Source organism: Alysiella crassa DSM 2578 (assembly GCF_000745955.1).
Classification (GTDB): Bacteria; Pseudomonadota; Gammaproteobacteria; order Burkholderiales; family Neisseriaceae; genus Simonsiella; species Simonsiella crassa.
Window position 1 is genome coordinate 1 of sequence record NZ_JQKH01000009.1, and the last position, 57,671, is coordinate 57,671.

The window sequence follows — 57,671 nt, forward strand, 5'->3', positions numbered from 1 at the left end:
AGTTCGCTCAATTCAGTCATATTGGATTAGTCGTGAGAAAATTAATACGATACCACTGAATTGATGCGGACTTCTTTTTTTATTGTACTTTTTTTGTCGTGTACTGAAAGGCTGCCTGAAAACTTATTTCTGAAACTGCTTCAAAAAATTCAAGTCATTATCAAAGAACAAACGCAAATCGTTCACGCCATAACGCAACATCGCAAAGCGGTCTAAACCAATGCCAAAGGCGAAACCCGTGTATTTTTCAGGGTTTATGTTCACATTTTTCAAGACGTTGGGGTGAACCATGCCACAGCCGCCCACTTCCAGCCATTTGCCGTTGTCGCCCATGATGTCAATCTCGGCAGACGGCTCGGTAAACGGGAAAAAGGACGGACGGAAACGCACTTGCAAATCATCGCGTTCAAAAAAGTTGCGGATAAAATCGGTAAACACCGCTTTCAAATCGGCAAAACTCACGCCTTCTTCCACCCACAAACCTTCGCATTGGTGGAACATGGGCGAGTGGGTTGCGTCCGAATCCACGCGATACACGCGCCCTGGGGCGATGATGCGAATGGGCGGATTTTGCTTGTCCAGCATATAGCGGATTTGAATGGGGGACGTGTGGGTACGCAGCACATCGCCATTTTCCACATAAAAGGTGTCTTGCATGGCGCGCGCGGGGTGGTTTTGCGGAATATTCAGGGCTTGGAAATTGTGAAAATCGTCTTCAATTTCAGGCCCATCGGCAACGTCAAAACCCATGCCGTGAAACAGCTCCACCACGCGCTGTAAAGTCAAAGTAACGGGGTGCAAACCGCCAGCACTTTGCCCACGCGCAGGCAGGGTAATGTCCAACGCCTCTGCCGCGAGTCGTGCTTGTAATGTTTGTTCTTCTAATTGGGCGCGTTTGTTGTCGTAGGCTGCCTGAAATTGGTTTTTGCATTCGTTGATGTGTGCGCCCACGGTTTTGCGTTCTTCGGGCGACATCTGCCCCAGTTGTTTCAATAAAACATTCAGTTCGCCTGTTTTGCCCAAATATTGGGCTTTGACGAGTTCAAGTGTTTGTTGGTCGGCGGCGTTGGCGATGGCGGCAATGCCGTTTTGGGTGATTTGGGTGGCGTTGTTTTGCATAATGAATTTGATTTTTCAGAAATAAAAAAATGCGCTATTTTAACGCATTTTTGGGCTTTCAGGCAGCCTGAAAAGGGGAAAATCATCGCATTTGCCCATTCCATTCAGGCTGCCTGAAATAAAATTATTCAATAATTTCAATACTATCGCCCACGCGCAACACCCCCGATTGTCGCGTTCGCATATTCATGCCAAACACCGCGCCACGATGTTTGGCTAAATACGCAAGAGGTTGTTGTTGCGGATGTTTTTCTAAAGTATGAACATCTATCGTGGTCAAAACACAGCGTTTGCACGGTTTAAATAACTCAAATTCTGTCGTGCCAATGCGAATGCGTCGCCATTTTTCTTCCGCCCACGCTGCCGCGCCGTCCAGCACCACATTGGCGCGAAAACGATTCATATCAAAATGTTCGCCCAAAATCGCATTCAAATCCGCCAAACTCGCCGCATTGGTCAGCAAAAACGGCGCACCATCGGCAAAAGAAAGCGGCGTATCGGGCGGTAACAGCCGCGTACTGCGTTCGCCCAACCAAAACAAGCGCACCGCCTGCCCCAGTTTTGCCGACAACCATTCGTCCGCCGCCGTGTCGCCCGAATAAGCGGTAAACGTGTCTTGCCAAACTTGCACGGGCGCGATTTCGGTGTAATCTTTTGAATAAACAGATAAACTGTCGCCATCAGGCGCAATCATTTTCAGGCTGCCTGCATGGGTTTCGGTGTGAAAATGCAATAAAATGGGCAATTTTCGCGCGGTGATAAACGCGCCATTGGCTTGAGCAATCAGCCATTCGCGGTCGTGGCGCAAACCAATGGGCGAAAAATCCGCTACGTTTATCGCCACGCCGCGCATGGATTTCACAGGGTAATGATTTAATTCAATAATATTCATAATCAAGGCAGCCTGAAAATAGGGAAAACTGGATTTTCTCATATTTTCAGGCTGCCTGAATGAAATTATTATTTTTGAAAATGCGTTTGGCGGAATTTTTGTTGCGCCACAAAACGCTCTTCGCCGCGCCCACCTTGCAAACGCGCGATTTTTTTCGCTTCTTCAATCATGGGGACTAATTTGCTGTTGGGGTATTGCTTGGCATAATCTGCCCATTTTTTCTCAATTTCGGCAAATTCTGCCACTTCATCAGACAAAATCGGCTCATGATTCAAAGCAACGGGCATTTCTTCATTGCCAAACAAAAACAAATCGGCGTATTCATTGAATTTCGCTTTGGCTTCATTCTGATACGCGCTATTGGGGTGCTGCTGCAAAAAGTTTTCCCACGCCGAAACGCGTTCCGATAAATGCTTCCATTGCACCACCACATTGTCTTCGGTGGGTTTGGGGGCGCGTTCTTGCGCTTGCAGACGAATATAGTTATCCACATCGGGACTGGCTTTGCCTGTAAACAAATTTTGATAATAATCAGGGGTTTCCTGAATCGCCATCACGCCCATGCCCGAATCCACCAACATTAAATTAGCCTGTGCCAATTTATCTATAAACTGCTTCATTTCGCCGACAGGCACACGCGGTTCGTTGGGTTCGGGGTCGCTTGCCATATCCTGCCAATTTTTGGGGTCATCGTAGTTTTCCAAAAAATTGGCGTGTTGCGCATTCAATTTGGTAACATAGGTGTGAACGCGTTGATGGTGGTCGCGGTAAAGCTGGTCGGCTTGCGTGGCGGTGGCGTTTTGCAATTGGCTTTTAAGAGATTGATTTAATTTAATCAATTCCGCATATTCGCCTGTGGCTTCTGCCTGTTTGCCCGCATTCACATTACCCAAAGAAACGGCTTGGTTTTTGTCTTGGTTTTGTGCTGGCGTTTGCTCGGTGCGTGGCGGCTCGCAAGCGGTCAGCACCAGCAAGCTGGCTAAAGTAATAATTTGTTTTTTCATGATGTTTCTCGTGATGATGGAAAACCAAATTATAAACACAACGGCATAAAACAACAAAAATAGGCTGCCAAAAAACATCAAATTGTCGCATTTAACGAAAATTTAACATTTTCAGGCAGCCTGAAATTATTTCCGTGTCTGAAAGGTAGCCTGAAAATGCTGCCCATCTACTTGCCACGTCATTATCCAATCGTGCCGCGATTGCGTACACAAGGGCAAACGCACACCTTGCGCCAACCACACACCATCGGCTTGTTTTTCCAAGACAAATCGGTTAAAACCCATGTCCATATCGCGCATGGTAAACGAAGCGTGGATTTCACGCACATTCGGCGGCACATTTGCGGCGCGTATCGTGAACAGCGTTTTGTTGTCGCCCACGCCCACCAATTGCATACTCGCGCCCTGATTGCCAAAGGGACACGCCATTTGTGAAATTTGGCAATCCATTGATTGCACAGGTTTTTGATTGCCCTGCCACCACAGCAACATAGCGATTTTGATTGCCGCAAACACCAGCAAACCAACCGCTAATATTATCCATTTTTTTTGATTATTCATAAACTTAACCCTTTCAGGCAGCCTTATTTTTGTAGGGTAATGAAGGCAGCCTGAAAACTAAAACCGCTCATTTGCGCCCAAATACCGCCATTTTCCAGTCGGCAACGTGCCCAATTTCACTTTTCCAATCCGAATCCGCTTCAAACCCACCACGCGCAAACCAACCAATTCGCACATACGCCGAATTTGCCGCTTTTTGCCCTGTTTTAACACGAAACGCAATTGGTCTTCGTTTTGCCATTCCACTTTGGCGGGGCGCAATTTTTCGCCGTCCAAACTCAAACCGTGATTGAGCAAAGCCAAACCGTTTTCCGTCAATTTGCCTTTCACGCGCACCAAATATTCTTTTTCGCTGTCGCTGTGTTCGCCGATTAATTGTTTTGCCACGCGCCCATCTTGGGTCAAAACCAGCAAGCCCACCGAATCAATGTCCAGCCGTCCAGCAGGGGCTAAACCTTTTAATTGACTGGTTTCAAAGGGAATTTTACTCGTGTCGCCGTCCCAATGATTTTCCGCCGTGATTAATTCAATGGCGGCGCGGTATTCTTTTTCAGGCTGCCCACTTACATAACCCACTGGTTTATTTAATAAAATGGTAACGCGTTTGGCTTGTTGTTGATGGGCGCATTTATCCAAATCAATGCGGTCGCTCGGCACAACTTTTTGCCCCAACACCGCCACCACGCCATTGACTTTCACCAAACCCTGTTCAATATACGAATCGGCTTCGCGCCGCGAACAGATTTTTAATTCCGCCATGCGTTTGGATAGGCGTATTGCTTCAAATTCTGACATATTCAGGCTGCCTGAAAATTAAAAAAGACCATTATAACTGAATTATTATCGCTGCTTAATATAAGCGTAAACATAATTTAATTCATCATTAACATAAAATTGCGCTGCGCCCAATTGTGCTTTTCAGGCTGCCGTGTTATCGTAATCTTTTTTAATTAACAATAATTTAGGAATACTCAAATCATGAAAAAACAAGTGATTTTAACCGCACTCATCGCCGCCTTTGCCGTTACAGGTTGCGCCAACAAATCGGTGTATAGCGGCAATGTCTATACAGGCAGCCAAGCCAAAGAAGCGCGTGGCATTAGCTATGGCACGATTGTTTCCGTGCGCGAAGTGCAAATCCAAGCCCCTAGCTCTGGCGTGATTGGCACAACGGCTGGCGGCGCGATTGGCGGCATTGCTGGCTCCAGCATGGGCGGCGGACGTGGTAGCGATTTGTTGGGTGTATTGGTTGGCACAGTTGGCGCGGTGGTGGGCAATAAAATTGAACAAGGTTTGAGCAAAGTTACTTCTTTGGAGATGGTAATTCGCAAGGATGATGGTTCGGAAATTGTCGTGGTACAGAAAAAAGAAGCAGGTTTAACACGTGGTGCGCGTGTACGTTTGGTGGGCACATCTTCAGATGTAAATGTATCACCACTGTAAAGGTAAATTTGGTGCATAAACCAGTCTAAAATTATATTACTGTAGACAGGATTATCTCCTAAATGTTTGTTATTGCATAATATAAATATTATCTGCTATAATCATCATTAATTTTTCAGGCAACCTGAATGTTTTAGTAATGTTTACTTAAATATTCAGGCTGCCTGAAATCTTAATGACTGTATTCACAAGGAATTGATTATGAAACGCTTTGCAATAACACTCCTGTTTGGTTCACTTTTATTGGCAGCCTGTAATGCTGATGACACCACATCAGATACTGTAAGCGCATCACAATCTTCTGCAGTCAGTATTGCTAGTATGCCTGTTCTCACAGAAAATCTCCCTACTTACAACATACGTTTTGCCAATGAACCTTATCCACCCTTTAATATTTTGATGCCCAATAATACATTTGAAGGCTTGGAAACGGATATATTGCAAGCAATTGCCAAAAAACAAGGCTTCAAAATATATACCCAACCTTATGTGTGGGATGTGATTTTTAAAGATTTCAAACAATCTAATTCACATATGGTTGGCGGTGGTTTAGCCAGTGAAGATTTTGATTTGAGTGAAATCGCATTAAGTAAAGCCTATATGCGTTCCCCTGATTGTGTAGTTGCTACCCATGCTAAAAAATTACAAGATTGGCACAAACGTAAAATTATTACAGTCAGCAGTGATGAATTAGATGATAGTTTAATTGAAGATTATCAAGTTAAACGGCGTAATATTCATAATGTACGTACACAATACCAAGCATTAGGTGGTTTACTAAATAAACAAGCAGATGTTACCATTAGTGATTGCCATGTTTTAAAATACCATATTTATGGTACGTTAAAAAATCAAAGCTTTGTTATTAAAGAATTGTCCATTGAGCCACATGATACATCTTATGATTTGGTTTTTGGTGTACACAAAGATGAAAAGGAATTATTAAAGAAAATCAATGCAGGTATTGAACAATTAAAACAAAGTGGTGAAATAGATAAAATCATCAAAAAATGGACTACCGAACAAACTAATCCCTAATTTTTTGTCATTTACTGTGTAAATTGAGTATAATTTTAGAACCTGTGTTTGTAAGATTGATGGCTTGATTTTATTGACAATCCTTGCGAATACAAGGTAACTTTTCATGCTAATATTGAGCATATTAGCGTGGAAAAGCCAATGAATGCAGTAGGCGCAGGAAGTGGCGATAAAAGCAAGCTATTAAGATTATGAACACAGGTTCTTAAACCTTTACAATTCTTATTTTTACACTTGAAAGTAAATTTCTTAAAAATTCAAATAAGTAAAACTTTTAATTGTTAAATTTGAGGAATTTTGCAAAGGTTTCAGGTTGCCTTTTTGAAAATTCTAATGGAGAAATTAATGATGAAAAATCTAACCATAACTTCTCTGCTGAGTATTTTATTACTCGTGGCATGTGATGATTCACCACCATCAAATTCAAACAATAAGGCAGCTTCAGCTATTAATACCCTTGCAGTTGCACAAAATTTACCTGTTTATACCATTCGTTTTTCCCATGTATCTTATCCGCCCTTTAATATGATGAGATCTGATGGAACTTTGATGGGATTGGAGAGCGATGTTTTGAATGCAATTGCCAAACAGTCAGGTTTTCGTATACAAGCGCAGCCTTATGTATGGAAGATAATTTTTAAAGATTTGAAAAAATCCAATGTACATTTAGTGGGGGGCGGCTTGGTGGAAGAAGATTTTGATTTAACAGAATTGGTTTTGAGTAAGCCTTATATGCGTTCCCTTGATTGTGTGGTTGCTCAACAGCCTAAATATTTAGAAGATTGGTATAAACGCAAAATTGTTACTGTAGAAAGTGATGAATTAGATGAAAGTCTAATAGAAAATCATCAAGTCAAACAAGATAATATTAAAAATGTATACACACAATATCAAGCATTAAGCATGATTTTAGATAAGAAAGCTGATGTTGTTGTTAGTGATTGTCATGTTTTGAAATACTATATTTATGGTTCATTGCAAAATCAAGAATTTTTTATTAAAGAGTTATCCATTGATGAAGGTGATACATCTTATGATTTGGTTTTTGGGGTACGCAAAGATCAAACGGAATTATTAAATAAAATCAATATAGGTATTGAACAATTAAAACAAAGTGGCGAAATGGATAAAATCATCAAAAAATGGACAAGTAAACAAAATCATCGCTAATTTTTGTCATTTATCGTGTAAATTGAGTATAATCCGTTTTTTCCCTTTTCAGGCTGCCGTGTGTTTTCAGGCAGCCTGAAAAATTTTTTTTAATCAGATGAATCAGCCCCGCAATTACGGGCTACCTGACGAAAGCACAAACCATGAAAAAAGTTTTTATCCGCACCTTTGGCTGCCAAATGAACGAATACGACAGCGAAAAAATGCTCTCCGTATTAGCCGAAGGCGATGAATTGGAACAGGTTTCCGAACCCGAACAAGCCGACATCATTTTGTTCAACACCTGCTCGGTGCGCGAAAAGGCGCAAGAAAAGGTGTTTTCCGATTTGGGTCGCGTAAAACATCTGAAAAAACAAAATCCCAATTTAATCATTGGCGTAGGCGGTTGCGTGGCATCGCAAGAGGGTGAAGCCATTGTGCAACGCGCCCCTTATGTGGACGTGGTGTTTGGTCCCCAAACCCTGCACCGCTTGCCCAAAATGATTATGGACAAGGAAACCACAGGCTTGTCGCAAGTGGACATTTCCTTTCCCGAAATTGAAAAATTTGACCACCTGCCCCCTGCGCGTGTGGAAGGCGGCAGCGCGTTCATTTCCATTATGGAAGGCTGCTCCAAATATTGCAGTTTCTGCGTGGTGCCTTATACGCGCGGCGAAGAATTTTCGCGTCCACTCAATGATGTTTTGACGGAAATTGCGGGCTTGGCGCAACAAGGCGTGAAAGAAATCAACCTGTTGGGGCAAAACGTGAACGCCTATCGCGGCGCAATGGACGATGGCGAAATTTGCGATTTTGCGACTTTATTGCGGATTGTGCATGAAATTCCTGAAATTGAGCGCATTCGTTTTACCACCAGCCACCCACGCGAATTTTCAGACGCGATTATTGAATGCTACCGTGATTTGCCCAAATTGGTGTCGCATTTGCATTTGCCGATTCAAAGCGGCTCCGACCGCGTGTTGAGCGCGATGAAACGCGGCTACACGGCTTTGGAATACAAATCCATTATCCGCAAATTGCGTGCCATTCGCCCTGATTTGTGTTTGAGTTCGGATTTCATTGTCGGTTTCCCCGGGGAAACGGAACGCGAATTTGAGCAAACTTTGAAATTGGTTAAAGACATTGCTTTTGATTTGAGTTTTGTGTTCATTTACAGCCCACGCCCTGGCACACCAGCCGCGAATCTGCCAGACGATACGCCCCACGAAGAAAAAGTCCGCCGCTTGGAAGCCTTGAACGAAGTGATTGAGGCGGAAACGGCACGCATCAACCAAACCATGCTCGGCACAATCCAACGCTGCTTGGTGGAAGGCGTGTCCAAAAAAGACCCTGATATGTTGCAAGCGCGTACCGCCAATAATCGCGTGGTCAATTTTTTTGGCGATGTGTCGCTGATTAACCAAATGGTGGAAATTGAAATCACGGAAGCGTTTACGTTCAGTTTGCGTGGCGAATTGGTGGAATAATGTTTTCAGGCTGCCTTATTGATTTTTTGCAATCAAGGCAGCCTGAAAACTTTTTTACTCAATCATTTGTACTTCAAACACACGCCCAATTTTCGCCCATTCGGCTTTTTCTGTGGTCAAAGCGGCGGAGGTAAGCGGATTCTCTTCCAGCCAAGTTCGTGAAATTTTCAACACAAAACCATTGCCTTGCGCACTCAACATCGTGTTTTGCGGCAGAGACAAATCCAGTCGCGCCCGACAAAACAGTACCGCCAAACGCAATGCCAATACGGCATACCACAACATCGGTTTTTCGGGCAACACATCTGCCATTTTTTTCAAATCGCCGCGTTGCCCCAAAGTGATGTTTGCCAACAAATCTTGTTCGGCGCGTGAAAAACCTGACATATCGGCGTTTGCGAGAATATACGCCGTGTGTTTGTGGTAGCCCATGTGGGCAATGTCCAGCCCAATTTCGTGCAACATTGCCGCCCAATGTAAATAATTTCCCCAATAATCAAATTCTTGCAAAGAATGCGCTTGCGCCAAACCTGTTAAAAATTGTTTTGCCAATTCGCCCACGCGCTTGGCTTGATTTTTGCTGACATGGTAGCGTTCTTGGAATTGCGCCGCCGTTTCATCGCGCAAATCTTCTTCTAAACTTCTGCCAATAAAATCAAAGAATAAGCCATCGCGTAACGCGGCTTCGGTAAACGCCATTTGCTTGATGTCCAATTCCATAAACGCCGCCATCATCACCGCCAAACCGCCTGCAAACACGTCTTCGCGCTCTGATTTTAATCCCGATAATTTGGCTTTTTTTACGCTGCCTGCGTCCACGATTTTCGCCATTAATTTGTTCATGGTGACGAGCGTAATGCCTTGTTCAGACAAGTTTTCGGCGGCAATCACATTGGCAATCGCTTTTGCCGTGCCTGATGTGCCGAGTGTGATGTCCCAGCCTGTGCGTTTGTAAATTTTGCTGATTCTTTGAATTTCGCCACGCGCTGATGTGATGGCAGCCTGAAAATCTTTTTCATTGATTTTATTAACAAAAAATTTATTGGAATAGGTAACGCAGCCCATAGGCAAACTTTCCAATTTTTCAGGCTGTGCTTGGCTGCCGATAATGAATTCGGTGGAGCCGCCGCCAATGTCAATAATCAGCATTTTTTGCCCGTGATTGGGGTAGGTATGCACCACGCCTGTGTAAATCAGGCGGGCTTCTTCGTGTCCCGCGATGATTTCAATGGGGAAGCCCAAAGCGGCTTCGGCTTGCGGCAAAAATTGTTTGATGTTTTTGGCGACACGGAAAGTATTAGTCGCCACCACGCGCACATTTTCGGGCGCAAAACCACGCAGCCGCTCGCCAAATTGCGCCAAACACGCCAAAGCACGTTGTTGGCTGGCTTCGTCCAAATGTTTGCGCTCGTCCAAGCCGCCTGCCAATCGCACCATTTGTTTGATGTTTTCAATCACTTGTGGTTGTCCGCCATTGTTTTGGCAGATTTGTAAACGAAAGCTGTTTGAGCCTAGATCTACGGTGGCGAGCATGGGTAATGGGTTCATAGTTAATCCTTAAAGTTTAATCCTTTGGTTTGTCAATTTGGTTTTCAGGCTGCCTGATGGTATACGATAAAATTCACGTAGGGTGCGTACCACGCACCAATTTTGTGGGTCATTCGGTGCGTGGTACGCACCCTACGTCTTAAGCCAAATACAAAAATACCAACCATTTCATTCACAAAAAATAAAATCGTTCAGGCAGCCTGAAGATTAAATTTTGTAAAGACCACGAAACCGAAATGGTAACACAAGCCCACAAAATCAGCAGCAAAACCGCACAAATCCACACTTTCAGGCAGCCTGAAAATTCATTTTGCAGCTAAATCAAATAATAAAAATAGGCTTATTAAAATTGTATGATTTTTACAACGATTACTAATTAATTTACAAACTCTTGCACAATAGACAACACACTCACAGCATGGCGCAATCTCGCTATAATCCAGCCCATTTCAATTTGCCATACCCTATCACCATGAAAACCACCGCCTTTTTTACGCGAGAACATTTTGCGCCTTATTTTGACCGCCGTGCACTGACAATGTTGTTTTTGGGCTTTGCTGCGGGTTTACCAGGGCAGCTTATTTTTGCCACGCTGGGGCTGTGGCTGCAAGAAGCAGGCATTGAACGCAAAATGGTTACCATGTTTAGCTGGGCGGGTTTGGGTTATTCATTTAAATTTGTCTGGTCGCCTTTGGTGGACACGCTGGTGTTGCCGTATTTGACGAAATCTTTGGGGCGGCGGCGCAGTTGGTTGCTGGCTTCGCAAATCATGATGGCGACTTCGGTGTGTGTGATGGCGTTTACCGACCCATCGCATTCTGCGGCGAGTTTGACGACAATGGCGTTGGCGGCGGTGTGTTTGGGTTTTTCGTCTGCCACGCAAGACATTGCGATTGACGCGTATCGCATTGAATCTGCGCCGAATGATATTGCGCTGCAATCTATTATTTCATCAACTTATGTGATGGGCTATCGTTTTGGCATGATTTTGACGGGTGCAGGCAGCCTGAAATTGGCAGACTGGCTGGGCAGTACGCAACAAAATTATCAATACGGCGCATGGCAAACGACTTATATTGTGATGGCAATTATTATTGCCGCCTGTACGCTCGGCACATTGTGGGCAAAAGAGCCGCCTGTCGCTGCCGAACAGCAAAATCGTTTCCCGACACGCGATAATGTGCGTTTGGTGCTGATGTTTATTTTATCGGTATTGGGATTGGTGTTTGCCTATCGTTTTTTAGGCGATGTGTTGCCTGCTGGCAATAAAAAAGCCCCTTTGTTTACATTTTTAATGGAAAGTACGCGTTTGATGGGGTCATTGGCGGTGGCTGCGTTGGTGGGCTGGGTGAGTGTGCAGGTGGGCGTGGTACGCAAAGAAGTGGCATTGAAAACATGGGTTGAACCCGTTACCGATTTTTTCCATCGTTATGGTAAACGTGCGTTGTTGTTGTTGGCATTGATTGGTTTGTACCGTATTTCAGACGTGGTGGCGGGGGTGATTAGCAATGTGTTTTACGCCGAATTGGGTTTCTCCAAAGACGATATTGCCAATGCGGTGAAAACCTTTGGGGTGATTATGAGCATTATGGGGGGCTTGTTGGGTGGTTTATTGGCACAGCGTTTTGCCGTGATGAAAATGATGATGTTGGGGGCGATTTTGGCGGCGGCGAGCAATTTATTGTTTATTGTGCTGGCAAATTCGGGCAAGGATTTTGCAATTTTCTATTTTGCGGTGGGCATAGACAATTTAGCGGGTGGTTTGGCGAGCAGTATTTTTATTGCATTTTTATCCTCATTAACCAATATTCGCTTTAGTGCGGTGCAATACGCGCTCTTTTCTTCCATGATGACTTTATTGCCCAAAGTATTGGGGGGGTATTCGGGGGCGATTGTAGATGGGATTGGTTATTCGGGATTTTTCGGTTTTACTGCTGCATTGGGTGTGCCGATTTTGGGTTTGATTTGGTGGGCAGAGCAGGCTTTATTCCGTAAATCTTAGAACCTGTGTTCGTAAGATTGATGGCTTGATTTTATTGATAATTCTTGCGAATACAAGGCGGCTTTCCATGCCAATATTGAGCATATTGGTGTGGAAAGCCAACGCAGTAGGCGCATGAAGTAGCGATAAAATCAAGCTATTAAGATTATGAACACAGGTTCTTAATGATTCAGGCAGCCTGAAAACTAAATAACCGCGTGAAATACAGATTTCACGCGGTTTTGATTTGGTAGGGCGGGTGGGGTTCGAACCCACGACCAAGGGATTATGAGTCCCCTGCTCTAACCCCTGAGCTACCGCCCCTTTGGGTTAGGAAGCGCGGATTTTACCGTTATTCCCAGCAATGGGCAAGTTTTCAGGCTGCCTTTTACGTTAAAATACATTCAAGGCAGCCTGAAACCCCATCACGAAATGCCTTTTTTCAATTTTACCCAGCTATTTGGGTTTTCTTCCCATTCCACTTTATCGCCACGCATAATCGCTTGCATCATCGCTTTGGTTTCCATGTCAATTTCACGCGCTTTATTGAGCAGTTCTTCATTGGCAAAAATGGAAATTTCAGGGTTGTGTAATTCTGCCAAAGTGTCCAACTGATAACGCTCACGAGCTTCATAAAATTGTGATAATTCAATCACTTGTTCTTGTGGTAAGCCCAGTTGGTGCATCACAATGCAGCCTGCGTGTTGCGCAGCATCTGCTGTTTCACGCACAATATAATCTGCACCTGCATAATGCAAATCATAGGCGTGCAAACTGTCATGTGCTCGTGCAATAATGGTTAAATGTGGATAATTATGGCGTGCATATTTCACTATATCACGTGATTGTTTGTCATCGCCTACACACACAATCAGCAATTTTGCCTTATGTAAACCGACTGTATTCAATAATTCATGCCGTGTCGCATCGCCATAATAGGTTTTAATGCCGTATTTGGTTAAGCCGTCCACTACTTCTGCATGATTGTCAATCACAGTCGTGTGAAAACCACATGAAATCAGTATATTATTAATTTGATGTCCAAATTGTCCATACCCCAATAAAATCACGGGGTTTTCCGAATCCACCGTATCATGTGGACGCTCTTCGTTTTCCTGACGAATGGCGCGCGCCGATAACACTTTATCATAAAAAATAAACAATAAAGGCGTTAAAACCATAGACAATGCCACCACCAAAGACACGCTATCGTGCAATTCCACAGGCAACAAACGGTGTTGATTCGCAATAGACAACAATACAAAACCAAATTCCCCCGCCTGCGCCAAACTTAAAGCAAACAATTGCCCACCCAAAGAAGGCAGCCTGAACAATTTACCCAAACACCACAGCACCAACGCTTTCACCGCCAACAAACCCAAAGTCATGCCCACAATCACAAAAAACTGTTGCCCCAACAGTTTAAAATTCATGCTCGCGCCCACCGTGATGAAAAACAAACCCAAAAACAAACTTTTAAATGGGTGTAAATGACTTTCCATTTCATGACGATACGAACTATTCGCCAACGCCACCCCCGCAATAAACGCCCCCAATGCAGGCGACAAACCCACCAATGACATCAACGCCGCAATCCCAACCACCAATGCCAATGTGAAAATCATAAAAATTTCATGCAATTTGCTTTTCACAATCAAACGCAACACAAGTGGCACCACATAACGCACCAGCAATAAAATCAACACTATCGCCGCCACGCTCACCAAAGCCACCACCCAGCCCGCCTGATTTGCCATTAAATTGCCTGCACCATGTGTCTCCACTTCAGCCGCCTTGCCCACCGCCAGTAGGGGCAACAATGCCAACATCGGAATCGCCGCCACGTCCTGAAACAGCAAAACCGCAAAACCAGCTTGTCCGCCAGCCGTGCCAAGCAATTGTTTTTCCGAAAAAGTTTGCAATACAATCGCCGTAGAAGACAGGGCAAGCACACAACCCACCACCACCGCAATTTGCCAACGATAACCTAAAGTCATCGCAATCCCTGCCACCACCCCCAAGGTCAGCAGCACTTGCAAACCACCCAAACCCAATAATTTATGCCGCATTTGCCACAACATCTGCGGTGCCAATTCCAAGCCCACCAAAAACAACATCATCACCACGCCAAATTCGGCAATATGTTGAATCGATTCTGCTTCTTTGCCCACAATCCCAAATACAGGACCAATGCAAATCCCTGCCAACAAATAACCCAACACTGAACCCAGCCCAAATTTTTGGCACAACAACACGGCAGTTACTGCAAAAAAGAAATAGGCAGATGTGTACAATAATAACTCTGTCATATAAGTAAAATCTCCTAATTATCAAATGGTTATGTAAAATAATATGTGTAAAAAAGCTGCCTGAAAAAACAAGTTTCGCCAATTGTGCAAAACGCTGTTTTCAGGCAGCCTTTTATTTTTTTAACCAAATTTACCTTATCTGATTGAATCCAATATAACATAATTATAGCTATTCCGCTATATTAATAATTGCTTTTGACAATAATTTACCTAATTCACGATAGCCATCGGCAGTAAAATGCACGCCATCTTTTTGCGCCAAACCCTTGTTTTGCCAAGATTTCATACTGCACACGCCACCCATCGCATTCTGCCACGACCAAAACCACACGCCTTCGGATTGCGCCAAATCTTGTTGCATTTTTTGCACATCGTTTAAACGCGGCGCACGCGTGCCACACCAACCCGCGTCGTCTGCCAATGATTCGGGTGCACCCAACAGCAAAATCGCGCTTTCAGGCAGCCTGAAACGTATTTCGGCAATCACATCGCGCCAATATTGCCGTGTTTCTGCCAAATTAAGTGTTTGATTAAACGCTTCATTTGTGCCATACGCCAAAATCACCAAATTCGCGCGCGTGTCCGCCAAATCTTTTCCCCAATCTGTGCGCCATTTTTGCGACTGGGTCAATTGCGCCCCATTCAGCCCCAAAGCGGAAAAGATTACGCCCCTATTTGTTTGATTTTCCGTGTGAATTAAACCGATTTCCCAAACATCATTTCCCTGCGGCACAAATTGCACAGGTAAGGCAGCCTGAAAAGAAAAATACTGCCACACATCGCCATGCAAAGCAAATAGACGTGTTATTTTTCCATGATTATCAATGATGTGTAAATCAGATTGTGCGGCGATTGGTTTGACCATCACCGCCATATTTTGCGCATTCAGGCTGCCTGTAAACGCGTTCACACGCAAGGGTGCATTGCCTTGTGAACGAGTAAACACGCCGCCCATCGGAAAATCGCCGCTTGCTTGACGGCTGGTTTGCACCAGCCAAGTATTGTTATCGTAATCTAAAGGGCTATTTTGATATTTGATTTTATTGGGATAATTTGAACCTATGCCGCCATTGCCCCATTTTTCTTGCAAGATTTCACGCACCGTATCGGTCAGCAAACTGCCTGCGGTGTGCGAATCGCCCAGTTGTACGATGCGAAATTTGACCGCTTCGCCGTTGTGTAATTGGCGCAATTTGGCGAGCGCGTGAGATGAGCCATTTCGTTCAATGGCGACATCAGCCGCGAAAATTGGGCGTGTCGCCAAGATGAAAATCAGTAAAATAAATAATGGTTTCAAAATATTATTCATTGTTCAGGCTGCCTGAATCTGTTTGCGGAAGCTGTAAATAACTCACAATATAGTCCGCCACAAATTGCGCCCCACGCGGCGTGAAATGCACCCCATCGGGCGCGCGAATTTTGGTTAATTTACCGTCAATTAAAATGGAATCTTGATAATTCGGTTTACCATCGCTCAATAAATCGCTGGTTTTTAACCACAAAACATGGTCTTTGGTGCCAGACAATTCTTTGGACAATAAATCGTCTAAATAAATCATTTGTTCATTCAAAACAGGACGTTTCATGTGCGGAATGCCCAACCACATCACGCCCGCATTGGCTTGTTTGGCAGCCTGAACAATGCGATTGACACGCGCCAAATATTCGCGTTCCCATTCGGGTGTTTTGAAGGTCAAAGGCGGCTCAAGAATATCACGCGGGTCGTTTGCGCCAATCAAAATCACGACCAATTTCAAATCTTTATGTTGGGCAAAAGTTTGCTCAACGGTGGTGGGCCAATCAAAAAATTTGGGATACGCCAAACCCGTGCTTTGTTTTGCCAAATTGATGGATTGAATCTGATATTGGCTCAACTCTTTTTGCACATAGGGCGCGAAACCTTGCATAATGGAATCGCCTGCAAACAAAACCTTATCGCCTGATTTTAATGGGAAACCATCGTTTAAATTAACCGTTTCAGGCTGCTTGGTTTCGGGGGCGCTGGCTGTGGAAGCCGCAAACACCGTTTCAGGTTTTAAGGCAGCCTGAACGGGTTGGTTTTCGGTGGGTTTGGATTCAAATTTGGCTTGCCAATTTTTATCTTGTTCATTGAATGAGTTGGTCAGATTTTGATAACGCGCCACAAAATAATTCTGCACATCTGCGCCTGAACGCCATGCTGCAAAACGGTTCAGGCTTTCCAAAGGGCTAGCCTGTTGATATTTTTGTTGCCAATAGGTATTGATGGATTGTTGTGCCACCCAAATCGTCAAAATCGCCGCCAACAACAACGCCACATACAACACAGCATATTGGCGTACATGAGCAAATTTCCCTTTTTTCTTGGGAAACACGATGATTTTAGGCTTGGTATCTGGGTCAGAAATGAGCATAGATAAATCCTGGAATGCCCGAAGGCGCAACAATCAATAAAAACAATAAAACCAAAGAGATGGGCATAAACCACAAATAAACAGGTAAACGCTCCAAAGCCCCCACCGCCCAATTAAATCCCCATACCAAAAGACGGTAAGTGCATAATGTTAAAACAAAAATTGTCAATAATAATACCACCGACAAATCAGGCACGCCCCAACCTTGACCGCCCCCAAATAGGGCGACAAACATCAACCGCACTTCTTCCAAACTCTGCGTGCGAAACACCACAAAAGTCGCGCTGACAAAAGATAAAGTCGTCAAAATGCCGAATAATTTGCCAAATGTGATTCGGCGCAACACGGCTTCACGCCCAAACTTTCTGTCCGCCACATTCAACAGCACCAAACCCACGCCGTGCAACAAGCCCCACAGCAAAAAATTCCAACCGTAACCGTGCCAAATGCCCGATAAAGTCATGGCGAGCAGCACATTGATTTGCGTACGCGTAAAACCTGCGCGGCTGCCGCCCAAAGGAATATAGACATAATCGCGTATCCACGCCGATAAAGTCATGTGCCAGCGTTCCCAAAAATCGCGGAGATTATGGGCAATCAAAGGCATGGCAAAATTCTGCGGCAGTTGAAATCCCAACAACATCGCCAGACCCACAACCAAATCGGTATAACCCGAAAAATCCAAAAACAATTGAAATGTGTAACCATAAATGGCGGCTAAAACACTTAAGCCATCGTATTGTAAAGGGTTTTCAAAAACAGGGTTCACCCAATTGTCTGCCAATGCGCTCACCAGCCACCATTTTTTTACCACGCCCAATAATATCAATGAAATGGCTAATGCGGGGCGCACCATATAACGCGCTTGATGGCTATTGAGTTGTGCGCTGATGCCTGTTTGTGCGCCGAGTATGCTTTTTTGCTCGCCAGCCCGAATAATAGGACCAGATGTAATGGTTGGAAAGAAGCTCAAATGTAATAATAAGTTAGGAAAACTTAATCTTAAATGATGTTCTTGTTTATAAAGCGAAACCAAGTAGGCGACAGCCTGAAAAGTATAGTAGGAAATCCCCAATGGCATAATGATGTCCATCAAATCACTTTGTATCCATGTTTTCACGTCTGCGCTAAAAAAATCAAAATATTTGAAAAAAGCCAAATTGATTAATGAGATAAAAATGCCCACACGCAACCAGCGTTTTTTGTATTGGGTATGTGAATGCTTGACGATTTTGCGGGCAATCAGAAAAATCAGCGCGGCAAACCCCACCACCGCCGCCATAAAAAATCCATTGATTTGATACAGCAATGCCAAACTTGTCATCAATAATAATTTATTTTGATGACGTGGAAATTGCCCCATGCTCCAGTACAGCACCAGAAAACACAGCCAAAAAACAGTAAATTCAATGGATAAAAAAGACATGATTTCGGTTTAAAAATAAATTTATCTACAGGGAATCATAACATGAAGGCAGCCTGAAAAGGTTATTCCCTGTTTTCAGGCTGCCTGAAGACCACTCAAATCAATCAACAACACCGTCCGCCATTCGCTCCGCAACGGCGTTTGCGGCAATAATCATGGAATTGCTGCTCGGTCATCACGGGGGCGTTGGGGTTGTGTTTGCGTTGTTGGGCGACATAGTTGGCATAATCGGGTACGCCCACCATTAAATTGGCGGTGTGCCGTGCGGTTTTCCACCAATGTGCCAAACGTGTTTTCAGGTTTAAATTAGGCTTCATGGTTTGAGCTCACGGTTGCAGGCTGCGTGTTGTCGCGGTACACGGCTGGGACTTCTTTTGACGTAGCCCAAGCCACTTTACGCGCTTTCAGGGCAACACGAATGCCGTAAAACGCCACAATCACCACCACCGACATAAACAATACGGTCAAACCCGAATTAATGTAATCATTGAAAATAATACGTGCCATTTCATCGGTGTTTTTGGCGGGTTTCAACACTTCGCCGTTTGCCAAAGCCGCGCTGTATTTATTGGCGTGCGCCAAGAAGCTGATTTTGGCATCGGGGTGGAATAATTTTTGCATGCCCGCAATACAGGTTACAAATAAAACCGCACATGATGGAATCAATGTTACCCACACATATTTGTCGCGTTTCATTTTCACCAGCACCACGCTGCACATAATCAATGCCACGCCCGCCAACATTTGGTTGGCAATGCCAAACAAAGGCCAGAGCGAATTAATGCCGCCCAATGGGTCGGTTACGCCCGTGTACAAGAAATAACCCCACAAAGCCACTGCCATAAATGTCGCAATCAAGTTGGCAGGCAAGCTGTCTGTGTTACCAAATGGTTTGTAGAACACGCTGCCCAAGTCTTGAATCATGAAACGGGCAACGCGTGTCCCCGCGTCCACCGCCGTCAAAATAAATAGGGCTTCAAACAACAGGGCAAAGTGATACCAAAACGCCATCATGCCCGGCCCTGAAATCAGTTGGCTCATGATGTTCGCCATGCCGACCGCCAAAGTAGGCGCACCGCCAGCACGCGACAAAATGGTGGATTCACCCACATTTTTCGCCATATCCAACAAAGCCGTTTCGGTAATAGGGAAACCAATTTTGTTGGTAATCACATTAGCGGCTGTGGCAGCGTCTGTGCCAATTAATGCGGCTGGGCTGTTCATAGCGAAATAAATACCAGGGTCAAGCGCAGTAGCCGCAGCCAACGCCATAATCGCTACAAAACTCTCCATAATCATGCCACCATAACCAATCATGCGTACATGGGTTTCGTTTTCCACCATTTTCGGTGTTGTGCCTGAAGCAATCAGGGCGTGGAAACCCGATACCGCACCACAGGCAATGGTAATAAACAAAAATGGAAACAGGCTGCCTGAAAACACAGGACCTGTGCCATCAATAAATTTGGTTACGGCTGGCATTTGCAAAGTCGGATTCACAATCACAATGCCAATCGCCAAAGCAAAAATGGTACCAATTTTCAAAAAAGTAGACAAATAATCACGTGGTGTCAGCAACAACCACACAGGTAACACAGCAGCCACAAAGCCATAAATCATAATCGCCCATGTGAGCTGAATGCCGTCCAAATCAAATAATTTGCCAAATTCGCTGTGTGCCACGTTTTCGCCAAATACAATCGCGCACATCAGCAAAATAAAGCCGACTACGGAAATCTCGCCAATTTTGCCCACGCGAATGTAACGTGTATAAACACCCATAAACAGGGCAATTGGAATGGTTGCGGCAATGGTAAAGGTTCCCCATGGGCTGTGTACCAAGGCTTTCACAACAATCAATGCCAGCACCGCCATGATAATCACCATAATCATGAGAATACCAATGGACGCAATTACGCCAGCAACCGTGCCAAGCTCTTGTTTCACAATATCGCCTAAAGATTTACCGTCTCGGCGCATGGACACAAACAAGACCATCATGTCTTGCACCGCCCCCGCAAACACCACACCGAAAATAATCCACAAAGTGCCTGGTAAATAACCCATCTGCGCCGCCAATACAGGACCGACTAATGGACCTGCGCCTGCAATCGCCGCAAAATGATGCCCAAACAGCACGCCTTTGTGGGTAGGCACATAGTCCAAACCGTCATTGTGGCGTTCTGCGGGGGTTAAACGATTGGGGTCTAGCTGCATCACGTTTTTGGCGATGTAGAGACTGTAATAACGATAGGCGATAGCGTACACAGAAATGGCGGCAGTAACCATCCAAATCACGCTCACTTGCTCGCCCCTGCTGATGGCTAAAGTGGTGAACGAAGCCACGCCCACAAGCACTACTACGCCCCAGATAAGAAAGTCTTTGAGCTTATTCATGATATTGCTTTCAAAAATAGATTGGATAAAAATATACTACATTCAGTTTCAGGTGGTCCGTGAATGGGTTTCAGGCTGCCTGAAAACAGCAATATCTTAATCTTATTTGACCTATTTTGACAAATCCAAATCAAAAATGTGGTTAATCCACATCAATCCTATGCCGAGTTTAACGAAAATTTACACAAATCAGGCGGTCTGAAAGTTTGTGTAATGTACAGAGAACATCACTTTTTTCATAACAAAATGCACATTTCTGATACAATCTAATTCTTTATAAAGATAGATTCCTGATACACCTTACCGCCATGCCAAATGTTCAACAAATTAACCAATTATTACCGCAAACACAATGCCGTGAATGCGGTTTTTCAGGCTGCCTGCCTTATGCCGAAGCACTTGTGAAGGGCGAAGCAGAATTGAATTTGTGCGCGGCGGGCGGTGAAGTGGTGATGTTGGATTTGGCAAATGTGCTGCAACGCACCCCCAAGCAGCCTGAAAAAATCCAGCCCAAAACATTAGCATGGATAGATGAAACGGTGTGCATAGGTTGTACCGCCTGTATTCGTGCTTGTCCTGTGGACGCGATTATGGGTGCGTCCAAACTTATGCACACGGTATTGTCGGACGAATGCACAGGTTGTGGTTTATGCGTTGCACCTTGCCCTGTGGATTGTATTTATCTGATTGATGTGGCAGATGAATTTTTGCCGCGCAATCATTATTTGGCAGACCAAATTCGTGTCAGCAATGAACCGCGTTTTCAGGCTGCCTACCACGCGCAAAGCCGCTATGAGCAACACAATGCGCGTAAACAACGCGAAAACGAAGCGCGTCAAGCCAAACTCGCCGCTCGTGAAGCGGCAAATAAACAGCCAACGCCCAATAGCGAAACCAGCAAAACCGCGTTTAACCCCGCCCATTTAATCGCACAAGCGATGGCAAAAGCACAGGCGCAACAAAATCAACGCGTTGTGCCAAATAATCGGGCGGATTTCCAGCAAATTCAAATTCAAAAAGCGCAAGAAAAAGCCGCTTACAGCCGCGCCATGATGAAAATGCAATATGGCAATGAAGACGAAAAAGCCGTCGCATTGGCATGGTTGCGCGAATACAAATTGGCGCAAGAAGAAAAATTAAATCAGTAGATTCATTTTATTTACGAACACAGTTTTAAATCCAGCCCATTATTCAGGCTGCCTTTTTGTTTTCCATAAAAAAGGCAGCCTGAAAAACAGCCATCACATCGTTTTATATAAAAAGGACAATAAAATCATGCACAAATTGAATATAGGCATAGTCGGTGCAACAGGTTACACAGGGGTGGAATTGCTCCGTTTGTTGGCGCGACACCCAAATGCGAATGTAGTCGCTGTAACCAGTCGTGGTGAAGCGGGCGTGCATATTGCGGATTATTTTCCGAATTTGCGTGGTGTGTATGATTTGGTGTTTCAAAATCCTGAAAATGCACAATTGGAACAATGTGATGTGGTCTTTTTTGCCACGCCACATGGGGTGGCGATGCGTGATGCGCCTGCGCTGTTGGCGGCTGGTGTAAAAGTGATTGATTTGTCGGCAGATTTTCGTATTAAAGATATTCCTACTTGGGAGAAATGGTACGGTTTGCCTTTTACGGCGGCGGACGCGTTGGCAGAAGCGGTGTATGGTTTATGTGAATTAAACCGTGAGCAAATTCGCAACGCACGGCTGGTGGCAAATGCAGGTTGCTATCCGACTTGCGTGTCTTTGCCTTTGATTCCTTTATTGAAAAATCAAGCTTTGTTACCCGATATGCCAATTATTGCTGATTGCAAATCGGGCGTGTCGGGTGCGGGGCGTAAGGCGGCGGTAAACACGCTGTTTTGTGAAGCCAGCGATAATTTCAAAGCGTATGGTGTGGCTGGGCATAGACATTTGCCCGAAATTCGTCAAACCATCAATGAATTGCAAACAGGTATTGCGGACAAATTGATTTTTGTGCCACATCTCACGCCGATGATACGCGGTATGTTGGCAACCACTTATGTGCATTTGCGCGATGGCGTGAATCCGCATGATTTATTGACGGAATTTTATGCCGATAGTCCATTTGTGGACATTATGCCTATTGGTAGTAGCCCAGAAACGCGCAGTGTGCGTGGCGCAAATATTTGCCGTATTGCGGTGCAGCGCGCGCCCGAATTTGATGGCAATGTGTGGATACTTTTGAGTGTACAAGACAATTTGGTTAAAGGTGCGGCTGGGCAAGCGGTGCAAAATATGAATGTGATGTTTGAATTGGCTGAAACCACAGGTTTAGATGATGTGGCTGTGTTGCCCTAAATTTTAGGCAGCCTAAAAAGTGTGAAATAAAAAGAAATAAAAGAAATAAATGTTTACCTTCCAAGCTCCACCTTATCTCTTTCACAATGATTTGGACATTTCTGATGCCCAAGTCAGCCAATTTACGCCCATTTATTACTCCAAACGCTTTTCCGCTATTCGTGATTCTGAACAAAATCCTTTGCATTATGAAAATCGGGTGGTGTTAGAAGCGGGCGATATTGTGCTGCATTTGGTGGCGGAGCAAGGGCGCGTGGCGAGAGTGGAAATTGCGCGGGTTTGGGACACTTTATATTATGAAGATGGCTCGCCAATTGGTGCGGTATTGGTTTCGCCCGAAGAAGACCAGTTAAACAATTATTATATTTTTACCAAAATTGACGCGACAGGCGAAGAAAAAAGTTATTTCTGCAATTGCAATACTTTAGACCAAAAACAAATTCATCGTCATACCGAATTATTAAGCCGTAAACACACGGTAGGAAAAATTTGGTTGCCTGAAAAAGACAGCACTCAGCCCAGCCAATTAAGCAATACCACACCTTACCCCAATCAGATTTCTGATGAGTATTTACATCATGCGGTGGTACATTATGCGCGGCAGGGCAATCCTGCTTGCCTGTTTGCGGCGGCTTTTTGGTTTCGGGAGCAGGGCAAAACCCAGCAAGCCATTCATGGTTTGCAAAAGGCGGCGGAAAAACATTTTCCATTTGCGTGGCTGGAATTGGGTTTTGAATATCATGAAGATGGGATTTTGGGCAGTCACCCCGATAAAGCCGTTACCTGTTTTCGTCAGGCTGCCTATGGTGGTTTACCTTTGGCGAATTATCAATTGGCGTTGGCGCACATTGACGGCATAGGCACGGAGCAAAGCGATACTTTGGCACTCAGCCACATGCAAAAAGCTAAAGATGGTGGCATTTTGGCGGCAAATTTAGCATTAGCCTTGTATTATCGCAATGGCTCGTTTAACCATTTGCGTCCGCCCAGCAGCCCATATCGCACGCTGACACCGCATGAAGTGGACTACAATCAAGCGGCACAATTATTCTTTCAGGCTGCCAGCGCACCTTGGTACAACGCACCGATTGCCGCCTATTATCTCGCCGAATGCTACCGCACAGGTTCGGGCGTATTGATGGATAAGGAATATGCGCGTGAATTGTATCGCCAAGCCGCCACTACAGGCAATTTATTGCATGAAGAAATCCAAACTGCCGCCTATTACAACGGCGATGTGGAACGCCTAACCCAAATCGCGGAAGATGAGCCTTTTGCGGCATATTTGGTGGGGCGCATGTATTGGTTTGGCGAATTTGCGCCGAAAAATTATGAAATTGCCAAACGCTATTTGAAAATTGCCGCGAATTCAGGGCATAGTTGCGCGGAAGAAGCCAGCCAATTATTGCAAAATTCGCGCGACCATTGGCGCATATAAATAGGCAGCCTGAAAGATTTTCAGGCTGCCTGAATCTTTATTTCAAAGTATCCAAAGCATTCGCAATATCTTGATAAATATCGTCAATATCTTCAATCCCTACCGAAAAACGCAACAAGCCTTCTTCAATGCCCAAGCTGGCTTTCACGCTCGGCGACATACCGCTATGTGATTGCGTGTAACTGTGATTTACTAAACTTTCCACGCCACCCAAACTGGAAGCCATGCTAATGATTTTTAAATTTTTGATGACTTGGTTGGCGGCAGCAATCGTATTGTTTTTCAAATAGATGGACACGACACCGCCAAAACCACGCATTTGTTGTTTGGCGAGTTCATGGTGTTCGTGGTCGGGCAAGGCTGGGTAGAATACTTTAGCGACTGCGGGGTGATTTTGCAAGCGTTTGGCTAATTCGTGGGCGTTGGTGCAATGGCGTTCCATGCGCACGGCGAGCGTTTTGATGCCGCGCAACACCAACCAGCAATCCATAGGACCTGCGATTGCACCACTCATGACCAGCATATTATTTAATGCTGTGGCTAATTTTTCATCTTTCACCACCGCCGCGCCAATCAACACGTCCGAATGCCCACCCAAATATTTGGTTGCCGAATGAAAGACAATATCACAGCCCATTTCCAATGGATTTTGCAAATAAGGCGTGGCAAAAGTATTGTCAATGCCCACAAGTGCGCCGTGTGCTTTGGCTTTAGCGGCGAGCGTTTTGATGTCCACCAAACGCAAAAGTGGATTAGACGGCGTTTCCAGCCACAGCATTTTAACTTGTTGTTCAGCAAGAATTTTATCCAATGCGCTGGGGTCGGTTAAGTCGGCGAAAATCACATTCACGCCCCATTGGGCATAAACTTCGGTCAATAAATCGTAGCTGCCGCCGTAAATATCACTAACCGCTACAATCGTGTCATTTGGACGCAAAAAAGTGCGGAAAATCACGTCAATCCCCGCAATGCCACTCGCAAACGCGAAACCGTGCGTGCCTTTTTCCAATGTAGCGATGGTGTCTTCCAAAGTTTTGCGGGTGGGATTGGCAAGTCTTGAATATTTAAAGGGAATTTGCTCGTTGATTTCGTGCATGGCAAACATGCTGTTTTGGTAAATGGGTGGCATGAGTGCGCGATTGTGGTCGTTGTGGTCGTAGGCGGTGTGGATTAATTCGGTGTTGAATTGCATGATATTTCTCGTTTGTTAATATGATGAAAAGGGGAATGGTAACGCGTTTCAGGCAGCCTGAAAATGGTTTTACGATAATTAGAGAGATTTTTTGATGATTTTTTTTGAAATAATGAGATTTTTGGTTGGGGGTATAGTTCAGGCAGCCTGAAAAATCATTTTCAGGCTGCCTGAATATTATTCAATCAAATTATTAAGCTGCTTTGTCTTTGCTGATAGACATTTTAATTACTTGCCATGCAAACAAGCACGCACCGCCAATAAATACTAAATCCGACAAAGTACGCAACCAGCGCAAGGCTTCCAAATGCCCTTGTTGCATAAACGCTTCGCTACGTGCATACCACAAACCATGCGTAATAGAAGCCGCCGCTTGATAAACACCAATGGGCAACAAGCTGGAAATAATCATGCCTACCAAACCCGCGTTCATCAACCAAAAGCCCCAAGACATTTGTTTTTCATCGTAAGTGTAATGCGGTTTGATGTAGCAACCCACCATCAACACAAAACCCAATGCCAAGAAACCATACACACCAAACAATGCCGCATGGGCGTGTACCGCAGTCGTGTTCAAACCTTGTAAGTAGAACAAGGAAATCGGCGGATTAATCAGGAAACCAAACACGCCCGCGCCCAGCATATTCCAGAACGCCACAGCCACAAAACTCATCAAAGGCCAACGCAAACGTTTCATCCAAGGTGCAGCGTGTTGATGAGACCAATGTTCATATGCTTCATGACCCAACAAAATCAAGGGTACCACTTCCAAAGCAGAGAATGATGCACCTGCTGCCATGATGGGCGTGGTTGTACCTGAAAAATACAAGTGATGGAATGTTCCTGGTACACCACCCACCAAGAACAGGCTGCCTGCAACCAAAGAAGCCACCGTTGCCGATTTGTAGCTCACCAAACCCAAATTGTAGAAAATAAATGCCAATGCTGCAGTAGCAAATACTTCAAAGAAGCCTTCCACCCACAAATGCACCACCCACCAACGCCAGTATTCCATTACCGCCAAAGTCGTGTGTTCGCCGTAGAATAAACCAGGGCCATAGAACATGCCCACGCCCACAATAGACGCCACGAAAATCGCCAACAAGTTTTTGTCGCCGCCATTTTTAAAGGCAGAAACCGTACAACGTAACATCAGGAACAGCCACAATAGGAAACCCACATACAACAAGATTTGCCAGAAGCGACCCAAATCCAAATATTCATAACCCTGATGACCAAACCAGAAGTTTGCGCTACCAGACAATTTATTCAACACGATAGACGTGAAATTACCCGCATACGAACCCGCCACCACAATAAACAATGCGATGTACAATAAATTCACGCCCAAGGCTTGAAATTTCGGGTCTTTACCACCGTTAATAATCGGCGCAACAAACAAACCAGCCGTCAAGAAACCCGTTGCAATCCAGAACAAGGCAGACTGCAAATGCCAAGTACGCGCCAATGAATACGGCAAAATTTGCGACAATTCAATGCCAAAGAACGTTTGACCTTCCACCGTATAGTGCGCCACCAAACCACCCAGCAAAATTTGTACAATAAACAAAATCACTGTCAAAGCCGCATATTTCCACAAAGCTTTTTGTGAGGGTGTCAAAACCACTTTGCTCAATGGGTCAGATTCAGGCACTTTTGGCTCATCATCGTGGCTACGCATGAAATGGTAGCCCCACACCAAAAAGCCCACGCCAGCCAACAAAAACACAATGGAAGCCAACGACCACATCACATTTTCCGTGGTTGGCACATTGTCAATCAAAGGCTCATGTGGCCAGTTATTGGTATAAGTTGCCACGCTGTCAGGGCGATTTGCCGAAGCCGACCACGCTGTCCAGAAAAAGAAATTTGCCAAATGTTTACGCGCTTGCTCATCGGGCAAGGTGTTGGTTTTCATGGCAAAAGATTCGCGGGTTTGATTCAATTCCGCTTTATCGCCATACAAATCCACATAATATTGCGAAACTTGCGCGATGGCTTTCACACGCGTATCGGATAATTTCACATTGCCTGAAGCGTCCACACCGCTTTGTTCACGGTATTCTTGTTTCAAACGTGCTTGAATGGTGGCTTTTTGCGCCACGTCCAAATCATCAAATTTTTTACCGTGTTCGGCTTGCGCGGTCAAATCCAGCCACGCCACCAATTCGCGGTGTAAAAAATCTGCTGTCCAGTCAGGTGCTTGATATGCGCCATGACCTAAAACCGAACCCAATTCCATACCGCCCGTGCTTTGCCATGCGGATTGACCTTTCAAAATATCGTCTTTGGTCATCACGGTTTGACCGCTTGCCGAAACGTATTGTTCGGGGAACGGTGGGGCTTGGCGATACACTTCCACGCCCAAATAACCCAATAGCGCGAAAGTTAGGGTCAATACACACATTAAAGTGTACCACAGTTTTTTATACTGTCCCATTTTTGTGCTCCAGAATATATTATTGAAAAAAATTTTTTTTGGTTTTTCATTCATGAATAATGAATGTTAAGGATTGTAACACGGCAGCCTGAAAAAAGGTATCCTAAATAAGACAAGAAAAGTGATTTTTTGGGAAATTTGTGGGTTTTTTGACTCGTGCATTGCGTGTGTTGAAAAAATATCATAAAGTTTGTAAAAGTATAATTTTTATTATTCAATTACTTGATGAAATTTTCAGGCAGCCTGAAACGCTTAAAGTTTCATATTTTATGAAAATTTGATTTTTATCAAATCATGTAAATTTATCTTAACGCATAATGGCAGCCAATACAAAAACAAACCATTTTTCAGGCTGCCTGAAGAGAGAATTTGATTTTTAAGATTAAAATAATTACTTCAGATAGTTTGGACTAATACTAAAGAATTAGATAAACTTCAACACAAGGAATACGACCATGAAACTGCGTACACTTGCTTTATTGATTGCTTCCAGCTTTGCGATTGCCGCCTGTGCGCCGCAACAACAAACTGCACCTAAAGCAGAAAAATCCACCGAAAAATCCGCTCCCGCAGCCGACAGCAAAAAATCGGCTGAAGCCGATAAACCCGCCAGCGAATTGCCTGTGGTGGACGCTGTGATGACACACGCACCACTCGCGCCGCCACCGATTGACCGCGACCATGCCGCTCGTGTGAAAGTGAAAATTGAAGTGGCTGAAAAAGTGATGCGCATGGCTGATGGCGTGGAATACAAATTCTGGACATTCGGCGGTCAAGTACCAGGGCAAATGATTCGTGTGCGTGAGGGTGATATTGTGGACGTGGAATTTGCCAACCGTTCAGATTCTACTGTGCCACATAATATTGACTTCCATGGTGCAACAGGTCCAGGTGGCGGTGCGGAAGCTTCATTTACTGCACCAGGTCATGTGTCTAATTTCAGCTTCAAAGCCTTGCAACCTGGTTTGTATATTTACCATTGCGCCACTGCACCTGTGGGCATGCACATCGCTAATGGTATGTATGGTTTGATTTTGGTTGAACCAAAAGGCGGCTTGCCCAAAGTGGACAAAGAATTCTATGTGGTACAAGGCGATTTCTACACCAAAGGCAAATACGGCGAACAAGGCTTGCAACCATTTGATATGGAAAAAGCCATCAAAGAACAACCTGATTATGTGGTATTTAACGGCAGCGTAGGCTCTATTGCGGGCGACAACGCTTTGAAAGCAAAAGTGGGCGAAACCGTGCGCTTGTTTGTGGGCAATGGTGGACCAAACTTGGTGTCTTCATTCCATGTGATTGGCGAAATTTTTGACAATGTTTATGTGGAAGGCGGCGATTTGATTAACAAAAATGTGCAAACCACTTTGGTGCCTGCGGGTGGTGCGGCGATTGTTGATTTCAAAATTGACGTTCCAGGAACTTATAATTTGGTTGACCACTCTATTTTCCGTACCTTTAACAAAGGCGCATTGGGTCAATTGAAAGCGGAAGGCGAAGAAAATAAAGAAATCTTCTCTGGCAAATTGTCTGACAATATTTACCAATCTGAAGGTGGGGCGATTCAAACCGTACCTTTGAGTGCGAGCGAAGCTGCTAAAGTGCAAGCTGGCGCACCCAAAGCGGGTACAAAAGAAGAGCGTATTGCCGCAGGTAAAACGGTTTACAATGCTAACTGTATGGCTTGTCATGGCGCAGAAGGTAAAGGCGTGGAAGGCGCATTCCCACCGTTGGCAGGTTCTGATTATTTGAATGAAGACCCGAAACGCGGTATTCATGCGATTACCAAAGGTTTAAGCGGTAAAATCACAGTAAATGGCAAGGAATACAACAGCGTAATGCCTGCAGTGGCGTTGAAAGATGAAGATGTTGCCAATGTTTTGACCTATGTATTGAATAGCTGGGGTAACAAAGGCGGTGAAATTACCCCTGCTGATGTGGCTGGCAGCAAATAATTGATTACCTTGTAAGAAGAGGCTGCCTGAAAATCTGGGAAACTGGGTTTTTGGGCAGTTTTTTTGGTTTTCAGGCTGCCTTTCAGTATTACGCACCGAAATTTCAATTATTTGAATGATTTGGTGCGTGGTACGCACCCTACATTTTGGGTATTTGTCAAAATGGTCGTGTACTGAAAAGCTGCTTGATTAAATGGGGAAAATACTGGGATTGCCCACCCAAATATAAAAGGCAGCCTGAAAACGAAAATTTGCGTTAAAATACGCAAAATTTTATAGGAGATTTTAACATGGCTATATTGAAATTCAGCAAAATGCACGGTTTGGGCAATGATTTCATGGTGGTAGATGGCACGCGCCAAGCGTTCTTGCCCGATGAACAATTGATTCGGCAATGGGCAAACCGCCACACAGGGATTGGCTTTGACCAATTATTATTGGTAGAACCCAGCCAAAGCGCAGGCGTGGATTTCCGCTACCGCATTTTCAACGCTGATGGCAGCGAAGTGGAACAATGTGGCAATGGCGCACGTTGCTTTGTTAAATTTGTTACCGAACAAGGTTTGAGCGACAAATCCGAAATTGTGGTGGAAACCGCCAAAGGCATTATCAAACCGCGTTTAAATGAAGATGGTTTGGTAACGGTAAACATGGGGCAACCGCGTTTTACGCCCGATGAAGTGCCGTTTGTGTTGCGTTCTGGCGAAGAAGTGGGCGCAAATAGTTATATTGTGGTCAATGGTTTAGACAGCGCGGAAATGAGTTTGTTGAGCATGGGCAATCCGCACGCGGTGATGTTGGTAAACGATGTGGCGAATGCGCCTGTGGAAGATTGGGGCACGGCATTGCAAAAACATCAGCGTTTCCCTGAGCGTGTGAATGTGGGTTTTATGCAAATTGTTGATAATCAACATATTAAATTGCGCGTATTTGAACGCGGCACAGGGGAAACTTTGGCGTGTGGCACGGGTGCGTGTGCGGCGGTGGTGTCGGGTGTGCGTTGGGGTTTGCTGGCAGCTGGCGAAGCGGTACGCGTGGAATTGGCTGGCGGCGATTTGTACATTAGCTGGCAAGAGGGCAGCGATGTGATGATGACTGGACCTGCGCTTACTGTGTTCACAGGCGAATTAGCGTATTGATTTTTTGGGAAATTTGGTTTTCAGGCTGCCTTTTTTGGGTGCAACGAAATGTAGGATGTGCCACGTAATGAAAGGCAGCCTGAAAACAAAAATGGGGCGAATCTCCCAAATTCGCCCCATTTTTGTTTGATAAAATTAAAAAATTACACTCTATTACAAATTTGCCAAAATTTACCCCAAAATCAGCAAAATTTAAATAATAATATTAACAAATCCCATAAATTTATCTGAAATTAACCCAATTCTTTGCATGATTAGCTATGAAATGACAAAAAATTTCATTGCGCTACATCAATAAAAACCTTTATTTTTCAGGCAGCCTGAAATTTTTTTTCGCAAAAAAACATGACAATTTGAGCAAGTACGACTAAAATAAACCCAATTTCATTGTAACCTTATCTTTACAAAACACGAAAGGACGCAGAATGTCTCAATACGTTATCTGGTTTGAAAACTTACGCATGACCGATGTGGAAAGCGTGGGCGGTAAAAACGCTTCTTTGGGCGAAATGATTAGCCAGCTCACCGAAAAAGGCGTGCGCGTCCCAGGGGGCTTTGCCACCACCGCCGAAGCCTATCGCGCTTTTTTGGCACACGAAGGCTTGAATGAGCGCATTTCGGCGGCGTTGGCGGCTTTAGATGTGGACGATGTGGCAGAATTAGCGCGTGTGGGCAAAGAAATTCGCCAATGGATTTTGGAAACACCATTCCCAGAACAATTAAACGATGAAATTGAAACCGCATGGAACAAAATGCTCGCCGATGCCGATGGCGCGGACATTTCTGTGGCGGTACGTTCTTCTGCTACGGCGGAAGATTTGCCCGATGCATCGTTTGCTGGGCAACAAGAGACGTTTTTGAATATTCATGGCTTGGACAATGTGAAAGAGGCAATTCATCACGTTTTCGCTTCTTTGTACAATGACCGCGCCATTTCTTATCGTGTACACAAAGGTTTTGAGCATGATGTGGTGGCGTTGAGCGCAGGCATTCAACGCATGGTGCGCTCGGATAGTGGCGCGGCTGGCGTGATGTTCTCCATTGACACCGAAAGCGGTTTTGAAGACGTGGTGTTCATCACATCGTCTTACGGTTTGGGCGAAACGGTGGTGCAAGGCGCAGTCAATCCCGATGAATTTTATGTGCATAAACCCACTTTACGCGCGGGCAAACCCGCCGTATTACGCAAAACTTTGGGTTCAAAACTCATCAAAATGACCTTTACCGACAGCGCACAAGCAGGTAAATCCGTTCAAACAGTAGATGTGCCTGTGGCAGAACGCAAAAAATTCTCCATCACCAACGATGAAATCACCGAATTGGCGAAATACGCTTTGATTATTGAAGAACATTACGGTCGCCCAATGGATATTGAGTGGGGTCGTGATGGCTTGGACGGCAAATTGTATATTTTACAAGCGCGTCCTGAAACAGTTAAATCTCAAGAAAATCAATCAAATAGCTTGCGCCGTTACACCATCACGGGCGAACGCAAAGTGTTGTGCGAAGGTCGTGCAATTGGGCAAAAAGTGGGGCAAGGCAAAGTGCGTTTGGTGCAAGGCGCACATGAAATGCACTTGGTGGAAGCAGGCGATGTACTCGTTACCGACATGACCGACCCCGATTGGGAACCCGTGATGAAACGCGCCGCCGCCATCGTAACCAATCGCGGCGGACGCACTTGCCACGCGGCGATTATTGCGCGTGAATTGGGCATTCCTGCTGTGGTGGGTTGCGGCAACGCTTCGGCAATGCTGGCTGATGGGCAAGAAGTAACCGTGTCTTGCGCGGAAGGCGATACTGGCTTTATTTACAATGGTTTGCTGAATGTGGCGGTGGAAGAAATCGCCTTGGACAATATGCCACCATCACCCGTGAAAATCATGATGAATGTGGGCAACCCTGAATTGGCGTTCAGTTTTGCCAATATTCCGAGCGAAGGCATTGGTTTGGCGCGTATGGAATTTATTATTAACCGTCAAATTGGCATTCACCCACAAGCCTTGTTGGACTTTGATAAATTAGACGAAGATTTGCAAGACGATATCCGCGACCGCATCGCAGGTTACGATTCGCCAACTGATTTTTATGTGGATAAAATCGCGGAAGGCGTGGCGACTTTAGCCGCTTCGGTTTACCCGAAAAAAGCGATTGTGCGTATGTCTGATTTCAAATCCAATGAATACGCTGGTTTGGTGGGCGGCGACATTTACGAGCCACACGAAGAAAATCCGATGTTGGGTTTCCGTGGCGCGGCGCGTTATGTGTCTGAAAGTTTTAAAGAATGTTTTGCAATGGAATGCCGTGCGCTCAAGCGTGTGCGCGATGACATGGGTTTGACCAATGTGGAAATCATGATTCCATTTGTACGCACGTTGGCTGAAGCAGAACAAGTCATTCATATTTTGAAAGAAAATGGTTTGGAACGCGGCAAAAACGGTTTGCGTTTAATCATGATGTGCGAATTGCCAAGCAATGCGGTGTTGGCAGAACAATTCTTGAAATATTTTGACGGCTTCTCCATCGGCTCCAACGACATGACCCAGCTCACTTTGGGCGTGGACAGGGACAGTGGCGGTCAAATCGCGGCTTCGTTTGACGAACGCAATCCTGCGGTGAAAGTGATGTTAAGTTTGGCGATTTCAGCCTGCCGTAAGCAAAATAAATATGTGGGCATTTGCGGTCAAGGTCCATCTGACCACCCTGATTTTGCGAAATGGCTGGTGGAAGAGGGCATTGAAAGCGTGTCGCTCAACCCCGATACGGTCGTGGAAACATGGTTGTATTTGGCAAAAGAATTGAATCATACCCACTAATTTCTGAATGATTTTCAGGCTGCCTGTTTTGTTTTTTGAGACAAAATAGGCAGCCTGAAAGTTTTTTATTATTTGTGGATAATTTTGTGGGGATAATTTCAGGCAGCCTTACAGTACACGACAAAACTTATGTAGGGTGCGTATTACGCACCAAAATTCCAGATTGTTTGAATGATTTGGTGCGTGATACGCACCCTACATAAGTTTTGTCGTGTACTGAAAGGCAGCCTGAAACCCCAATTTTACCCAACTTATCCACAGGTTTTACGCACAAAAAAATTTTCATAATAAAATCAAAGAAACCCTGATTTTATGCGGCTTCGGAATCATAATTTTCACTTTTTGACAAGTGTTAATTTATGTAATTAAATCAATTATTACTAAATAATATTTTGATTTTTCAATTAAATTTTCGTTGCTTAAAAAATAGGCAACAAAGGAATTGCCATTGATTTTAAAATGAATTTTGTCCATTTTTGGGCTGTTTTTGACGACTTATCCACAGAAACTGTGGATAACTTTTGTGGATAATTGGCTTGTGGATAAGTTTGTTGCTTTGCCTGTGGATAACTTTGTAAAAAATTGATTTATTTGTATAAATGAATTATATAGTCGTAGAAGTGAAAATGCAGTATCAGACGACAACGCCCGCCGTGTACGACTATAGAATGATTTAATTTTTAGTTGGCTATATAATGCCGCTTTTGTTCAATGGTTCAAAATAATGCAGCCTGAAAAACCTGTGAAACAACCCATTTCCGTTCTGGTCGTGTTGCACGATGGCGCGGGCAATGTCCTGTTGTTGGAACGCGCCGACCGTACGGATTTTTGGCAATCGGTTACGGGCAGTTTGGAAGTGGGCGAAACGCCGTTTCAGGCTGCCTTGCGCGAAGTGGCGGAAGAAACAGGCGTGAAATTGGCAGCACACGAATTGCACGATTGGCAATTTCACACAGAATACGAAATTTATCCACATTGGCGACACCGTTATGCAGACGGAGTAACGCATAATACGGAACATTGGTTTGCCGCACAAATTGCGCCACACACGGAATTGGTTTTGACCGAACACACGGCGTTTGAGTGGCAGCCTGCACGAATGGCGGCGGAACGTGTGTTTTCGCCGTCTAATCGGGACGCAATTTTGCGATTATTGCATGTTCAGGCTGCCTGAAATGCTCAATTAACTTTATTTTTGGAGTCATGATATGGCTGAAATATATCCCCATATTAAACATTTGCATTGGTTGTTGATTATTATCAGTTTGATTTTATACAATTTTCGTTTTTGGGCGCGACAGAGGCAGCCTGAAAAACCTGTTCATCTGATTTGGAAAATTTTGCCACACGCCAATGACACCCTATTGCTGTTTTCGGGCATGATGATGATGACGATTGCGAAATGGTCGCCATTTGGTGCTTCATCGTGGTTGGGGATAAAATTATTGTTTGTGGTGGCGTATATTGTGCTGGGCGTGTTGAGTATGCGTAGCGCGGCGCGTTCAGCGAAAGCCTATGCGTTTTACGCGGCGAGTTTGGCGACCATAATTGTGATTGCGTGGTTGGCGCATTGTAAAATGAGTACCGCTTGTCATTTTTTTGCTAACTGGATTTAAATAAAAATCATGAAGTTATATCGCAGTGTGGGCGTGATTACGCGCCCCGATACGCCTGAAATTGCCGATACACTTGCCACGCTGGTGTGCTTTTTGCATGAGCAAAACATCAACGTACGCGTAGATGAACAATGCCGCACCGAACAGCAAACCCACGCTTTCAGGCTGCCTGAAACGCATTTTTGCAGCAAAACGGAATTGGCACAACATTGTGATTTAATTATTGTTTTGGGAGGTGATGGTACATTTTTATCGGCGGCGCGAGAAGTTGCGCCGTATCATGTGCCTTTGGTTGGGGTAAATTTGGGGCATTTGGGTTTTCTGTCGCAGGTGCAACACGAACACATGATAAGCGAATTGTCGCGCATTTTAACGGGTAAGCATTTGACGGAAGAATGTATTATGCTGCAAGCTGATGTGTGGCGTGAAAGCGAACAGATTTTTCAGGGTTTGGCATTGAATGATGTGGTTTTGTCGCGCGGTTTGGCGGGGAAAATGATTGAATTTGAAGTGTTTATCAATCAAAATTTTGTGTACAGTCAGCGTTCTGATGGTTTGATTGTGTCCACGCCCACGGGTTCAACAGCTTATGCTTTGGCGGCGGGCGGGGCGATTTTGCAATCGGGTTTACGCGCGTTCACGTTGGTTCCCGTTTGCCCACAGTCTATGACCAATCGCCCGATTGTGATTGCAGACGAGAGCGAAATTGAAATTTTAGTAACCAAATCAGGCGACGCGCGTTTGCATTACGATGGGCAATCTTATTTTGATGTGCAAACCATGGACAGAATCGTCTTGCACCGCTACGAACACACCGTGCGTGTAATACAACCACTTCATTATCAATACTATGGCACACTGCGGCAAAAATTGCATTGGGGGGAACAATTGGTGTGATTTCAGGCTGCCTTGATATTGTAGGGTACACCGTATAAATAAAAGGCAGCCTGAAACCCATTTCGCAAAAAATGCCATTTGCCAACCAAAACCGTAGATTGTCCACAAAATTGTTGCAATATTGCGACAAGCCCGCGCCCAAGCGTGTAGGCAGCCTGAAAGCCTGATGATTACTGATTTTTCAACTGATTTGATGGACAAATAATTCAAATCAAAGCAAAATTTATCCCAAACCTTTTTAAAAAACTGCTAATATGGCAGTTTGTCTACATACCATTTTGTTTGACAACAAATAGTTATAGAATTTATGAGTAAAACTTTTCTGAAAAAACGTTATGGTTTATTGGTTTTGGCTTTAACCGCGTCAGGCGTGGCTTTGGCAACCGTAAGCCAGCCCGACTTGCCCGTAGCGGCAGCCTACAAAACCGAGCGCGTGGTGCAAGAATTGCCCATGCCCAAATTAACCATCAATGCCAACGCCAGCAGCTATTGGCGCGATGAAGAAGTGCGAACAGGCGATACCCTTGCCCTTGTTTTGCAACGCTTGGGCGTGAGCGCAACCAGCATTCAAAATTTCACCAAAAGCAGCCCCATTGATTTGAAAACTTTGGAATTACGCGCTGGACAAATTGTGAGTGCACGTGTGGATTCGGTGGGCGATGTTACCGACATTCAATTTTTCCGCGATGACGATAACGGCGAGCGCAACCTTGCCGCCATTGAACGCATTAACGGCAAATGGCAATTGAATACCAGCAATATTGACATGGAAACCATGCCATCATTGCGTTCAGTGGTGATTACTTCATCGTCATCGGGTGCTTTGTCGCGGGCGGGTGTGCCTGTGGAAATTCGCACTTCGCTGAAAGAAATGTTTAGCGAAAAATTTAATTTGGACGAATTGGTTGAAGGCGATAGCGTGAGTTTGCTGTATGAAAGCCTGTATTTTCGCGGGCAAGAAGTGGCAACGGGCGATGTGTTAGCCGCCGAAGTTCGCACGCAAGGTAAAACCTACCGCGCCTATTATTTTGAACACGGCGACACGGGCGGTAACTATTATGACGAAAATGGCAACTCATTGACACGCGGTTTTGATGGTCAGCCAATTGAAAATTTCAAACGCATTTCATCGCCTTATGGTATTCGCCGCCACCCTGTGTTGGGTTCTATCCGCATGCACACGGGCATAGACTACGCCGCGCCAATTGGCACGCACATTCTTGCGCCGAGCGATGGGGTAGTAACATTCTCGGGCTGGAAAGGCGGTTATGGTAATACGGTCATGCTCACACACGACAATGGCGTAGAAACGCTGTACGGACACATGCACGCCTATGTGCGCGGCGTGAACGTGGGTACGCGCGTGAAAGCAGGCGATGTGATTGGTTTGGTGGGTTCAACGGGTCGCTCCACAGGACCGCATTTGCATTACGAAGTGCGTATTAATGGGCAACATGTGAACCCTGCCACAGTTGCCTTGCCCACGCCCAAATTGAGCGCGGCAGATTTGGCGGCTTTGAAAAAATATCAGCAAAAAACCGATGAAACCATGGCGGCGGTGCGTGGTTTGCCTGTGATGGTGGCGCAGCGCGATTGATTTTTCAGGCTGTCTGAAAAATGTGGGTGTATTTATTTTTATGAATTTTCAGGCAGCCTGAAAATAGATAACCTATTGAATTAGGATAAACAAAATGCAATTATTTTTGAAACTGGTTACATGGTTTTTGGGTGCGATTTTGATTTTGGGCATTGCCATGCTGATGGCGATGTTGTCCAAAAGCAGCCCGATTTTCTTTTTGCCACAAGCTCCTTGGATTTTCTGGGACGCAACCAATGCGGCGAAACTGGATTTGATGAAATTTACCATTGCCTTGGGTTCATTGATTGCGGCGATGGGTGTAACCAGTTTCAGCTACATGACTTATAAACGTCAAGATAATCAAGATTTTGATGAATTTTTTAACACGCTGCTGCGCCAACACAATGAATTACTCAATCAAATTGATGTGGCAGAATTGGACAAATTAAACGCGGCAATTTTAAAATTGTACCTGTTTAATCGCATTGATAATGACACGGTGGTGGATACAGGCATACGCTTAATGACCATCTTGCAACAATGGAAACAAGCCAATTTCCAAGAAAAGCATTTTGCCGAACATTTGAAAAAATTTAGCCACGAAGCGCAGCACGAAGCTGAATTGATTGACACATTAAATTTGGCGCACGAAACCATGCAAAACCGCAAAGCCAGCACCGATGAACGCATGGCTCGCGCTGAAGACGCATTTGACAAAATGCAAGCATTTTTGCAGCCCCAAAATCGTTTGGACGACACGCCGCGTTTTGAAAAAGCCTTGAAAAATCTGATTGATGGCAATACCAGCGTGAAACCTTATTTGATTACCTTGTATCGTTTACTGCGTTTTGTTGCCTTGTCGGACAAAATCCATAAAGATGAGAAAAAAGAATATTTTGGTTTGATTCGCGCCGCGATTCCGCCCAAAGTGTTGTTTGTGGTTTTGTTTAACAGCAAAGGCTGGCTGCGTGGCAGCAAGCGCGGCGAAACGTATCAGGATTTTTTGCGCCAATCTAAATTGATGGAGCATTTGCCTGTGAACACGGAATGGTTGCAAGAGCTGTTTGAGCCGAATTATGCCAATGGAGAATTGAAAATCGCCCATGATTTAGCGTTCCGCACTTTGGATATTGGGGTGCAAAATTATATTTTTACCGAATCTATTCATAGTGATGCGTTTGGAAAAAGCAATTACCATTTGGCGTGGAAAGCCAAAAAATAAATAACAGGCAGCCTGAATGATTTTTTTCAGGCTGCTTGATTTATTTGGATTACATTTGATATGATTCGCTCCTATTTTATTTTTTATGATAGAGGGTAATCCTATGTTTTATAATAAAATTTTTTCAACATTGCTATTGGCAAGCGTATTGAGTGGGTGTAACAGCACGGCACAAACCGAACAAGCGTCCGCACCCAAAGCCGCCGCTTCTGCTGTTTCAGGCAGCCTGAACGCGGACGGCTGGCGTTTCAGCCGCGCCGAAATGGAAGATATTGCCAATCCGAACAAATTGTCTTGGCGCATTTTTTACGATAAACCATCGGAAGGTAAAGACGCAGCATGGTTTGATGCGGTGAAGCGTGGTAATTTGGAAAAAGTCCGCCAAATGGTTGAAAATGGTCAAGATTTGGAAGCGAAAGACACGGCGAGTTTGGGGCAAACCGCTTTGGGTTGGGCGGCGTTTATTGGTTATGAAGACATGGTGGACTATTTGATTGGCAAAGGCGCAAGTTTGAAAGCCACCGACCGCGGCGATGTGTATAATGTCTTAAAATCAGCCGCTTTGGGCAAAAACACCAATATTGTCAAAAAAGTACACGAAAAATTACGCGCCGAAACCGATTTAAATGACCAAACCATTGAAGACGATGGCGAAACCTTAATTATGGTGGCGGCGAGCAATGGGCGTTTGGAAACGGTGCAATATTTGCTGGCACAGGGCGCAAATCCTAATTTGATTAGCCAAAAGAAAAATCAGAGCGCATTGTCGTTTGCCTGTGAGCGTGGGCATAAAGAAGTGGTGGATTTTTTAATCAGCAAGGGCGCGATTAATCATAAAACCCAAAAATCCAGTTGCCAATAATTTTTTCAGGCTGCCTGTTTGGGTAAAATATCCTGAAATAAATGCTTTAAAAATCATTTAGGCAGCCTGAAAAATGGCTGCCAGCCTTGATAAATCTAGGGTTTTTGTAAAAATTGCAGATATTTTGCAGTATTCGCTTGATTTTTAACAAACAATTCAGGATAATGCGCCCTTAAATTTGATAAACAACGAGGTAAACTCAACATGACCCTGACCAAAGCAGAACTCGCCGACATTTTGGTTGAAAAAGTGAGCAGCGTAAGCAAAAACGATGCCAAAGAAATCGTAGAATTATTTTTTGAAGAAATCCGCACCACTTTGGAACGCGGCGAAGAAATCAAAATTTCAGGTTTCGGCAATTTCCAACTGCGCGACAAACCACAACGCCCTGGTCGCAACCCCAAAACTGGCGAAGAAGTACCCATTACCGCTCGTCGTGTCGTTACGTTCCACGCCAGCCAAAAATTAAAAGGCATGGTGGAGCATTACTATGACAAGCAACGCTGATTTGCCCGTTATCCCCACCAAACGCTATTTCAGCCTACAAGAAGTCTGCCAACTGGCAAATGTGAAACCTGAACAGTTGGCAGAATGGCAGCGTCAAGAAGGACGTGTATTGGGCAAAGGCGGCAATCATTTTACTCGGCTAGATGTGATTAAAATCCGTCAATTACATCACGGTATTTCAGACAATACGCCAAACACGGGTTTGGACGAAAATGGTAATCCTGTGATTAGTGTGAATGAAATGCGTGATGAGCTGAAAAAAATGTTGGGCAATATTGAGAAAATGCTTGCCAATTAAGCGTAAACTCTCTATAATACTGCTTCTTTAGTCGGAGTGTGGCGCAGCCTGGTAGCGCACTTGCATGGGGTGCAAGGGGTCGAAGGTTCGAATCCTTTCACTCCGACCACAAATTTAAGGACTTGGTTTTGAATAAAACCAAGTCCTTTAATCTTTTGCACGTTTCAGGCTGTCTGAATTCACTATAAATTGAATCCACTATAACAAAAACAGGACGGGATAAATGATCCCGTCCTGTTTCATTTCATTATTCAGGCAGCCTGAAAAACCTTATTTGCCTTCTTCGCTGTCCAAGAAACTTTTCAGTTTATCCGAGCGAGTAGGGTGGCGCAATTTCCGCAAGGCTTTCGCTTCAATTTGGCGAATGCGCTCGCGGGTTACGTCAAATTGCTTGCCCACTTCTTCTAGCGTATGGTCGGTGTTCATGTCAATGCCGAAACGCATACGCAACACTTTCGCTTCACGCGGTGTCAGGCTTTCCAACACATCGGCGGTTACTTCGCGCAAGCTGGAATACATCGCCGCGTCCGCAGGGGCAACATTGTTCGCATCTTCAATGAAATCGCCCAAATGTGAATCATCGTCATCGCCGATTGGCGTTTCCATAGAGATGGGCTCTTTGGCGATTTTCATGATTTTGCGGATTTTGTCTTCGGGCATTTCCATGAGTTCCGCCAATTTGGCTGAATCGGGTTCTTCGCCCGTTTCCTGCAAATATTGACGCGAAATGCGGTTCATTTTGTTAATCGTTTCAATCATGTGCACGGGAATGCGAATGGTACGCGCTTGGTCGGCAATGGAACGCGTAATCGCTTGGCGAATCCACCACGTTGCATAAGTGGAGAATTTGTAGCCACGGCGATATTCAAATTTATCCACCGCTTTCATCAAACCAATATTGCCTTCCTGAATCAAATCAAGGAATTGTAAACCGCGATTGGTGTATTTTTTCGCAATGGAAATCACCAAACGCAAGTTTGCCTGAATCATTTCCTGCTTGGCGGAAGACGTTTCTTTTTCGCTCACCACCATGTTTTTGCTGATGTCTTTCAATTCATCAATGGAAATTCGTGCTTCTTTTTCCAAATCCGACATAATGGTTTGTTTTTCCAAAATCGCGTGGCGGAAACGGTCAAGTGTTTCACTCCATACCCGATTTTTCGCCACTTCTTCTTCCACCCAATTTAAATTGGTGGCGTTTGGCAGGAATTGGGCGATGAAATAATCCCTGTCCATACGCACACGGTCAAGGCAAATATCGCGGATTTCACGTTCCAATTTGCGAATCATGTCCACGCGACCACGCAAATTTTCGCTTAATTTTTCAATTTGGCGTGTGGAAAAGCGTACTTCCAATAATTTGCTGGCAATCGCGTCGCGGTGTTCCAAATATTTGGCGTGTTTGCTGTCGTGTTTGTCCAAAGCCTTAATCATTAAACCATAGCTTTTTTCAATTTGCTTAAAGTGTTCAATCACTTGGGCTTTTAATTCTTCCAGATTTTGCCCTTCAATGCTGCCTGAAGATTCGCCGCCATCGTCATCGTCATCGTCATCATCGCTGTCATCGGTTTCTTCCGCGTCTGCGTTGCCATCGCTTTCTAAATGAGACAAGCCCAACTCGTTCAACAACACTTCATTGGGGTCAATAATGGCTTCCACCACTTCATCAACGCGGATTTCGTCTTTTTTGATTTGATTAATCAGTTCCAAAATCTCGCCCACCGAACCAGGGCAGGCTGAAATGGCTTGAATCATGTTTTTCAAGGCATTTTCAATTTTTTTGGCGATAATGATTTCGTCTTCACGGGTCAATAATTCCACTTGCCCCATTTCACGCATATACATACGCACGGGGTCGGTGGTGCGTCCAAATTCGGAATCGGCTTGCGACAAGGCGGCTTCGGCTTCTTCCACCGCGTCTTCATCGGTAACTGCTGCGCTGTTGTCGCTCATCAACAGTGTTTCGGCATCTGGGGCTTCTTCGGTAACTTGAATGCCAAGTCCTTGAATCATATTGACAATACTGTCAATTTGTTCCGCGTCCGACATATCATCGGGCAGCGAGTCATTGATTTCAGCATAGGTGATGTAGCCGCGTTCTTTGCCCAACAAAATCAGTTGGCGCAAACGGGCGCGTTGTTCTTCAGGCGTAAGTGGGCGATTGTCGGGCAGTTGCTCGTCTTGTTCCACATCGTTATCGTTGATGTCATCGGAATAGCGTTGGGTCATTTTATATAAACTCTTGTTAAATAAGATTATTTCGCGTAAGCAGGATAATATTGACAAGCTGTCATTTGGATTGCAGCACTTAAATTCCTGTTCGCGAAAAGTGGGTCTGCAATAGCCGCATTTGGCTTTCAGACGGGGATTGTGATTGATATGTGGGTGTTGCGGAAATTATCAAGTGGCTGAAAGCGTGTTGTTTCTCTCTTTGCAGGCTGCCTGAAACGTATGCGCAACGAAAAGTCCAGTATTATAGCAAATTTTGATAAATTAATTTGACTTTTACAACATTTGGGCTTTGGATTTTGTTGTGGTAAAAAATACACAGCTTTCAGGCAGCCTGAAGCGAAAATACAACGCTTTTGTGCATAAAAATGTAAAACTGTCTGATATTTGTGCAAATTTTTACGATTTAATCGCAGAACATTATAGTATGGTAAACACTAAAAATATGGCAAGTGTGAAATAAAAATGCTCATGATTCCATATTTCAACCCCCTTTAATTTAGGAGAACAACCATGATGAAACCCTTGATGTTAGCGATTTTGGTCTTATTTGGCGGCAATATGGCTTATGCGGACACAGTCAGCAAAACCCCAACCGCTCCCAGCACCACTACGACAAAAAGCAAGACAAAGCAAGCAATTAATCAAGCATTGACAGATAAAAAAGAAGCAGTTAGGCAAAAAGCCGCAGGCGAAATCGCCAGCGTGGCAAAAGTGGACGCTGCGTTGGACAAAAGTCTTGCCAAAACCAGCAATAAAATCAGCAAATCGGTGGAAAAAACAGAGAAAGTGGCGACAAAATCTGTTGAAAAAGCAGAAAAAGCAGTCGCCAAAGCGGAAAAATCTGCCGAAAAAGTAGCCGCTAAATCTGCGGATAAATCTGTTGAAAAATCAGCAAAAGTTGTTGAAAAAACGGAAAAAGTGGCGGCAAAACCTGTTGAAGAAACAGGAAAAGTCGTTGCCAAAGCGGAAAAGTCTGCCGATAAATCCGTTGAAAAAACAGAAAAAATGGTCGCCAAAACGGAAAAATCCGCCGAAAAAGCGGTAAGTAAAATCGCCGCCAAATCCGTTACGCCAAACGAAACCGTAGCCGACAAGCAGCCTGAAAAAGCGGCGGATATTCGTGATGGCGTTACTTTGCAAGCGGGAGCGTTTTTGACGGATAAATTGGCGGACACGCAGGCGGCGAAAGTGTCTTTGTTGGGCGTGCCTGTGCGCGTGGTGAAAGTGAAAAATTCTGATGGGCATGTGGTGCGTGTGGTGCGTAGCCGTGAGCGTTTGAAACAGACGGAAGCGGAAAAAGTAGCGGGGCGTTTGCAGAAAAATAATGTGCCAGTTTTGTTGTTAAATTGATGATTTAATTACGAACACAGGTTCTAAATAAAGGCAGCCTGAAAGTTTCAGGCTGCCTTTTGTTTTAAATAATAATTGCTGAATTTATAAATCCAAACTGGCTTCTACCATGCTGGGGTCATTGGGGTGTTTGCTTAAGGTAAAGCCCAGTTTTAACGCCAATTTTTGCATGGCGTGATTATTAGATAAAATTTCGGCGCGCATGATTTTGAATTTTTGTAATTTGGCGCGCGCAATCAGTCGTTCCATCAGGCGCACGCCCACGCCGCGTCCATGCACTTCGTCCAGCAAGCTGATACCAAATTCGCAGCTTTCGCCAAATTCGTCCGCCGTGTAATTTGCCATCGCCAAAGGGCGCAATTGTTCATCGTGCAACAAAATGGCAAATTCTCGTGAATAATCTACGCTGGTTAAATGGGCGAGTAGCGCAGGTGTTAACTCTTTGGATTTGCTGATAAAACGCATTTCACGGCTTTCATCGCTCATCAATGCAACATGTTGTTTGACCAAATCCGCGTCTTCTGGACGAATGGGGCGCAGAAATAATTTGCCGTTTTTAATCAACACAAATTCTTCTGCTTCAAAGGGATAGGGCGTGAACACATTTTTTGCATTGCCCAAAGTGTTTTCAGGTGTGAGCTGAATTTTGGGACTGTGTCCGCATAAACCTGTTTTGCTTTCGTGGTGCAGCGCAATTTGGAAGGTGGCGATTTCAGGCAGCCTGCACAATACGTCTGCAGTTTCCAGCAACCAGCCTTGCCACACGGCGGGCGGCAAATTCAAATGGTGCAAGGCTTTGGCGACCACATTCGGAGTGATGGGCGGCAACATTTGCGCGGATTGTTCGTCCACCGCCAAAGTCAGCACTTGCCCGAAAGCGGACACATTGTCCCATGTGAGCGTGCATTGTGTTTGAGTATTTTGTGGGCATAATTTGATTTTAAAGGTGGAAAAAATCTTATCCGTCAATTCGTTGGCAATGGTGCGGTTGCTGCGTAAATGGCGTTGTAAGCCGCCCAAAGCGGTGTCTAATGCTTGGACTAATGTAGATGTACTTGATTTTTCGTAATTATTTTCGGGTGCTTCGTTTAATAAGGTGCGTACGGTTTCGGCGATGTTTGCCGCGTTGCGGTAATCGTAAAAGGACGTGGTGTAATGGCGCGTGTTACGATAATCGCGGTAACGATTTAATTGCACAAATGCGTCCAAAGCCAATTCAGGCTGCCTGAAATGTAAATTTTTGTTTTCATTTAATAAAGTTCGGGTTTCTTCATTGTCTGCGCTGCCCAGCCATGCCATAAATAGCGGTTTGCGTGGGTAACTTGCTTGCAATGCGCCGACCATTTGGGCGGTGCGCCGACTTTCGGTGGTGTTTGAGCCTGCGTAAATCAGGCAAACGGCGTCCATTTGGTCGTCTTGCAAAAACAATTCGGTGGCAGTCTGAAACACGCTGGGCGCGGTGTCGGCGGATACATAAAGTGGATTGGTGGACGGCAATTTGTGCGGCAAAATTTTGCTTAAGGTGCGCGTGGTGCTTGCGCTGGCGTGTGCCAATTCCAAACCCATTTGTGGCAAGGCTTTGAGCGATAAGGCACTGATTTGTGGCGTATTGCTGATAATGCCAATGCGCCGCCCATTGACCGCCACGCCTGTGTGCAGCAATCGGGCAACCGTGAGAAATTCGGATAAGGTTTGTACGGTGAAAATTTTATTGCGTTCAAGGGCTTGGTTAAACAAATTTTCCTGTTCGCCTTCAGGCAGCGTGTTCAGCACAAAAACAGGTTTGCGCCGCGAAGCCGCCGTTAATGCGCTCAATAATTCGCGCGTGTTGTCCAAAGTGCTGATGTGTACCAAAACCGCGTCTGTGCCTGCTTCAGTTGCTATAAAATCAAGCACTTGTCCTGTGCTGACCGTGTCATTTTGTTGCGGATTGAGCGTGATAAAACGGCTGAACGCCATGCCACGCGATTTGGCGTAACTCAACATACAATCGGCAATGCCTGCGGATTGTCCAATATAGGCGCAGCTTGCGTTTGGATTACGCGAAAACAAGCCTTCCATGCCGCTGGTCGTTACCGCCAACAGGCGAATATTGGCTTTTTCGGCTAATTCGCTGGCTTTGTCTAATTTGCTGCGAATGTGCGGCGTGGCTTGTTCCAAATCATTGATGATAATAATATTTTTAACCGCATTTTTGGACGCTTCGCGCACAATATTGGGCAATTTGTCGGCGGATAAAATCACCACCGCCGTGTCCGCGACCAATTCTTCGGTTAATTCAGTTAAGCTGGCATAGGCTTTCATGCCGCCTATGGTTTTGTGTATGGTATTGATGGGAATGATTTGTTCGGCGGCTTGCAGCGCGTGCAATTGCCCAAACACGGTGCGCCCAGTGCTGCCATAGCGGTCGGACGCGCCCAGTACGGCAATCACATGGGGACGAAATAGGGGAGAAAGTGAGTGCATGGCAATACTCCTTATCGCAATAATGTCGCTGCGCCGAAAATAGCACATTTTGATTTGATATTAAAAGTTATTTTTCAGGCTGCCTGAAAAAATGGGGCTAACTGATTCAAATTATAAAATAAAATCAGTTTGTAGAGTGGATATTGCCTACCCTACAAGTTTTCAGGCTGCCTTTCAGTACCCTATAAATTTTTGCTTACTGTTATCTGTTCCCTCTCCTGTGGGAGAGGGTTAGGGAGAGGGTAAAAACTGATAATGCACCACGATTTTTCACTCTCCCCAGCCCTCTCCCAAAGGAGAGGGGGTTAGATTGCTGTATTTCAACGATTTCAGGCAATATTTCATTTTTGTAGGGTAGTGAAAGGCTGCCTAAAAAAATGGGGCTAACTGATTCAAATCATAAAATAAAATCAGGCAGCCTGAATTATGCTTCCGAAATCTCCACTTCGCCCACCACGCCCACATACACTTTCGCCGCGCCCACGCTGGGGTAAACCACCAAATCTGCCAAAAAACGGCGGTTCAGGCTGCCATTTGCGGCGATTTGCGCCCAAGTATCGGCAACATCGTCAGTTTCAAATAATTCATACACTTGTGGTGCAATCCATGTGTCTGATACATTTTCGGGTAACTCGGTGTTGGTGGCGACCAATTTGCCGAATGTGATTTTGACGGTGTGTTCATCGGGATACTGCAACACCGCGTACACAGTCGGGCTGAACGCTTTGAGTGCAGGCGGTTCGGTGAACCATCGTTGGCGCAAATCGTTTAAGCTGGCGAGTGTGGCTTCGCGTGATGTGGTTTGCGTGTAACCTGCTACGCGGAAAATGGGGAATGTGCTTATCATATTGTTTTTTATTATTAATTAAATTTTCAGGCTGCCACAAAAATTGTCATGTACTAAATGGAAAGGCAGCCTGAAAATCAGTTGAGAAAATGCAAAATAATCATGGGAATAAAGCGGTAAATATTCAAAATATCCAAGAAAAACAAAATTAGACAAATCAAAAAAAGTGCCTGAATTTGCCCAAAACTGAATACGCCCACCGATTCACGTGTCATCACGCGGTGCAATGCCAATAAGCCCATCACTAATAATTGAATACTATACCAATACAAAGGGTTAAGCATATACAGCGACCACAATCGCGCAGGCAAAATCGGCGTGTAACCATCGGGATATTGCAGCCAAACCAGCCCCGCCAACAACAAAAACGCAGCATGCATAACCGCCCCCGACACGGCAAACAAAGTCAGCCATTTGCCTGCGCTGGGGCTGTGCCATGTCATGAATTTGCGTTCGCTGTTTTCAGGCTGCGGCACGCGTTCCACCGCATTGAGAAAAAAGAAAATACTGCCCAAAAACGCATAACCATGCGCCAAATACAAATTGGCAACTTCGGTAATGCCCATCACATTGGGCAAAATATGCGCCGAAAATAGCCCAAACGCCAGCCACACCACCACTGAAAACCACAGCCATTGAAACTGTTGCTTACGCATGGTTTGTATACAAAAAATCGCAATAAATGCCGTAATTGCCAAATGATTCAATGGCATAATATCCCCAATTAACAAATTGAATAGTTTATTTTTTTCAGGCTGCCTGAATAATCCCAATTATTTATTTTTACAAGATTTTTCCACTTGTTCAAAATTTTGCAATGCCATAATTGCGCTACCATGTCCTTGTTTAGCGGCGCGTGTAAACCATTTTTTTGCCTGTTTTACATTGCATTTCACGCCTGTACCACTTGCATAGCGCATGGCAAGATTGTTTTGTGCGGCGGCGTGTCCCTGTTTCGCCGCTTTGTGATACCAAACAAAGGCTTGCTGATAATCTTGCGCCACGCCCACGCCTTCGGCGTACAAAAAGCCGACTTCAAATTGCGCGTCTGCCACGCCTTGTTTGGCGGCTTTTTCATACCATTTAAACGCTTCGGCGGCATTTTTTTCCACGCCCAAACCTTGTTCATACAAAGTGGCAAGGCTGTTTTGCGCGGTCGCATCGCCTTTGTCTGCTAAAGGTTTGAGCAGATTGAATGCATTGGTGTAATCTTGTTGATTAAATGCTTGAATTGCTTGATTATAAATCGCTTGATAGGGCGATACTTTTTTGGGGGCAGCCTGAAGATTCACACTTGCCACCAAACACGTTGCCAATAAAAAAACTTTTAAATTCATTAGGGTAACTCCAACCATGCTTTCGGATTGACTTTTTCATATTGCCAAATGCGCCACGCGCCAAATGCGGTGCGATAGGCAAACCAAGCCCCCACCAGCGACATGGTTAAAAAACCCAAACCAAATAATAAAATCAAAGGGATACTGATAATAAAGCCCAGCACAGACAGCCAAAACGTGCGTGTTAAAAATTCGGCGTGGTCGCGGTAAATGCTGTCGCCCCACTCGTTTTGTTTCAAATGCGCTAGCACCACGCCGATAATCGGCGTAATCAGCAGACTCAACCAAAATGAGCCGTATAGCGCATACATAATCAGCAAATATTTCCGCGCTTGCGGGTCTATGCGTGCTTGGATTTGTTCATTGTTTTTCATGGTATTTCCTTTTTGTTTTGATGTGTTGAAATGATGTTCAGGCTGCCTTGTAGTATAGACAAAACTCATGTAGGGTGCGTATTACGCACCAAAATACCAAATAGTTTGAATGATTTGGTGCGTGGTACGCACCCTACAAGTTTTCAGGCAGCCTGCAAATTAATCTGTTGCCACATCAACTGTTTGCGCGTTTAATGTTTTTAAGGCTTCGGGAGACACGGCAACGAGAAAACCACGTTTGCCGCCATTAATATAAATGGTTGGCAAATCCCACACCGTGCGTTCTACATAGACAGGCAGCCGCGTTTTCGTGCCAAACGGACTGGTGCCGCCAACCAAGTAACCCGTCCATTTATTTGCCTGATTCGGCTCGGCAGGGTCTATGTGTTTCATGTTTAATTGGCGCGCCAAATTGCGTGTGGAAATGTGCTTGTCGCCGTGCATGAGTACGATAAGTCCTTGCTTTTTCTCGTTTTGCAATACGATGGTTTTGATGACTGTGTGTTCGTCCACACCCAAACATTCGGCAGAATGCGCCGTGCCGCCGCGTTCCACATAATCGTATAAATGTGGTGTAAAATCAATATTTTGTTCGCGCAGAAAACGGATTGCTGGGGTAATTGGGTAATCTGGTTTTGCCATTTTGCGTATTCGGGAAACAAGAATGGCAGAATTTTAACATTTTTGCGCGTATAATCTGCAATTTTCTGTAGAGCCTATTTAGGAGTGAAAACATGAGTAAACACATTATCCACACCGACCACGCCCCTGCCGCGATTGGCGCGTACAGCCAAGCGGTTCGCGCAGGCGATACGGTTTATTTGAGCGGTCAAATCCCGCTTGTTCCTGAAACCATGACTTTGGTTTCGGAAACCGATTTTGCCGCGCAAACCCATCAAGTTTTCAAAAACTTACGCGCTGTGTGCGAAGCAGCTGGCGGCAGTTTGGACGATATTGTGAAAATCAATGCGTATTTGACGGATTTGTCTAATTTTGCAACATTTAATGAAGTGATGGCGCAATATTTCACGCAACCGTTTCCTGCGCGTGCGGCGGTGGGCGTGGCGAGTTTGCCGCGTGGTTCTTTGGTGGAAGCGGAAGGTGTGATGGTTTTGTCTAAATAAAATCCGCTAAAAATATTCAGGCAGCCTGAAAATGAGAAAAATCCATTTTCAGGCTGCCTGAATATTTTATGTTTTATAAAAATCAATGAATTGGATTATAAAGGCAATAAGCCCACACCAAATCCTGAAATCCCCGCATGCGCCGTTACCACAGGGCTAATCGGATAGGCGGGTAAACCACTCAAATTATTGCGTTCTGCCAAAATATCCACCAATTGTTTGTGTAATTCCATATTGCCTGAATACAGGGTAAATACATAATAATCGCGTGTGGCGGTAATTGCCCGAATGCGGTCGGAGATGGCGTACATGGTGCGTGTGGTGGTCATGATTTTTTCGGCAACCACTGCTTTGCCGTCTCGGTCAACATTGATTAATGGTTTGATTTTAAACAAATTGGCAAAAAAATGTGAGGTGAATGATAAACGACCATTTTTTACCATATAAGTTAAATCGTCCACGCCAAACATCACATGACTGTCGCGGCGCATGTCTTCCAAGCGGTGCAAGGTTTCTTCTACAGACATGCCTTGTTTTAAACATTTGTCGGCTTCCAAAGCCATCAAGCCTTCGGTAAATGTGCCTGTGCGGCTATTGAAGACATGAACGCGTACTTTGTTCTGTAAAAGTGGAATCATATCAATAACTTGTTGATATGTTTTGCTCAAAGCTGATGACATGGCGATAAACAAAATATCTTCAAAACCTTCGTCTTGCAAACCCAAGAAAAATTTGGTGATTTCCAAACGTGAGGGTGGGGAAGATTTTGGCAATTTGTCAGGATTTTCGCGCACCCATGACACAAAGCGGTCATTATCAATAAATTCGGGACTATCCACATAAGTTTTATCACCCAAAATCACTTTCAGGCGCAAAATGCGAATATCGTGGTCAAATGGGTAATAATCTAAACCCGATGTGGACATTGCCACAACTACAGTTTTACTCATGCAAAAAAATCCTTAAAAAATATTGGTTCATTCGGTGCGTATTTTACATTTTTTTGCACATCGTTGCTAGATTTCATAAATAAATTGAACGCCAAACTGATTATTCTTGTGCCGCATGAATTTCTTGCGCCAATTTACTCAAAAAACGCCCTTGTCGCACCCATTCGGCGGCGTGTTCCCATTGATTTTGGGCGAAGGCAGCCTGCAAATTTTGCTGTAATTGTTTTTGTTCGGCGGCGATGGTTTGGGCTAATTGGTTTAATTCATGGATATTTTGACTGATTTTTGCGTCCATCAGCGTTTCGCGCCATTCCATTTGTTGGATGAGAAATTCGGGCGCAAATTGGGTGTGTTCGGGTGCATCTGCATTAATGCCTTGTTTTTGCAATAAATAGGCGGCGCGGTCTAGTGGGTCGTTGAGAACGCGGTGGGCTTCGTTGAGTGTTGCCGTCATCATCAGGGCTTGTTTTTGCTCAAAAGCTGAAGCGGCGGCAAATTTATCGGGGTGAAATTGGGCGATTAGGGCGCGGTGGGTTTGGGCGAGTGCGTTGGTGTCAATGTCGTAGTTTTCAGGCAGCCTGAAAAGGGTGAAATAGTTGCTCATAATATGATTTTCCGTGTTGTGTGTTTTCAGGCAGCCTGAAAATATGTGAAACAAATTTCCAAAATCATAAAACCAACACGCCAATTGTGCAATTATTTGTTAAAATAAACCCTATTTTTCTGCACCTTGAGAGCGAAATATGTCTGACGACAGCAAATTACTTCCCCACCGCCAAGCAATTGACAGCATTGATAAGCAAATTCTTGATTTAATGAATGAACGCGCCAAACACGCCCGCGCCATCGGCGAACTCAAAGGCACAGGCGTGGTGTATCGCCCCGAGCGTGAAGCACAAGTATTGCGCCGCATTAAAGATTTGAATATTGGACCTTTACCCGATGAAGCGGTGGCGCGATTGTTTCGTGAAATCATGAGTGAATGTTTGGCGGTGGAACGTCCGCTCACGATTGCGTATTTGGGACCTGAAGGCACGTTTACCCAGCTTGCCGCCATGAAGCATTTTGGACACGCGGCGCACACGGTTTCCTGTTTGACGGTGGACGAAAGCCTGCGTTTGGTGGAAGCGCGGCAGGCGGATTATGTGGTTGCGCCTGTGGAAAATTCTACTGAAGGCTCGGTGGGGCGGACGTTGGATTTGTTGGTGGCGACACCATTGCAAGCGTGCGGCGAAGTGGTTTTGCGGATTCATCATCATTTTTTGCGCTCACAAGCGGTTGATTTTTCAGAATTGGATATGGTTTATGCCCACGCACAGGCTTTGGCGCAATGCCAACATTGGCTGACCAAGCATTTACCTGATACAGTCAAACGCGTAGCAGTGTCCAGCAATGCCGAAGCGGCGCGTTTGGCAGCACAAAATCCGCGTACTGCCGCCATTGCCAGTCAAGCCGCCGCCGAAATTTATGCGTTGAACAAAATCGCCAGTAATATTGAAGATGAACCGAATAACACCACCCGTTTTTTGGTTTTGGGTCATCAGGAAACCACGCCGAGTGGTCAAGACAAAACGTCTTTGGTGGTGGGTGCGCCGCATAGAGTGGGGTCTTTGCACAATATTATTGCGCCATTTATGCAAATGGGCATTTCCATGACCAAATTTGAAAGCCGCCCCAGCAAAGCAAATTTATGGGAATATGTGTTTTTCATTGATATTGAAGGACATGTTTTGGACGAAAAAGTTCAGGCTGCCTTAACTTTATTGCGTGAACAAGCGGTGTTTGTGAAAGTGGTGGGCGCGTATCCTGTGGCGGTGTTGTGAGTTTCAGGCCGCCTGAAGTTTGGATAATGGACGTAGGGTGCGCCGTGCGCACCTAAATCCACCACAATATTTCAATGATTCAAACCATTTGGTGCGCACGGCGCACCCTACATATTTCATGTACTCAAAGGTAGCCTGAAAATATTCATTCAATGGAAAACAAAAATGTTTCAAAAAATCAAATTATTCATTACGTTATCTGTTGTAGCGATGGCAACAGCTTGCTCCATTTTGCCAAGCAGCAAGGGCAATGCGAAAGATTTATTAGACCGCGCCATTGTTTCCCAAAATCAACAACATTATGCGGTGGCTTTAACCCAATTTCAGGCAGCAGACGCGGCTGGACACGCTCAAGCACCGCGTTATATTGGCTTGATTTATTTGAATGAGCTGGGCGTGAAGAAAAATCCGCATTTAGCGTTCCAGCAATTTCAACGCGCTGCTAATCAGGGCGATGAAACCGCACAATATTGGCTGGCTTATTGCTATGAAAACGGCGTAGGCACGGCGGCGGATTTGGCATTGGCAAAACAGTGGTATGCCAAAGCCGTTGGCAGCGATGAATCTGTGTCCAAATTGGCAATTGAGGCATTAAAACGCTTAAAAGCGATTTAATAATTTTCAGGCTGCCTGTGCATTTATATTTTTCAAAACCATTAAAATCATTATTTAAATCAAAAAACTGAATTCATGAAAACACCGCCCATTAATCCCAAAATCATTGCCACCTTGCCCGTACTGTTGAGTTCGGGCGTGGTTACGGCGACTGTTTACCATTTTGGTTGGTGGGGGCTGTATTTATCGCCTTTGATTTTGGGGATTTTGGCGGGCGGTTTGGCGGATTTGGACAATGGTTTTACAGGACGATTGAAAAATATCCTATTTTCCATGATTACGTTTGCGTTTAGCTCTTTGGCGGTGCAAGCGACTTTTAATCAGCCGATTTTATTGGTAACGACTTTTACCGCGTTGGCGTTTATTTTTACCATGTTTGGCGCGGCGGGCAATCGTTACCGTACGATTGCCTTTGCCACGCTGGTGGTGGCGGTTTATACGGCGTTGTCTCACGATAATAATCTGAAATGGTATATGAATACGGGTTTGATGTTGTGTGGGGCGTTGTTGCACAGTTTGGCGAGTTTGCTGGTGCATATTTTGTTTCCCTATCGCCCTGTGCAGGAAAATATGGCAAACGCGTATGCGGCGTTGGCGCGTTATTTGGATAATAAAGCGGATTTTTTTGACCCAGACGAAGTGGATTTTCTGGAACAAAAACAAATTGATTTGGCAATGAATCATACGCAAGTCATTACTGCTTTTTCTGTTTGCCAAAATGCGCTATTTTACCGCATGAAAGGGCAACATCGCCACCCTCGCACCACCAAAATGTTGCGTTACTATTTTATCGCGCAAGATATTCACGAGCGGATTAGCTCTAGTCATGTGCATTATCAAGCGTTTGCGGAACAAATGAAGCACAGCGACTTGATTTTTCGTATTCAACGACTACTGCGTTTGCAAGCACAAGCCTGCCGCGATTTTTCAGGCAGCCTGAAAACGCAAACGGAATACCAATACGCCACGAAATTACAACGTGCTACCACAGGCGCGGAATGTTCATTGCAACATTACGCCAAGCAACCACATGACAATGCGATTGCGCCGTATCGTGTACAGCGTTTGTTAGACAATATTATGCACGTTAGCCGCCAATTCAGCCATTTGGGGACGAGTGATGTGGAAAGTGAAGAACAAAAATCGTCCACCATGCGCGATTTGAAACATCGGCTGTGGTCGCCCGAAACGGGTGGTTTCAAAGGCGCGTGGCGTGCTTTGCACAAGCAAGCCACGTTGGAGTCGCCTGTGTTTCGTCATGCGGTGCGTATGGCTATAAGTGTTTGTTTATGTTGTATTTTTGTTTATCAGATTCCAAATATTCCCACCAATTTCTTACCTTTAAAATTAAAAATGGTGGACGAGCAAATTCATTTTGGCTACTGGATTTTGCTGACGGCGATTTATGTGTGTCAGCCTAACTATTCCGCCACGAAAAAACGGCTGATTCAGCGTATTTTGGGGACGGTGGCTGGTGTGTTAGTGGGTGCGGCTTTGTTGCCATTGTTAAATTTAACTTTGAAAATTAAATTGATATTGATTGTGGTGATGTTGTCGCTGTTTTTCCTGTTTCGCACCAATAAGCACAGTTTTTCCACTTTTTTCATTACGATACAGGCAATTTTAGGTTTTTCGGTGGCGGGCTATGATGTGAGTGCATTTTTCGTGCCACGTGTGGTGGATACAGTGGTGGGGGCGTTGATTTCGGGGGCGGCGGTGTATTTTTTATGGGCGGACTGGAAATATGTAGGTTTGGACAAAACCAGCGCGGCGGCAATTCGCAGCAATGCAGGCTACCTGAAAGCGGTATTAGATGAATTAAGTCAATACAGTCAAATAGATAGTTTGGAATATCGCCAAGCGCGACGCTTGAGTCAAGACCGTGCGGCGAGTTTGTCTAGTGTGTTGTCTGATATGTCTGGCGATCCGAGTAAATATGGTTCGCGTTTACAAGATGGTTTTTTATTGTTAAAAATCAATTATTCGCTAATTAGTTATATTGCTGCATTGGGCGCGTTTCGCAATAAAATTCAGCGCGATGATGATGAAACCGTATTCATGTTTCCCTTTTTTGCGGCAGCACGCAAAATGGTGGATTTATTGAATAATGTGCCAACGTGTACGCCCGATGAATTTCAGGCTGCCTTGATTGCTTTGCAAAATGATTTGGAAGATTTGCGCCCAGTCGCGCCTGCTCTAGAATATGAAGACAATAGTCATACACAAAATCAGGTGTTGTGGCAACAGCTTGTGATGATGAGTGAGTTATTGCAACCGTGTTATGACGCTTTGCATGGTTTAGATGAGCAAGAACAGCTTCAGGCAGCCTGAAAACTGTAAAACGTGTAAAATAGCACACACCCAAAAATTTCACAGAAAGAAAAACATTATGGCAATCAAACCCAAAGGCGGATTAGGGCGCGGTTTAGACGCGCTTATCTCCATTTCCCCCGCTAGCTATGACGAAGAAAGCGGCGACCGTTTAACCACGTTGCCCGTTGCCGACATTACCCCCGGCAAATACCAAGCGCGGGTGCAAATGGACGACTCCGCACTTACCGATTTAGCCGAATCCATCAAAGCGCAAGGTGTGATTCAGCCCGTGATTGTGCGCGAGCAGGGCGGACAATTGTATGAATTGATTGCAGGGGAGCGCCGTTGGCGTGCGGCACAATTGGCAGGTTTGACCGAAATTCCTGTTGTGATTAAAAATGTCGACGACCGTAGCACCATGGCAATGGGTTTGATTGAAAACATGCAGCGCGAAAACCTGAATCCCATTGAAGAAGCACAAGGGCTTAAACGCCTGATTGATGAATTTAATTTAACCCACGAAACCGTTGCCGAAGCCATTGGGCGCAGTCGCAGCGCGATTTCCAATAGTTTGCGTTTGCTCAAATTGCCCGAGCCTGTGCAAGATTTATTGTTTAAACGCCATTTGGAAATGGGACACGCGCGCGCTTTATTGAGTTTGCCCGTTGCCGACCAATTGGATTTGGCGCACAAAGCGGTGAAAAATGGCTGGTCGGTGCGCGAAATGGAACGCCGCAGCCAAAGCCTGATGACAGGCAAAAAAACCGAAACCGTTAAACGCATAGACCCCGATTTAAACCGCATTACCGACTCGTTGATTCAACAATTGGGCGTAACAGCGGAAATCACCACCCGCGACCGCAAAAAAGGCAAAATTGTCTTGCATTTTGACAGTGCAGATGTGTTTGACGATTTAATGAAACGCTTGGGCGTGAAATTAGACAATTGATTTTTTTTGCAATTCAGGCAGCCTGAAAACCATGTTAATCGCATTGAATAAACCCTATGGCGTGATTTGCCAATTTTCGCCACACGAAAAACACCCCACGCTTAAAGATTTCGTTCCTGTTCCCGATGTTTACCCAGCAGGGCGACTGGACACCGACAGCGAAGGTTTGCTGCTGCTCACCGATGACGGGCAGCAACAAGCCCGCATTGCCAACCCCAAGTTTAAATTGAAAAAAACCTATTGGGCGCAACTGGAAGG

The 57,671-nt window shown here is 44.9% G+C and carries 50 protein-coding genes and 2 tRNA genes (1 of these 52 running past the window's edge); 27 read left to right on the forward strand and 25 right to left on the reverse strand.

What is annotated here, in order from left to right; all coding sequences use genetic code 11:
* Nucleotides 1-123: 123 nt before the first annotated feature.
* The 5 genes from pheS to Q338_RS02475 form a co-directional block, all read right to left on the reverse strand.
* Nucleotides 124-1,119, reverse strand: a complete 996-nt coding sequence (gene pheS, locus Q338_RS02455; protein ID WP_034291644.1) for a phenylalanine--tRNA ligase subunit alpha — start codon at nt 1,117-1,119, stop codon at nt 124-126.
* A gap of 124 nt (nt 1,120-1,243) precedes the next feature.
* Nucleotides 1,244-2,053: an MOSC domain-containing protein gene (locus tag Q338_RS02460; protein ID WP_051968432.1), complete on the reverse strand. Its 810-nt coding sequence runs from the start codon at nt 2,051-2,053 to the stop codon at nt 1,244-1,246.
* 26 nt (nt 2,054-2,079) lie between these two features.
* On the reverse strand, nt 2,080-3,015 hold the full coding sequence (locus Q338_RS02465) for a hypothetical protein (RefSeq protein ID WP_147293698.1): 936 nt from the start codon (nt 3,013-3,015) through the stop codon (nt 2,080-2,082).
* Nucleotides 3,016-3,141: 126 nt separating this feature from the next.
* Nucleotides 3,142-3,576 (reverse strand): hypothetical protein, encoded by a 435-nt coding sequence (locus Q338_RS02470; RefSeq protein ID WP_034291648.1) that lies wholly within the window; start codon nt 3,574-3,576, stop codon nt 3,142-3,144.
* A 57-nt stretch (nt 3,577-3,633) separates the two neighbouring features.
* Nucleotides 3,634-4,371, reverse strand: coding sequence for a pseudouridine synthase (locus Q338_RS02475; RefSeq protein WP_034291649.1), 738 nt, complete (start codon nt 4,369-4,371; stop codon nt 3,634-3,636).
* Nucleotides 4,372-4,554: 183 nt separating this feature from the next.
* Between Q338_RS02475 and Q338_RS02480 the strand changes: the two genes are divergently transcribed.
* The 4 genes from Q338_RS02480 (at nt 4,555) to miaB (ending at nt 8,693) form a co-directional block, all read left to right on the forward strand.
* Nucleotides 4,555-5,019 (forward strand): outer membrane lipoprotein, encoded by a 465-nt coding sequence (locus Q338_RS02480; RefSeq protein ID WP_034291650.1) that lies wholly within the window; start codon nt 4,555-4,557, stop codon nt 5,017-5,019.
* Nucleotides 5,020-5,220: 201 nt separating this feature from the next.
* Complete coding sequence (locus tag Q338_RS02485; protein WP_034291651.1) at nt 5,221-6,057, forward strand: transporter substrate-binding domain-containing protein; 837 nt, start codon at nt 5,221-5,223, stop codon at nt 6,055-6,057.
* A 345-nt stretch (nt 6,058-6,402) separates the two neighbouring features.
* Nucleotides 6,403-7,227, forward strand: coding sequence for a substrate-binding periplasmic protein (locus Q338_RS02490; protein ID WP_169815834.1), 825 nt, complete (start codon nt 6,403-6,405; stop codon nt 7,225-7,227).
* Between the two features lie 143 nt (nt 7,228-7,370).
* Nucleotides 7,371-8,693, forward strand: coding sequence for a tRNA (N6-isopentenyl adenosine(37)-C2)-methylthiotransferase MiaB (miaB, locus tag Q338_RS02495; protein WP_034291653.1), 1,323 nt, complete (start codon nt 7,371-7,373; stop codon nt 8,691-8,693).
* 54 nt (nt 8,694-8,747) lie between these two features.
* Here miaB and ppx read toward each other — a convergent pair whose 3' ends face one another.
* Nucleotides 8,748-10,241: an exopolyphosphatase gene (ppx, locus tag Q338_RS02500; RefSeq protein ID WP_034291654.1), complete on the reverse strand. Its 1,494-nt coding sequence runs from the start codon at nt 10,239-10,241 to the stop codon at nt 8,748-8,750.
* 472 nt (nt 10,242-10,713) lie between these two features.
* Here ppx and Q338_RS02505 point away from each other — a divergent pair, with 472 nt between their 5' ends.
* On the forward strand, nt 10,714-12,243 hold the full coding sequence (locus tag Q338_RS02505; protein ID WP_034291699.1) for an AmpG family muropeptide MFS transporter: 1,530 nt from the start codon (nt 10,714-10,716) through the stop codon (nt 12,241-12,243).
* A 227-nt stretch (nt 12,244-12,470) separates the two neighbouring features.
* Here Q338_RS02505 and Q338_RS02510 read toward each other — a convergent pair.
* The 7 genes from Q338_RS02510 to Q338_RS02540 all read right to left on the reverse strand — a co-directional run bounded on the left by Q338_RS02510 (nt 12,471) and on the right by Q338_RS02540 (nt 20,747).
* Nucleotides 12,471-12,546 (reverse strand) — tRNA-Ile (locus Q338_RS02510).
* Nucleotides 12,547-12,647: 101 nt separating this feature from the next.
* Complete coding sequence (locus Q338_RS02515) at nt 12,648-14,531, reverse strand: monovalent cation:proton antiporter-2 (CPA2) family protein (RefSeq protein WP_034291655.1); 1,884 nt, start codon at nt 14,529-14,531, stop codon at nt 12,648-12,650.
* 169 nt (nt 14,532-14,700) lie between these two features.
* Nucleotides 14,701-15,840, reverse strand: coding sequence for a GDSL-type esterase/lipase family protein (locus Q338_RS02520; protein ID WP_034291656.1), 1,140 nt, complete (start codon nt 15,838-15,840; stop codon nt 14,701-14,703).
* Entirely contained in the window at nt 15,833-16,924 is a 1,092-nt protein-coding gene (locus Q338_RS02525; protein ID WP_051968434.1) for an SGNH/GDSL hydrolase family protein, read from the reverse strand. Before Q338_RS02525 ends, Q338_RS02520 begins: the two co-directional genes overlap by 8 nt.
* Complete coding sequence (locus Q338_RS02530) at nt 16,911-18,350, reverse strand: MBOAT family O-acyltransferase (protein WP_034291657.1); 1,440 nt, start codon at nt 18,348-18,350, stop codon at nt 16,911-16,913. Before Q338_RS02530 ends, Q338_RS02525 begins: the two co-directional genes overlap by 14 nt.
* Nucleotides 18,351-18,454: 104 nt before the next feature.
* Nucleotides 18,455-18,667: a YbdD/YjiX family protein gene (locus Q338_RS02535; RefSeq protein ID WP_034291658.1), complete on the reverse strand. Its 213-nt coding sequence runs from the start codon at nt 18,665-18,667 to the stop codon at nt 18,455-18,457.
* Nucleotides 18,657-20,747, reverse strand: coding sequence for a carbon starvation CstA family protein (locus tag Q338_RS02540; RefSeq protein WP_034291659.1), 2,091 nt, complete (start codon nt 20,745-20,747; stop codon nt 18,657-18,659). The genes Q338_RS02535 and Q338_RS02540 overlap by 11 nt, the downstream gene beginning before the upstream one ends.
* A gap of 293 nt (nt 20,748-21,040) precedes the next feature.
* Between Q338_RS02540 and Q338_RS02545 the strand changes: the two genes are divergently transcribed.
* From Q338_RS02545 to Q338_RS02555, 3 genes are all read left to right on the forward strand, one after another.
* Nucleotides 21,041-21,895, forward strand: a complete 855-nt coding sequence (locus Q338_RS02545) for an RnfABCDGE type electron transport complex subunit B (RefSeq protein ID WP_342766992.1) — start codon at nt 21,041-21,043, stop codon at nt 21,893-21,895.
* A 124-nt stretch (nt 21,896-22,019) separates the two neighbouring features.
* Nucleotides 22,020-23,069, forward strand: coding sequence for an N-acetyl-gamma-glutamyl-phosphate reductase (gene argC, locus Q338_RS02550; RefSeq protein WP_115723666.1), 1,050 nt, complete (start codon nt 22,020-22,022; stop codon nt 23,067-23,069).
* 49 nt (nt 23,070-23,118) lie between these two features.
* On the forward strand, nt 23,119-24,507 hold the full coding sequence (locus tag Q338_RS02555; RefSeq protein WP_034291662.1) for a tetratricopeptide repeat protein: 1,389 nt from the start codon (nt 23,119-23,121) through the stop codon (nt 24,505-24,507).
* A 37-nt stretch (nt 24,508-24,544) separates the two neighbouring features.
* Here the strand turns inward: Q338_RS02555 and Q338_RS02560 are convergent, their stop codons facing one another.
* Together Q338_RS02560 and Q338_RS02565 are read right to left on the reverse strand one after the other, a co-directional pair.
* Nucleotides 24,545-25,699 carry a trans-sulfuration enzyme family protein gene (locus tag Q338_RS02560; protein WP_034291663.1) on the reverse strand — a complete coding sequence of 385 codons (1,155 nt, stop codon included), beginning with the start codon at nt 25,697-25,699 and terminating at the stop codon, nt 24,545-24,547.
* Between the two features lie 193 nt (nt 25,700-25,892).
* A complete protein-coding gene (locus tag Q338_RS02565; protein ID WP_034291701.1) occupies nt 25,893-28,139 on the reverse strand; it encodes a nitric-oxide reductase large subunit in 2,247 nt (748 codons plus the stop codon).
* A gap of 455 nt (nt 28,140-28,594) precedes the next feature.
* Between Q338_RS02565 and nirK the strand changes: the two genes are divergently transcribed.
* The 3 genes from nirK to ppsA all read left to right on the forward strand — a co-directional run bounded on the left by nirK (nt 28,595) and on the right by ppsA (nt 34,052).
* Nucleotides 28,595-30,097 (forward strand): copper-containing nitrite reductase, encoded by a 1,503-nt coding sequence (nirK, locus tag Q338_RS02570; protein WP_034291665.1) that lies wholly within the window; start codon nt 28,595-28,597, stop codon nt 30,095-30,097.
* A gap of 290 nt (nt 30,098-30,387) precedes the next feature.
* Entirely contained in the window at nt 30,388-31,236 is an 849-nt protein-coding gene (gene dapF, locus Q338_RS02575) for a diaminopimelate epimerase (protein WP_034291667.1), read from the forward strand.
* Between the two features lie 425 nt (nt 31,237-31,661).
* Nucleotides 31,662-34,052, forward strand: coding sequence for a phosphoenolpyruvate synthase (gene ppsA, locus Q338_RS02580; RefSeq protein WP_034291669.1), 2,391 nt, complete (start codon nt 31,662-31,664; stop codon nt 34,050-34,052).
* Between the two features lie 127 nt (nt 34,053-34,179).
* On the opposite strand, the gene Q338_RS14315 is transcribed toward ppsA, so the two are convergent.
* Nucleotides 34,180-34,338, reverse strand: coding sequence for a hypothetical protein (locus Q338_RS14315; protein ID WP_156961023.1), 159 nt, complete (start codon nt 34,336-34,338; stop codon nt 34,180-34,182).
* A gap of 438 nt (nt 34,339-34,776) precedes the next feature.
* Between Q338_RS14315 and nudB the strand changes: the two genes are divergently transcribed.
* The 9 genes from nudB (at nt 34,777) to Q338_RS02625 (ending at nt 41,142) form a co-directional block, all read left to right on the forward strand.
* Nucleotides 34,777-35,226, forward strand: coding sequence for a dihydroneopterin triphosphate diphosphatase (gene nudB / locus Q338_RS02585; protein WP_034291671.1), 450 nt, complete (start codon nt 34,777-34,779; stop codon nt 35,224-35,226).
* Between the two features lie 34 nt (nt 35,227-35,260).
* Nucleotides 35,261-35,668, forward strand: a complete 408-nt coding sequence (locus Q338_RS02590; protein ID WP_051968435.1) for a SirB2 family protein — start codon at nt 35,261-35,263, stop codon at nt 35,666-35,668.
* 9 nt (nt 35,669-35,677) lie between these two features.
* Nucleotides 35,678-36,565, forward strand: a complete 888-nt coding sequence (locus Q338_RS02595) for an NAD(+)/NADH kinase (protein WP_034291673.1) — start codon at nt 35,678-35,680, stop codon at nt 36,563-36,565.
* Between the two features lie 307 nt (nt 36,566-36,872).
* Complete coding sequence (locus tag Q338_RS02600) at nt 36,873-38,162, forward strand: M23 family metallopeptidase (protein ID WP_034291674.1); 1,290 nt, start codon at nt 36,873-36,875, stop codon at nt 38,160-38,162.
* Between the two features lie 94 nt (nt 38,163-38,256).
* The gene (locus Q338_RS13665; protein ID WP_051968436.1) at nt 38,257-39,366 is read left to right on the forward strand and encodes a putative phage abortive infection protein; all 1,110 of its coding nucleotides are present in this window, start codon (nt 38,257-38,259) and stop codon (nt 39,364-39,366) included.
* A gap of 148 nt (nt 39,367-39,514) precedes the next feature.
* Nucleotides 39,515-40,228, forward strand: coding sequence for an ankyrin repeat domain-containing protein (locus tag Q338_RS02610; protein ID WP_248784399.1), 714 nt, complete (start codon nt 39,515-39,517; stop codon nt 40,226-40,228).
* 204 nt (nt 40,229-40,432) lie between these two features.
* On the forward strand, nt 40,433-40,735 hold the full coding sequence (locus Q338_RS02615) for an integration host factor subunit alpha (protein ID WP_034291676.1): 303 nt from the start codon (nt 40,433-40,435) through the stop codon (nt 40,733-40,735).
* Entirely contained in the window at nt 40,719-41,033 is a 315-nt protein-coding gene (locus Q338_RS02620) for a hypothetical protein (RefSeq protein ID WP_034291677.1), read from the forward strand. Before Q338_RS02615 ends, Q338_RS02620 begins: the two co-directional genes overlap by 17 nt.
* Nucleotides 41,034-41,065: 32 nt before the next feature.
* A tRNA-Pro gene (locus tag Q338_RS02625) sits at nt 41,066-41,142 on the forward strand.
* A gap of 161 nt (nt 41,143-41,303) precedes the next feature.
* On the opposite strand, the gene rpoD is transcribed toward Q338_RS02625, so the two are convergent.
* Nucleotides 41,304-43,262, reverse strand: coding sequence for an RNA polymerase sigma factor RpoD (rpoD, locus tag Q338_RS02630; RefSeq protein ID WP_034291678.1), 1,959 nt, complete (start codon nt 43,260-43,262; stop codon nt 41,304-41,306).
* 513 nt (nt 43,263-43,775) lie between these two features.
* Here rpoD and Q338_RS02635 point away from each other — a divergent pair.
* Nucleotides 43,776-44,615 (forward strand): hypothetical protein, encoded by an 840-nt coding sequence (locus Q338_RS02635; protein ID WP_034291679.1) that lies wholly within the window; start codon nt 43,776-43,778, stop codon nt 44,613-44,615.
* Nucleotides 44,616-44,699: 84 nt separating this feature from the next.
* On the opposite strand, the gene Q338_RS02640 is transcribed toward Q338_RS02635, so the two are convergent.
* From Q338_RS02640 to ybaK, 6 genes are all read right to left on the reverse strand, one after another.
* Nucleotides 44,700-47,081 (reverse strand): bifunctional acetate--CoA ligase family protein/GNAT family N-acetyltransferase, encoded by a 2,382-nt coding sequence (locus tag Q338_RS02640; protein ID WP_034291706.1) that lies wholly within the window; start codon nt 47,079-47,081, stop codon nt 44,700-44,702.
* Nucleotides 47,082-47,505: 424 nt separating this feature from the next.
* Nucleotides 47,506-47,928 carry a hypothetical protein gene (locus Q338_RS02645; RefSeq protein WP_034291680.1) on the reverse strand — a complete coding sequence of 141 codons (423 nt, stop codon included), beginning with the start codon at nt 47,926-47,928 and terminating at the stop codon, nt 47,506-47,508.
* A gap of 77 nt (nt 47,929-48,005) precedes the next feature.
* Nucleotides 48,006-48,641 carry a hypothetical protein gene (locus Q338_RS02650; protein ID WP_147293699.1) on the reverse strand — a complete coding sequence of 212 codons (636 nt, stop codon included), beginning with the start codon at nt 48,639-48,641 and terminating at the stop codon, nt 48,006-48,008.
* A 60-nt stretch (nt 48,642-48,701) separates the two neighbouring features.
* Nucleotides 48,702-49,265 carry a tetratricopeptide repeat protein gene (locus tag Q338_RS02655; RefSeq protein ID WP_034291682.1) on the reverse strand — a complete coding sequence of 188 codons (564 nt, stop codon included), beginning with the start codon at nt 49,263-49,265 and terminating at the stop codon, nt 48,702-48,704.
* Nucleotides 49,265-49,639, reverse strand: coding sequence for a hypothetical protein (locus Q338_RS02660; RefSeq protein ID WP_051968439.1), 375 nt, complete (start codon nt 49,637-49,639; stop codon nt 49,265-49,267). Before Q338_RS02660 ends, Q338_RS02655 begins: the two co-directional genes overlap by 1 nt.
* Nucleotides 49,640-49,798: 159 nt before the next feature.
* Nucleotides 49,799-50,281 carry a Cys-tRNA(Pro) deacylase gene (gene ybaK / locus Q338_RS02665; protein WP_034291683.1) on the reverse strand — a complete coding sequence of 161 codons (483 nt, stop codon included), beginning with the start codon at nt 50,279-50,281 and terminating at the stop codon, nt 49,799-49,801.
* 92 nt (nt 50,282-50,373) lie between these two features.
* On the opposite strand from ybaK, the gene Q338_RS02670 reads away from it, so the two are divergent.
* Nucleotides 50,374-50,763 carry a RidA family protein gene (locus Q338_RS02670; RefSeq protein ID WP_034291684.1) on the forward strand — a complete coding sequence of 130 codons (390 nt, stop codon included), beginning with the start codon at nt 50,374-50,376 and terminating at the stop codon, nt 50,761-50,763.
* A gap of 95 nt (nt 50,764-50,858) precedes the next feature.
* On the opposite strand, the gene Q338_RS02675 is transcribed toward Q338_RS02670, so the two are convergent.
* Both Q338_RS02675 and hscB read right to left on the reverse strand, forming a co-directional pair.
* Nucleotides 50,859-51,713, reverse strand: coding sequence for a DegV family protein (locus Q338_RS02675; protein ID WP_034291685.1), 855 nt, complete (start codon nt 51,711-51,713; stop codon nt 50,859-50,861).
* A 100-nt stretch (nt 51,714-51,813) separates the two neighbouring features.
* Nucleotides 51,814-52,317, reverse strand: coding sequence for a Fe-S protein assembly co-chaperone HscB (gene hscB / locus Q338_RS02680; protein ID WP_034291687.1), 504 nt, complete (start codon nt 52,315-52,317; stop codon nt 51,814-51,816).
* Between the two features lie 139 nt (nt 52,318-52,456).
* On the opposite strand from hscB, the gene pheA reads away from it, so the two are divergent.
* The 5 genes from pheA to Q338_RS02705 form a co-directional block, all read left to right on the forward strand.
* On the forward strand, nt 52,457-53,536 hold the full coding sequence (gene pheA, locus Q338_RS02685) for a prephenate dehydratase (protein WP_034291689.1): 1,080 nt from the start codon (nt 52,457-52,459) through the stop codon (nt 53,534-53,536).
* A 165-nt stretch (nt 53,537-53,701) separates the two neighbouring features.
* Nucleotides 53,702-54,151: a tetratricopeptide repeat protein gene (locus tag Q338_RS02690; RefSeq protein ID WP_034291690.1), complete on the forward strand. Its 450-nt coding sequence runs from the start codon at nt 53,702-53,704 to the stop codon at nt 54,149-54,151.
* Between the two features lie 75 nt (nt 54,152-54,226).
* A complete protein-coding gene (gene yccS / locus Q338_RS02695) occupies nt 54,227-56,482 on the forward strand; it encodes a YccS family putative transporter (protein WP_034291692.1) in 2,256 nt (751 codons plus the stop codon).
* A 58-nt stretch (nt 56,483-56,540) separates the two neighbouring features.
* On the forward strand, nt 56,541-57,413 hold the full coding sequence (locus Q338_RS02700) for a ParB/RepB/Spo0J family partition protein (RefSeq protein WP_034291694.1): 873 nt from the start codon (nt 56,541-56,543) through the stop codon (nt 57,411-57,413).
* 31 nt (nt 57,414-57,444) lie between these two features.
* Nucleotides 57,445-57,671 carry the 5' end (the start) of a pseudouridine synthase gene (locus tag Q338_RS02705; protein WP_034291695.1) on the forward strand. It continues 328 nt past the right edge of the window, so the window shows 227 of its 555 coding nt (coding positions 1-227); its start codon is at nt 57,445-57,447; the stop codon falls past the right edge of the window.

Bases quoted from the DNA above. Each gene is read 5' to 3' on its own strand.
- Q338_RS02675 (WP_034291685.1), bottom strand. From the start codon at position 51,713: ATGAGTAAAACTGTAGTTGTGGCAATGTCCACATCGGGTTTAGATTAT.
- Q338_RS02540 (WP_034291659.1), bottom strand. From the start codon at position 20,747: ATGAATAAGCTCAAAGACTTTCTTATCTGGGGCGTAGTAGTGCTTGTG.
- yccS (WP_034291692.1), top strand. From the start codon at position 54,227: ATGAAAACACCGCCCATTAATCCCAAAATCATTGCCACCTTGCCCGTA.
- Q338_RS02690 (WP_034291690.1), top strand. From the start codon at position 53,702: ATGTTTCAAAAAATCAAATTATTCATTACGTTATCTGTTGTAGCGATG.
- Q338_RS02595 (WP_034291673.1), top strand. From the start codon at position 35,678: ATGAAGTTATATCGCAGTGTGGGCGTGATTACGCGCCCCGATACGCCT.
- miaB (WP_034291653.1), top strand. From the start codon at position 7,371: ATGAAAAAAGTTTTTATCCGCACCTTTGGCTGCCAAATGAACGAATAC.
- rpoD (WP_034291678.1), bottom strand. From the start codon at position 43,262: ATGACCCAACGCTATTCCGATGACATCAACGATAACGATGTGGAACAA.
- Q338_RS13665 (WP_051968436.1), top strand. From the start codon at position 38,257: ATGCAATTATTTTTGAAACTGGTTACATGGTTTTTGGGTGCGATTTTG.
- dapF (WP_034291667.1), top strand. From the start codon at position 30,388: ATGGCTATATTGAAATTCAGCAAAATGCACGGTTTGGGCAATGATTTC.
- Q338_RS02635 (WP_034291679.1), top strand. From the start codon at position 43,776: ATGATGAAACCCTTGATGTTAGCGATTTTGGTCTTATTTGGCGGCAAT.
- Q338_RS02520 (WP_034291656.1), bottom strand. From the start codon at position 15,840: ATGAATAATATTTTGAAACCATTATTTATTTTACTGATTTTCATCTTG.
- Q338_RS02560 (WP_034291663.1), bottom strand. From the start codon at position 25,699: ATGCAATTCAACACCGAATTAATCCACACCGCCTACGACCACAACGAC.
- Q338_RS02620 (WP_034291677.1), top strand. From the start codon at position 40,719: ATGACAAGCAACGCTGATTTGCCCGTTATCCCCACCAAACGCTATTTC.
- Q338_RS02660 (WP_051968439.1), bottom strand. From the start codon at position 49,639: ATGAAAAACAATGAACAAATCCAAGCACGCATAGACCCGCAAGCGCGG.
- Q338_RS02465 (WP_147293698.1), bottom strand. From the start codon at position 3,015: ATGAAAAAACAAATTATTACTTTAGCCAGCTTGCTGGTGCTGACCGCT.
- Q338_RS02615 (WP_034291676.1), top strand. From the start codon at position 40,433: ATGACCCTGACCAAAGCAGAACTCGCCGACATTTTGGTTGAAAAAGTG.
- Q338_RS02515 (WP_034291655.1), bottom strand. From the start codon at position 14,531: ATGACAGAGTTATTATTGTACACATCTGCCTATTTCTTTTTTGCAGTA.
- Q338_RS02555 (WP_034291662.1), top strand. From the start codon at position 23,119: ATGTTTACCTTCCAAGCTCCACCTTATCTCTTTCACAATGATTTGGAC.
- Q338_RS02505 (WP_034291699.1), top strand. From the start codon at position 10,714: ATGAAAACCACCGCCTTTTTTACGCGAGAACATTTTGCGCCTTATTTT.
- Q338_RS02655 (WP_034291682.1), bottom strand. From the start codon at position 49,265: ATGAATTTAAAAGTTTTTTTATTGGCAACGTGTTTGGTGGCAAGTGTG.
- pheS (WP_034291644.1), bottom strand. From the start codon at position 1,119: ATGCAAAACAACGCCACCCAAATCACCCAAAACGGCATTGCCGCCATC.
- Q338_RS02490 (WP_169815834.1), top strand. From the start codon at position 6,403: ATGATGAAAAATCTAACCATAACTTCTCTGCTGAGTATTTTATTACTC.
- Q338_RS02590 (WP_051968435.1), top strand. From the start codon at position 35,261: ATGGCTGAAATATATCCCCATATTAAACATTTGCATTGGTTGTTGATT.
- ybaK (WP_034291683.1), bottom strand. From the start codon at position 50,281: ATGGCAAAACCAGATTACCCAATTACCCCAGCAATCCGTTTTCTGCGC.
- Q338_RS02475 (WP_034291649.1), bottom strand. From the start codon at position 4,371: ATGTCAGAATTTGAAGCAATACGCCTATCCAAACGCATGGCGGAATTA.
- Q338_RS02480 (WP_034291650.1), top strand. From the start codon at position 4,555: ATGAAAAAACAAGTGATTTTAACCGCACTCATCGCCGCCTTTGCCGTT.
- Q338_RS02640 (WP_034291706.1), bottom strand. From the start codon at position 47,081: ATGCACTCACTTTCTCCCCTATTTCGTCCCCATGTGATTGCCGTACTG.
- Q338_RS02530 (WP_034291657.1), bottom strand. From the start codon at position 18,350: ATGTCTTTTTTATCCATTGAATTTACTGTTTTTTGGCTGTGTTTTCTG.
- nudB (WP_034291671.1), top strand. From the start codon at position 34,777: ATGCAGCCTGAAAAACCTGTGAAACAACCCATTTCCGTTCTGGTCGTG.
- Q338_RS02670 (WP_034291684.1), top strand. From the start codon at position 50,374: ATGAGTAAACACATTATCCACACCGACCACGCCCCTGCCGCGATTGGC.
- Q338_RS02565 (WP_034291701.1), bottom strand. From the start codon at position 28,139: ATGGGACAGTATAAAAAACTGTGGTACACTTTAATGTGTGTATTGACC.
- pheA (WP_034291689.1), top strand. From the start codon at position 52,457: ATGTCTGACGACAGCAAATTACTTCCCCACCGCCAAGCAATTGACAGC.
- Q338_RS02470 (WP_034291648.1), bottom strand. From the start codon at position 3,576: ATGAATAATCAAAAAAAATGGATAATATTAGCGGTTGGTTTGCTGGTG.
- Q338_RS02700 (WP_034291694.1), top strand. From the start codon at position 56,541: ATGGCAATCAAACCCAAAGGCGGATTAGGGCGCGGTTTAGACGCGCTT.
- ppsA (WP_034291669.1), top strand. From the start codon at position 31,662: ATGTCTCAATACGTTATCTGGTTTGAAAACTTACGCATGACCGATGTG.
- Q338_RS02525 (WP_051968434.1), bottom strand. From the start codon at position 16,924: ATGCTCATTTCTGACCCAGATACCAAGCCTAAAATCATCGTGTTTCCC.
- hscB (WP_034291687.1), bottom strand. From the start codon at position 52,317: ATGAGCAACTATTTCACCCTTTTCAGGCTGCCTGAAAACTACGACATT.
- Q338_RS02485 (WP_034291651.1), top strand. From the start codon at position 5,221: ATGAAACGCTTTGCAATAACACTCCTGTTTGGTTCACTTTTATTGGCA.
- Q338_RS02645 (WP_034291680.1), bottom strand. From the start codon at position 47,928: ATGATAAGCACATTCCCCATTTTCCGCGTAGCAGGTTACACGCAAACC.
- nirK (WP_034291665.1), top strand. From the start codon at position 28,595: ATGAAACTGCGTACACTTGCTTTATTGATTGCTTCCAGCTTTGCGATT.
- Q338_RS02535 (WP_034291658.1), bottom strand. From the start codon at position 18,667: ATGAAGCCTAATTTAAACCTGAAAACACGTTTGGCACATTGGTGGAAA.
- Q338_RS14315 (WP_156961023.1), bottom strand. From the start codon at position 34,338: ATGAAAATTTTTTTGTGCGTAAAACCTGTGGATAAGTTGGGTAAAATT.
- Q338_RS02600 (WP_034291674.1), top strand. From the start codon at position 36,873: ATGAGTAAAACTTTTCTGAAAAAACGTTATGGTTTATTGGTTTTGGCT.
- ppx (WP_034291654.1), bottom strand. From the start codon at position 10,241: ATGAACCCATTACCCATGCTCGCCACCGTAGATCTAGGCTCAAACAGC.
- Q338_RS02460 (WP_051968432.1), bottom strand. From the start codon at position 2,053: ATGAGAAAATCCAGTTTTCCCTATTTTCAGGCTGCCTTGATTATGAAT.
- Q338_RS02650 (WP_147293699.1), bottom strand. From the start codon at position 48,641: ATGCCATTGAATCATTTGGCAATTACGGCATTTATTGCGATTTTTTGT.